Raw genomic sequence first — 54,967 nt, 5'->3', positions numbered from 1 at the left:
GGTGCAGGTCGGGCTGGACAGGGTTGCCGTGATGGTCACCATTTCCAGGATGGCCCGCGTTCCCGGGATTCGCCGCGATTGCGGGATGATCCACGGTGGCGGGATCAGCTGCGGTGGCGGGATGACCTGAGGTTGCGGGATCGCCGGTCATCCCGGGACGCGCGACTATGCCGGTCAAGCCGGCCACGGCATTCAGCCCGGCCAGTCCGGCCAATCCTGCCTCGAGCGCGCCGGGCGGCGCATCGGCCAGCGTATGGATGCGCCGGCTGGCCTGGGCAATGGCGTCGACCCAGGCGTTATCGCTGAGCGGCGTGCGCAGCCTGACCGGTGGCGGCGGCAATTCAACGGGGATGGCGGCGGCGGGCGGGCAGGGCGTTCCCAGTTGCGGCTTGCGCTGGTAGTAAAACGTGCCGTGCGTGTGGCACAGGTGGAAGTCATTGGACAGCCCGCGCAGGGTTTCCGCATGGCCCAGGAACAGGTAACCGCCCGGCGCCAGCGCGGCGGCAATGCGCGCCACGGCGGCCTGGGCCTGGGGCGGCGAAAAATACATCAGCACGTTGCGGCAAAAGACCACGTCGTAGCTGCACGGCGCCCACAGGTCGTTGTCGTGCTGGGCCAGGTTGCGCATGTCGAAGCGCACCGACTGGCGCACGCTGTCATGCAGGACGTGCGCTTCACCGTCGCGCGCAAACCAGCGCGCCAGCATGTCGCCGGACAGTTCGCGCAGCGACCACTGCGAATAGCGCGCCTGCGCCGCCTTGGCCAGCATGGCGGGATTGGCGTCGACCGCGCGGATGTACAGGCCGGCGGGCGGCAACCCGGCCAGTTCGCGGGCGGCGATCGCCAGGGTGTACGGTTCTTCGCCGGAGGCGCAACCGGCGGACAGCACGCGGATCTTGCCGCCGTCGTGCATGGCGCGCTGCTGGCCGGCGGGCAGCGCCACTTCCGCATAGGCGTGGATTTGCTCGGCATTGCGGAAGAAATAGGTTTCCGTCACGGTCAGGTCGGCCGCCAGCCGATGCAGGGCGGCGCCGGCGGCCGTTGCCGGACTGGCCAGCAGGTCCAGGTAGGCGGCGCAATCGCGGCCTCCGTGAGCGGCCAGCACCCGCGCCAGCATGGCCGACTTGCCGTCATCGAATTGCAAGCCGAGGCGTTCGACAATGATGTCGCGGAAGCGCGCGAGTTCGGCCGGCTGCGGCGCCATGCTGACCGGGTTCATGTGCTGCTCCCCGCCGCCAGTGCGGCCCACATGGCATCCGGCACCAGGCGGCCGGCGCGCAGCACCAGCAGCAATTCATGGTCAAGCGCGGCGATGGCCTGCACGAAGCCGTCTTCGACGCCATCGAGCAACGGCGCCACGTCGGCCAGTTCCTCAGCCGGCACATTGCGCACGCCGATCACGTCATCCACAGCCAGCGCGACGCTGCGCCCGCCCAGCGCCAGGGCGATGTAGCGCGATGGCGGCAGCGGGCCGGCGTCCGGTTGCCACCCGGGCGGGTTGCTTGCATCGTTGTCGTCGCCGGGCAGGGGCATGCGGGCCGCCTGCATCACGCCAACGAGGCGGGCGGTATCGACCACCGGCACCGGTACGCCCCGGATCATGGCCAGGCCCAGCATAAAGTCCGGCATTTCCGGCACCGGGCTGACCGGCAGCGCACGCATGATTTCGCGAACGGGAGCAAGCGGCAAAGCGTACAGGCGAAAGCCACAGCGGCAGAGCAGGACCGCGGGGGAAGGCGCCGTGTTCGTTGCCAACATAGGACGTCCAGTGGCGCGCGTGCCGTTTTCCGCTTGGCGCAGGCGCTGCCTGTTAGTGGAGACTCGACAATCTTTGCATAGATTAATCGCAAGGATTCTGTTGAATTTTCACATATTTTTCTAAGGCTGGCGCGGGAGTTTTTTGGGGGCTGGAGAGGGCGGTTTGTGCTGGACAGGGCGTCGGCTGAATACCGTGTTGCTGTGGGCATTACCGGTAATGCATCTGCATTGACATGGTAATGCGATCGCATTACCATGCAGGAATCCCCTTTGGCCGGAGAGCCCCATGGCTACCACCCTCGAAGTCGAATCCACCTTGACCGACCGCTACCAGACCACGGTGCCGGAAACCGTGCGCCGCGCCCTCCGGCTGGGCAAGCGCGACAAGATTCACTACACCATCCGCCCTGGCGGTGAGGTCGTACTGTCGCGTGCCGAGCCCTCTGAGGAAGACGACCCGGTGCTGGGCCAGTTCCTCGGGTTCCTGGCGCGCGACATCGCCAGCCATCCAGAACGTCTGCAGGCGGTTGATGCCAGCCTCGTGCAGCACCTCCAGTCGCTGACCGCTGACATTGAAGTTGATCTCGATGCCAGCCTTTCAGTAGACGATGAATGAGCGCAAGCAAGCCCACGCCCATCGTGATTCACGGTTGGACGATTTTTGCCCACCCGCTGTTCCTCGCGCAACTTGAGGCCTTGGCGCAGCAGGTCGAGGCGCTCAAGCAAAAGGAGTCTGTCGAGTATGTAAAGAAGAACGCCACGAAACGACTGGCGGCGATCACCAAGTTGGCCTTCGACATCATCCCGCAAGACCCGGCACGGCCGGACTATCGGCAAGGCAACACGCTCGGTGACGACCACAAGCACTGGTTCAGGGCCAAGTTTTTTCAGCAGTACCGTCTCTTCTTCCGCTACCACGCACGACGCAAGGTGATCGTGTTCGCATGGGTCAACGACGACGACACCAAGCGTGCCTATGAGAGCAGTGATGACGCCTATCGGGTGTTCCGCAAGATGCTGGAAAACGGACGTCCGCCGGATGACTGGGACCAGTTGGTGAGCGAGGCATGTGTTGAGGGGGAGCGGCTGCGGCGAATCGCTGCGGGTGGTGGACTGTGAAGGATGGTTGTGGTGCTTGCGGGGTGGGGGAGTTGGCTTGCGAAGACTGTGCCGGGCTGAGCTGGCGTGCCCGCTGATCGCGGGCGCAACCTCGCTGCGCGAGGTTGAGAATGGGCGAATCGAAGAGCCGTTCGCTTGCAATCGAACGTCGTTCCGCGGGCGGGCCGCATGCGGCCCGAATTCCCCGCTCCACCCCGCGTCCGTACCGGACGCGGATTCGATTCCCGCCGCGAACACCCCGAACAAAAACAAAGGGCCCATGCTTGAGCCCTTTGATTTTGTTCGGTGGCGGGACGGCGGCAATCAACCTTGGTGCTTTTATTTTGTTTAAAATCAATTATTTACGGTTGAATTTTTTGGTTATTTTTATCATGATACCCCCATCAATACCCCCAAGATTGATGGATCGCATGGGAAGCGATTGGAACCTTCCTCTTCTTGGAGGACTATTGGGAGCCATTCTCTAATGGAAACGCCGACTATTGATTTTTGCAAGGATTTATCTCAATACCATCACGAACCGTCAAGCCGCATCCGTACTCTAAGATTTCCTCATCAGCTTCCACTTCCCGCCCACCGACATACCCATAAATAGGATGAATAATTCGTTGAGTTAAAGGGGTGTTGCAGCTAGGGCAAACCAAATCGGAATCTGTAATTAACTTCAATAAATCGCTGACCTGTGCTTCCAAGATTCGAAGTTCTTCTTCTTTTTGATGAATTACTTGTCCATGTCTGTTCTCATCCTCTTTAAGGCGAGAAATTTCTTTAAGTGTTATATCTACACGTGAAGATAGTGTAGAAACTAATACATCAGATGTTTGCAAGCTTAGTTCTTGAATTTTACCTTCCTTCTCCGCCAATCTCTCTTTAAGAAGTTGGATTACGCTATCTTTTTGTTCTACAAGCAATCGGTAGATGGAGAAAATTGAAATAATGAACGCGATAATAGTGGCGATTTGCGTATAGAATATTGTTTCATTTGTCATTCTATTCGTTATCCTCAAAATCAAAATATTCATCATCGAACCACCAGAAATGGCTAATGGTTTTCTTTGCAATTGAAAATAACTCAAGTTCTATGTCAGAACCTTTTGTTACAGTGGGGTCTAGGATAAAACTGCAAGAGCATGCTTTCGAGTCAAAGTTGATTTCCTTTACATAATGAGCTACTGATGATATCGCTGCCAACTCGCAAAATCTCATCATTGAAATCATTTCATTGCACTTGCTATACCGACTGCAAATCGCAACGCCAAAAACAGTTAAACTATCCGCTGATACTTGTTTTCCCTTGTCGTTAAATTTCTTGGCATTTGAGACAAGTTTGGATACTGTATTTTCAAAACTATTCATGAGGTATCGGCTTTCGCAATTAGAAAGGCATTGTCTCTAGAGTGAAGGGAATGTCTGCATGTATGCGGCCGTCATCCATATCTGTAATGAAAATTCCACCTTCCTCGACAATCTCATCAATCAAATCGCCAATAACATTGAAGCTAGTAGTATCCTGCCAGCGGCCATAGCTTTCTTTTATTTCACGACACGCCATATCAAGTCGCTCAAAAAATGGAAGGAACCAATGCCCATTTAAAGCATCTACAGTGCGAGGCATGTTTAAGTATGAAATATCTCTACCGTACAAATTGCCCAGATGGTAGCAGGCTAGTTTCATAAGCAAGCCGTAGACAACATAAACTTCGCTAACGACTCTTCCAATATTAGCATGTGTTCTATAGGCAATTATACATCTATTTGCTTGTTGCTTCGCCTCACTCAAATTCTGTATAAAACTTTGCTCATAACCCTCTGTAGGGTCAAATCCAAACGGAGCACTGAGCCATGTCGCTGCATATTCGTCCCAGCATGCAAGAACTGTGTTCCATCGATGAGTTAGGTGCAAGTTTTGATGTTGTTGGCGCAATAGGAAGCCAGGAAACGCCATATCAAAACGACGTGTTATTTCAACATGAGCACATTCATGAGCAAGCGTGTGTAAAGCAAGACCAAAGTTAGCATCTTCCTTATTCTCTAATGGGATTAAAAATCCTGCATTTATAACAATGTGGCTTTTAATAATCCCATCCCGTAACACTGAAGGTGTCATCGCTATTCCAATAACCGTGCTATCGGAAGGGGCGAGTTGATGAGAGAAGTCATAACCTCTGTCCAGATTGGCTAGTGCTTCCCGGTAATTGTTGGAAACAGTAACTCCATCCAAATGGCTCAGGTCATAAATGCGACTAAACGCGCGAACAGCACCTCCGACATATTGACCAAATTCAGTAGCTCGTTCCTCAGTATCAAAAGCGTTGATTGAAATAATGAAACTGGCTGGTGCGGTTTCTTGTCTATCAGAAGTTTCTTCACTCATAGTGGAAATTATCGGCTATTGATTACAATGTTTTTAGTTTGGCACTAACTACTGCTGCGGATATCGATGAAATTGCAGCTATTACGGAAATTAAAATTGGAATGAGCGTGGTTTTCCAAGAGTTGGCACGCTGTAGCTCTTTGTTATGAAGGTCATTAGCCAGTTGCATAAGTTTTGATGTGTTTTCGACGCTCAAAGGCGGGTGTATTTCATCCTCCTCTCGTTCAATTGTGTCCTGCACATTTCTTGCAATAAGAGAGATGTTGGGCGGGTTATTGCCTTCCGGTTTGACTCTAAAAAACTCTTTGTGCTGTAGCCCAATTTTCATCCAGCTCGTTGCGCTGATTGGATTTCCTTGCAGTTCTTGGAATAGTCCATTTTCCGAACGTCTCGTCTTCGCCGAAAGTGCAAGGACTTGGATTAGAGCCAGGACGTCGGAAAGGCGTCCTTCATTTAGATAAGGGCGGGTATTTTTTGACATTTTAATATCTTAAAGCCTAGGCGAATACCAAATCCAATTTCAATAGGGCAGGGGCCAGCGATAGCCCATCCCCGACGCTGTAGTTACTACCAAAAAGCTTGTTTCTCTAGAGCCTAATGGTAATTTTTTCATTCACTTTAAACCTCATTGATAGTAGATGCAATATGGCAATTTACGGTCATGCCCGGACATCCACGGTGGAGCAAGTGGCGGGACTGGGGGATCAGATCGCCAAGCTGAGGGCGGCGGGCTGCACGGATCAATCCATCTACCGGGAGCAGATCAGCAGCGTACGAATGGAAGATCGAATTGAGTTCGCCAAGGTCATCGCTGCGCTTCGGCGTGGCGATGTCCTGGTGTTCACCAGCCTGTCGCGGGCGGCCCGCTCGATGATGCCATGATCGAAATCGAATCAAAGGTGGCAGCGGCAGGGGCCACTATACGGATTCTGGACTTGGCAATTGACACGGCCACGTCCGCTGGTCGGCTGACCTTCAATTTGTTCGCGTCGATAGCTCAATTTGAGCGGAAAATATGCTGGAGCACCGGCGCGTCGGAATTGCTGCTGCAAAGCAGCGTGGGCCTATACCGGGCGTGCGCCGGCTGCACAGGCCAAAGCGCCTCGTGTGCTTGCCGGGGCTGGTGGTGTGCTGGCGTGCCCGCTGATCGCGGGCGCAACCTCGCTGTGCGAGGTTGAGAATGGGCGAATCGAAGAGGCACCGCGCTTGCAAGCGCGGAGGCCGCTTTTGCGGCGGCGAGCAGTGCTCGCCGACTGCCCCGCAAAAGCCCCGCGTCCGTACCGGACGCGGATCCGATTCCGGCTATCTGAACCCGTCGAACAAAAAATTAGGGCCCCAAGCTTGCGCTTGGAGCCCTAATTTTTTGTTCGGTGGTGGAGACGGCGGGAGTTGACCCGTTGACACCACAAAGCCTGTAAGTCCTTGACTTTGTACAGTTTTTCTTCTGCGATGGTTTCGATGTGAACCACCAAAGTGAACCACCTCAACGGCAGTTGATGAGTGTATAGTTTACCATAGATGCCACGCTGAAACTTGATCGTAATACAACTTTTTTGGTGTGAATTCTGCAACCGAACCCAAGTCCGCAGGGACTCTACCAAAAGAGGGAAAGATGCGTGATAGATATGATGAATTTGGGACAGGTTGGCTACTAGTTGTTGGAGGAGTCGGCTTTGTTCTTGCATTTGTTCTGACAAAAGCAAAGGTACTGAATGAGAACAATGTAACTAAGTTCTGTACATGGGCTTCAGGACTGTTTGCAGCACTTATGGCACTCTCTGCTGATGGTGTAGCAGATGGACTTACGGGATTGCTTGGAAGGGCTGCAATCTTCGCTCTTGTGTGGTTTGCAGCAGGTTTGCTGTTCACATTTGGTGCAATGTTGGGACAGTCTAAAGCCAAAGACAACAAACCAAAGAATTAAATCATTTTTATAAGTAAAGCCACTTTTTCAGTGGCTTTTTTTACTTTAAAAAGGGAAACGAATGAGTGCCAAACAGACTGTTGACTTAGTCGAAGAAAAAGACCTTAAAGACACTAAAATTTATATTAATTGTTCTGTTTGTAAAAGAGAACACCAAAGCTCAACAATTCTTCATGCTGTAAATCAAACAGGTGAAATTGCTGATGATGATGAAAACTATTTCCAATGGGGTGAGAAAAGTCAACTTATTATTTGCAATGGTTGTGAGTCAATCTTCTTGAGGCGAAGAAGTTGGAACTCAGAAGAAGTTGATTATAGCTATGACAGGGAAGGAAAAACTAGAGCAGAATGCACAGTTACGGAAACCATCTATCCAACTGTTCAGAAAGATAGAGAGTTAGAAAAGCATTTTCATCTTATTCCTGATGATTTACTTGAAATTTATGAAGAGACTTCTAAATCATTAGAAGCAAAGCATAAAATTCTGACAGGTGTAGGTATTAGGGCAATCATTGAGACAGTTTGCAAAGAACGATCTGCAAAAGGTGATAATTTAGTTCAAAAAATTAATAGCCTTAAAGATATGGGTTTGCTATCAAAAGAAGGCTGTGATTTGTTGCATAAGATGAGGGTGTTAGGTAACGATGCAGCGCACTCTGTAAAGCCTCACACCAAAGAACAATTATCGGTTGCAATGGATGTGGTTGATAATTTGCTTTTGAATGTATATGTGTTGAGTCATCATTCAAATACAACATTTAAAGATTTGGTTAAACCTCCGAAGCCAAAAGCCCCACAAAACCCATAATATAAAGCCACCTTCGGGTGGCATTTTTTATAAAATATTAGGAATTATATGACTTACAGACTCTTCTGCTTCGTAAAATTCTTTACAGAAGAAAAGTATGCTGATGATTTCATGAGTGGAAAGCTGTATTGCAATACATTGCGATACTTCAAGGAATTAGAGCAAAATGGCGATGGTAGAGGTGATCCATATGAAGGCTTGGCATCACTGATACAGCCACAAGGAAAGGTGCTTAAATTAGTGATTCGTGGTGAACTTCCTGATGGAGTTCCTAGAGAAATCGTAATAAAAGAAGAAGATTTAGCAGGACCTATTTTAGTTCATACAGACGAAAATCTAGACCATAGAGTCTTTTGCATGTATGCGATTTACATAGATGATGGTTTTAATGAATTTTCAGACGAAGAAATAGATGATGATGAACTACAGAAGCGGGTTGCTTCTGTAAATAATAAATTGAAGCTTCCTGAGGAATTTTTTAGCATGGGACAACATGCTGTGCTAATTTATGATATTGCACCATTCATGGAAGCTATAGCATCTTATGAGAAGACTAACAAGCATAGGATTAGGCGGGGTCTTGTTAAGTATTATGATGATTCTACTTTTGATGGAGACTTTGAAGAAGACAGAGCAATCTTCTCAAAGCCATTGAAATTTAGCCACCAAAAAGAGTATAGACTTGCTTTTAAACCTTTGAATGATTCGCCGTTCTTAGAGATTGGAAGCATGGAATCTTATGCAAAGAAAATGACTTCTGATGATGTTAGAGGGTTAGCTGTTGAAGTTAGATCCAAAGAAGAATAATAAAATAAAGCCACCAAATGGTGGCTTTTTCATTTCTTACGAGTCATTTCCTTATATCATCCGATTGGAAGAACCTCAATAATTTCATCAGCAAACCATTTTGCAATGCAATTTTTCCTGTCAATTTGACCCATTTTATTTAGAGACTCTTCATTTTTCATGCATTCAATGAACAAAAAAGTCTCTATGTCATACCAAAACGCATTTTTTTCAAGAGACGAAATCATGTCATTGGTTCTATTCTCATAACTTTTAATTGCCAAATTAAAAGCATGCTCAAATTCTGGAAATGATGCCCCACCCCTTCCTGTCGCCATAAGCATTTCATGGCTCAATTTCTCTATATCTCTCGCGCTCCATACTTCTTGTTTCATATATTTCCTTTCTTTGTTGTTTAAGTGTTCCAATATTATTAAGAAATTTTACGAATGTACAGGAAAGATTTTTTTGTATATACAAAGCAAAAAACCGCCAAACAAGGCGGTTTTCGTTGTTTTCTCGACACATTAATCTAAAATTCTAAAGTAGAGATTGCTATCTGTTTTGTTGGTTCCTGATATGCAACCCTGCTTCCAATTCTCCACTTGAGTAGTTAAGCCGTTAGATTTGAAGTCAATAGCTACTGATGAATTTGGATCTGCTTTTGTAGCGGAACCTGTGAACTGTCTAGCTTCACCGAAACTTGCATAAGTTGGGATAGTGCTGTCGCCGTGAATGTCAGAGTTCAGTTGTTCACAAACGCTATTTTTGACACCTGCAATCATGATTGTAGGATGCTGATTATTATCATTGGTGATGTTTGGAGCGAAGTTTGTTGAGTAAACAAAGAAACCTTCTGAACCAAACGCATCAGCTTTTACAGAATTTGCTGATACATTTGGTTGAGATAATTCAGTTAAGATAGAGGTAGCTGAACCATCTAAAGCATATTTAATTAAGCTTTTGCTAGTTCCATTGATCACTAAAGTATCAAATGCCAATTTAATAGCACTGCTGTCATTGATGATGCTACTTGCACTGATTTTTGCACCTGAACTGCTACCACTGCTTGTATTAGCTTGACCTGATAAAGCCCACATTCCTATAGCTGCAACAACAGCGACAATTACTAAAATTATAGCTAAGATTGAGAAGCCGTTTTTTGTTCTTAATTTCATCTGTTTCATATCCATTTTTCCTTTAAATTTATGGCATAGCAACTATTGCTATACAATTAATATATCCAATGGATTTGAAATTGCAATAGGGCATCAAAACTTAAGACGTCTATTTAGTTCTTGTCGTTTCTGTTCCTCTAGCTGATACTGCATTTTTGTTAGTTGCGCTCTAAGTGATGCAATCTGATTTTCAATAGCTGACCTTTGTTCAGGTGGAACAGAACTCAACAATATTCCTAATGCGGTAATTTGATTTTCAAGTTCTCCATAACTCACAACGCCACTATTTGACACACCACCAATGGAAGAAGCAACAGCCGATGTAGAACCCTTCATGAAGTGCTTATGACTAGGTTTGGATAGTTGGATAGGTCTTGCTTTAACCTGCGGTTCTGAGGCTCTAGAAGTGATTTGAACAGGTTGTTTTGTGGTTGTAGTGTTCTGCTTGACTTCAACAGCCTTCGTATTGATTTTGACCTTCTTGGCTCTTGGTTTATATACTCTTTTTGGAGCATACATTCCTGCAAACATATCCTTCTTGAATGCAGTATCTTTATCAAGATTTACCTCTAGCTTCCTAAATTCATCAGGTCTAAGATGCTTTTTCGCGTTGTTATATTCTGCAATAAGAGTTCTGTAATCAACACCTTCAACAAATGGACCATCTTTGAATCTAACAGCCTTCTCCTTTCCAGGCAGTTTGATGGACAAGTAATCCTTAGCTTTTCTTGTTACTTTGCAACCATTTTCCTTTAGAAGTGCGATTAGCTCATCTCTATTGTTGACTTCACCTGACATCACAGCTTTTTCAGCTATAGAACTTAATTCCGTTCGTCTTTCATTGTTCGTCTTAAACTTTTTTTCAGCCTTTTTTCTTTTTGAGTAATCCACATCTTTAATTTTTTCAAGAAATTCCTTCTGTCTTTCCTCAGAAACCTTGGCATCAAATCTACTGAATGACGCTTTAAAAGGATTAGGGACAACTTGTTCAAATCCCAACTTGTGATTCCAATAAGAACAAAAATCTCGCTGTAACTCTCGCGATCTTTTACCATTCGGAAACGGGTTAAATTGGCGTCCTGTCTTTAAGTGTTCATCGTTGATGATTAGATGAACCTCGATGTTGCCTTTGTCTAGATGTTTTACAGTGAGCATATTAATTTCATCGGGTCCCATTCCACCGAAAAATCTCTCCCTTAAAGATTGAGTAATGATCTTTATTTGGTCGTCTGAAACTTTTTCGTCATCACGGAACGATAGGACATAACTGCTATATTTTTTCTCGCGCGGATTATTTTGAATTAGATATTTTGTCAATAGCAAATCCCCCTCTAGTAGCTCGGCTGGTGGGTTTCTCTCATTTCCATTTGCATCTTTTTCACTGAATAGATAGTTAATTCCATCGGGTCCTGATGTGCCTTTATTTACGAATGTTAGTATCATGCTTTTTCCCCTCTTATATTTAAAAGAGCCTTTTCTAGCTCTTTGTTCATTTCTCTCATCAACCTGATCTCTTCAAGCATCTTATCTTTAAATCCGTCAAAAGCCTTGTTGTTCATCCTGTTCATGTGTCCTGCTATTTGATTGAGATTACTTCCCATCTTTCCTGTCTGAGATATGTTGGAAGCTTTGAAAAGCTGATGTAGCTCAGCAATTTTTTCCAACTTCATCTGAACCTTATCTTCAATCTTGATTGATTCAGAAAGTGACTTATCTCGACAGTAGGCTCCTGCTGTTCTTTTTCCCGCCATTTTTAATATCTTTTTCTTCTCAGCAGGCGATACAGCAAACTCAATTTTTTCTGTTCTGAGTTCATCATTCCCGTCCCAACTACCTGATTGACCCGGCCTTTTCTTCTTACCATCAGGAAGATTTTTCAGCTTTAAATATTTGTCGTACTGCGTCATTCTTTTCACCTTTCTTGTTATTGTTTTTAGTGTTACTTCTACAGCTTAGAGCATCGCAGAAATATGCAAAGCAGGGGCATGGGGGAACCCCATATAAAATTAATTCCCCTTGGGGAATAATTACCCTTGCTTTTGGTTTTATTCCTTACTTATTTATTAAAGCAAAATCATTTTCCAAAATCAAATTTTGAGCAAAAACTTGATCTAAAAAAATATTCTGATATAGATATGATATCCACGGACAACTAAAGGATGGAAATATGAATAAATTAGACTACGGTAATAGATACAACATGAAGAACCTCACGACTGATTTGTATGATTATTTAATCGAAAATGGCGACAAAAGTAAATACAACAGAGAAGTGAAAAAGATTGCTGACTATCTATACAGAAAGCAGATCTTGCTGAACAAATTAGAGGGGAAAGAATGAGCTACTTCACTAAAGAAGAGTTTGCAGTCTTAAAAAGTTTCAAGAGCCGTGTGAACAAGAAATTTAAAGATGCTGAACCTCAAATAATTAGTAAAGCATACGATAAGAAAACTGTTCAATTTCTTGCAAAGAATTTTGACTGTGTTAAAAAAATTCAGTATGGCGATGGGGAAAATGCTTATTACTACTATGCACCGAAGGAATTGATACCCTTCTTGAAGGAAATTGCTAACTCTCTTCAAGAAACTGCACAGTTGGAAAAGCCTGACCCTGAATCTGAGGCTGAATTGCATCTAAATTTGAAGGAAAAAGCGATTGGAACAATTAATAAACTAAGAAAGGTTTGATATGAAAAACTACACAATAAAAGAGCTAGTAGATATGTCTTACAACAGTCCTGATGATTTTCTTAACTTGAAGAAATACATGCAGGGATTGTCAATGGTCACTAAGCGAGATGAATATTCAGAAATATTTTCTGTGCTAGATGAAAGCATCAAGAAAAGATATGCAAAAGAAATTGCGGACAGCATAGTCAGCTTTGTTCTTTTGGCAGAATACAAGTCGACAACAATTAAGGAAGTTGATGATGATGGAGATGTTAACTATGTTAAGGCTATTGAAATTGAGGGGGAAAAATATCCCGTTGAGGACTTTCCTGATACATACAGAGATTACTTATTAGATGATGATGGAAGTCTTTTTAGAGTTGAAAGAGAACTGCCTGAGGCATGGCAATCTAAGAAAATAATGAGAAGTGAAGCATATAAGGCTATTTGCAGAGTTAATGAAAGAAATAAATTGAGTTTCGAGTTAGGTCAAAAGCAAGAAGGTTCAGTATCAAGTACTATCAAGAAATTAATCAATAAAATATAAGGAGGTTGGAATGAGGAAATTTATTGAACTAGAGTGGGATTTCATGGTGGCAAACAAGCAATTCTTTGAAATGCGTACAAACACGCATTTCTTAGATTTAGACCTTGCTTTTGGCTACAACTCTGATGATTGGGAGTTGCTTGACTATATGGGGCAAGAAGAAACCGAATGGTTGCAGAAGAATTTCTTAGTTGTATGGCCTAGCACAAAAGTAGGACATGAAAAGGAAGTTTACGCACCTAAAGGGTTCTTGAGGTTCATAGATGATTTTCTTCTTCCTGTGAAACTGACGAAGGAACTTAATGAGAAGTTGACCAAGAAAGATAGCTGTAGAAGTGCATTAAAAATATAAACAACAACAAAGGAAAAGCGTATGAATAGAAAACTAGAATTAATATTAGCTGTGTCAAGCATTTTTGCTACAAATTTAGCTGTATCTGCTGAAAAGCAGATTGAGATTAAACCTATCGAAGCATGTGACCCTAAAAATAAAGGCGCACAAGACAGCACTTGTTTCGGTAGCTTTATTCCATCTATAGAAAAGGTTGTGGCATCTGCACCTAGTAAAAACATTACTCCTCCTGCAATCACACCTTTTGCAGTATTGGGAACAAGCTGTACAACTCCGTGGGGTGCTGTGGTTGCTGATGGTAGTGGGATAGATGCTTTTTTGACCCCTACAGCCTCCTACAACCCTTCTACGAGGGAATGGGCTATAGGTTGTAGGGAAGAGTTCAGACACTGCTCAAACGGCGTTTTGAGTGGTTCTTATCAGTATGGCAGTTGTGATCTAGAACCTGTGAATGGTTCATGTGGTTCAGCAGGTGGACAATATTATACTTATCCAACTTCGGGACCTTCTGTAAACACTCTTTGCAATCCTGAGTTTATTTATAACGGCATCAGACCAGGCGATGATAGTGCTCCTACATATCCTGCACATTCCTTTGTTAGCTTAGATCCATCAGCAAACACGTTTAATTGGAGTTGTAAAGGTGATGAAGGGGGAATCACTGCAAGTTGTATGGCATATAGAAGAATCAATGCGCAATGCGGTAATTCACTATATGGTTGTGGTTTGGGGAATGTATCGGGGCAGTCTTCTACTGATGTGTTTGATAGTGCAAGCAAATATGTGACAACTAGCTATTCGTGGCAGTGTTTGGGAATTAATACAGGTTCTAATGCTTCATGTTCTACAGACATTTATGACCCATCAAAAGCCACTCCTGTAGTTCCACCAACTAGTGATTTGGGTGATGCAAATAACATGACCTTTAAAACAGGTTGGACAGATTATTCTAAAGGAGGATTTGTAAATGGTTGGATTTCTGTACATATTACTGGATATGGTTGCAAAACTAGTACAGCTACAAATAGGTCATATAGCTTAACTAAGGCTCCAATGAATAATATGTCAGTTCAAACTGTATCTTGGAATTGTGGTGCAGAGGTCGGAACTGCATATATTTTAATCTGTGGAACATACAACAGCTTGGCTGATCCGCAAAACGGTTGCACTGAATGATTGATACTTGACTTTATCGTGAATTATGATAATTAGTGTTTAAGCATAGATTCTTATGCGATTTCAACTTAGTCATACGATTTCCTTTAAAGTAACGAGAGAACCCACAGAAATGTGGGTTTTTCTTTATGCGGGGAATTCTTCGTAAAATACAAAAAAACAGATAGGACGATTATGCAATTTACGAAGAATTCACCTGTTAGCAATCGCGGCCATTTTTTTATTTCATTTCTATTTTTTTGAGCTAAAGCTCTTCTTTGTTTTGTAATTTGGACTGCAAAGCAGTTCTTTTTTATATTTTTGTTGGGTTGCTAAAGCAATTCATCTATTTTTAGATACCCCACTACGGGGGTAATTATCTGACAACACCGTATTGCACCATAGTAGATTTTTACAACTAAGTACCTTATGCCGCCTTTTTATAAATTAGTTCTTCTAGCTCATTCCAATAATTTTTGATGGTTCTTAAAGATACCTTGCTATGTATCTCAAGACTTCTTTGAGTGATTAGAGTTCCCTGTACTTTCATAAGTGTGATGGAGGTCAATAGCGCTGTTCTAGTGGCGTTTTTTCGCTCTGTATTGGTTCTTGTGGCTGATAGACTCTGCTTCTCTTCTAGAGCTAAATTTGAGGTGTTTAACTGCATAATTCCACGATTTTTGAGATTGTCGATACAGTGTCTATTTCTCCATGTCCAACGTCCTATTGAATTAGCAATTCCTAATACTTCCTTGTATGGCAACCCTCCACATGGTAGAGCCTCTAACTCAGTATTCAGTAGAAGACCTTTAGTTTGCACGGCATCAACGAAGTTTTCATAATAAAGATGTTCACGGACTTCTTTATACGCCCACAATCTCAAGTTGTTAAAAATTGTGCAGTTTCTGCCTTCTGCATCTAGGTTTAAGCCCTTCTTCCTTGGTGATCCAATGTCTAGATACTCGCCAAAATCTTCCAATTCGTAGCTGACATTGTTATTAATAACTTTCCAATACGGGTGTAATGGATTCCTGGTGAACAATCCGACATAGCCTAGATCACTATCAAATGGTCTAAATGCTTGAGTCAGTGCATTGTCAACTCGCTCATATAATCGTTGTGGCGCTGATCGACCGGCTTCTGTATAGATAACAGGAGTTTTCAACTCATATAAATAATGTGGAGTGTTGAACCTCCCATTTTTTGGATTTGGGTTAATTGTAATGATACTAGGTGGTGGCAAATCCAATTCTTCGTAGCAAAAGACGGACTCTTTAGTTTTGCAATCTATGTCAATAACTATGTATTTTTTATACAATTGGTTCAGTTGCACATTCTTGCATTGCAATGCCTTCTCCTTCTTTCTGTATAGTGTTCCATACTGAAAATCGTCTGTGCTCATGCACTTTTCTGGTAGTGATTCAACAAATGCTTCAAACATAAAAAAATCCTTTCAAGTTAGCTGAAAAGCTAGAAAGGACTTTTTATGTGTTATGCTTTTAAATAATTCTAATTGCTTGACTTTTGCGTTAGAAAATGTTTATATATTGCATGAACCAAAAATAATCTGCTACGATTAGTTCCATCTAGAAGCCAAGTTTCCAGCTTGGCTTTTTTCATTTCATTCCTATTTATTTAATAGAAATTTAATCTAAAGTCAAATTGAGCCACGTGGAAACCTTCAAAGAGTTCTTTGAGGGTTTGTACTGTAACTTTTTACAGTATGAGGTCGAAAAAAAAGCCACTTTTCAGTGGCTCATTTTTTTTGATATGTAGCATTCATTTTCTTTTCCCATTCTTCTTTTTCCTTATTTGTCCTGTCTGAAACCTTAGAAGCTACATTATTCTGCCACTTCTCTACATTACGAGTAGTAGCAACATAATCAACCCCTACAAGTGTCATAGGGATTGCAATAGCTACAAAAGCAACCAATACTATCAATTTAATAGCTATCCTGTCGATCTTGCTCATGCTCTTGCTCCTATAGTTATTTCCTTAGTATAACAATTTGCATGTCCACGTCAATAAATAAGCCACATTTCTGTGGCTATATTTTTACTCGTTAGAGTGGTTATCAATGTTCCATTGTCTTCTGAAGCCTGAAATCTGATTTCCATTATTATCAGTAATTTCGACACTTTCCTTCTGCCCTTTTTCAAGAGTTACACTGTCACCGATTCCAAACTCTGTTCCTGCTTTCTTTGCTAGATCAACTCCCCAAACTTTTTCTTTTGAACCATTTTCTTTCTCTAACTCTACAAAAAAGCTGTCCTTGTTTTCAGGGTTATCTTGATATGGTGCTTTACCAAAGTTTGATACTTTTCCTGAAAATTGATTAGGATTGCTGTTATTTTTACTTTGCATTGCATTGTATGAATTTGGTTGTTCGGTTGCTCCATCAGATTGACCATCCTTTGATTCTGTTGAATCTGCACTATTAGCATTGGTTTCTGCTAAAGCTTTATCATTTAATGCGTCCATTGGGTTTTCAGGCTTACCTTCATTTCCTTTAGTCCCCATACCTTTTAGTGCATTGTTTAAGCCTCCTGCACCTTCTCCGACTTTATTCATAATGGCAACACCTGCAACACCAATGTTGTTTCCTCCTGTCACTTGGCTTGCTGTAGAACCTAACTGTATATCTGAATTTGTGATGTATTTTAGAACTCCATCAGGCAACTCATGGATTAGATTGAAAATTCTCTTGATGATTGAGAACACGAAGTATCCATAAATTAATGCACCAAACACGCTTGAACAGATTAATATTAATGTATTGCTATCTTCATTCATTGATAAGAATGCATCTTGGAAGATGGATTGTATGAAGTCTCCAATGATCTGCAATAGTGCTATTGAAGCTACTACACCAAACACCATTAAAACTGGCTTTAAAGCTAGACTCAATATTAATCTGTATCCCTGTGAAGCTCCACCGACCATGTCGTCACCATTTGATAGGTGCATCACTGCCCACAATGGAGCGATTAGGATTGCTTCAATACATAATACAAGCCATGAAATGATGCCTGATATGATAATCAGCATTGGTAGTGCAGGTATGACATAACTCAATGTGAAACCTGTGATTAACAGCATCGGAATGAATGTCACAAATATTGCTCCTGCTCCTGTAGCAATACCAGGCGCAAAAGTTGATACTACAAATAGTCCTAGAAGTGCTGTAAATCCTGCTCCTGCCATCATCAAGAAAGCATTACCAATTCTCTTGATTGCCATTACAGGGTGTTCACCTTGTTTAAGCACGAAGTTATCCTTATCTGCACTAAAATGTGACTTTATAATCATATTTAGATCGACATTCCCTGCTAAACATTCCATTACTCCACCGCACTGTGCTTGATTGTTGCTTGCGCCTGCTTCAAATGAAATCCCGTATTGTCTTCCTTTTTGAGTTTTGGATAGTGTTTCAATTAATGGTGCATAAGCTGCTTGGTATTGATCCAAGAACGTCTTGTTAATGAATCGTTCTGATGGACCTACAGAATTGGGAACCTTAGCCATTGTTCTTTGAGCTAAATCAACTAGGAAAGTAATTTTGTTGTAAAAGGTAGCTGATGACACAAAACCATCGACCTTTGCATTCTCACTTACTTGCTTGAACACATTAATATCTAAAATTTCACTCGCTGTTTTGTCTCTGATTGCCAACTCATACTTGTTGATAATTTCATCTATTGTGTTTGGATTTAATTTAGCTCCTCCAACTAAATTTTCAGCTTGAGCTTGCATCGCAACAATCATGTTATCTAACTGGATCTTCTGTTCTGCAACAATCCTATCCATTCTTGCTTGACTCTCTGCCCCTGCTGTTGCAGTTGTGAAGATGCCCGCCTGTACTGGGTAGATTACTGCTTTTTCCTTTTTAGAAAACTCAACGTGTCCACAGGTTTTCTTTGTGAATAAAGCGGTTTCGTTTCTATCTCCAAATTCATAAACAATTTTTTCGGGTGATGAACTATCTACAGTTATTCCAAAACTTGAATTACTGAATCCAAGAGCTTCCGCTGTGCTAACGTCACTTACCTTTATCTTATTTAGTGCTGATAGGCATACTGATGATTTTAGTATGTTGTAACCTAAGTCTTTAGTGTCTACTCTTACCAAACCAATTGAAATATTATTAGCAAGATTCTCTTTTGACACATAGGAAACCCATGCTTGATCAGCTAGACCGATTGAGTTAACTATCAGGATTGCTACAAGCTTCTGCATAGTGCAATAGCCACCAAAAACAGGCATTGCTAACGCTGTTCCCATTGCTAATCTAATTGGAACCCATGCGGAATTTAGTTTTTTACCAAGCATTTCACCATCATGTGCTGTTCCAATAATTGCAGTTGTGATTGTGTATGCAACCATCAAACCTGCAAAGATCAATACTGCTCCATTGAATACATTAATTATTGACTCAAATGGATCTCCTGCACCTGCTCCAAACACTTCCAAACCTCCAAAGAGGCTTGAAAGTAAGACCATGGCTTTTGAACCATCAACAGGCTGAAACATTGTCTGTGCTTGCGCAAAGCTTGGTATTAGTGCTAATAATAGGTATTTTAAATATCTCATACATTTCCTTTTTTATTGTTTTCGTGTTTACTGCTGTCTTATTTTTCGAACTTTGGGAAGTAGTCACCACTTGATTTCCATTCATTAACAGAGCAAAGTTTTCGTGTTTTAATCTGATATGTTCTAAATGAGTATTTGAAACAAAGAGCTAGGCAAATAGCCATAATCGCCATGCAGCTTAGAGTTGCCATAGGGTTTTGCTCAACGAGATATTTACTTGTGAATCCCAAAAGAACTATTGAGTAGAACAGTTGTGTGTAGAAAATTACTGTGTAGTTTTTTCTTATCGCTTTGATTTCTCCATCAGTAACACCATGCCTCTGCACAGCTTGTTCAAAGGTTTCGTCATAGACCTTTCTTCTCTTGTGTTCAGGAATAAATGCAATCTTCCCTAACTCCTTGATGTATTGATGCTGTGCTTTAATGTGCTTTACACCAAAAGCCTTGCCTGTTGCGGTTTTTGCCGAGTTAAACATTGATGCGACTTTATTTTTAAATTTATTTCTTATACTCATTTAACTTCTCCTTTAAGAATTTTTCATATTGCTTAACTATTTCCTCTACCATCTTTCTTAATTCACCCTGTATGTTGAAACCTTCCTTTTTCAGAGTCTCTATTCGTTGTTTTAGTTCAGGCTCAACTGTTACGGTGTGATTGCATTTACCATCTTTTCTTAATCTCATTTATCCTCCTTAAAAATTTAAATCCTAAAAATCCTACAAATCCTGCTTAATACTTATAGCGAATTAATTTTAGTTGTCAAATTTGAAATCAAATTGGCGTAAAAAAAGCCACTCGAATAGTGGCTTTAGATTCTTGGAGCTTCATTTTTTCTTGGGTTTATCCTTCAGTATCTTTTCTTTCATTAGTTCTTGCAGACTGAATCCTTTACCGATTGCATCAATCCTTGATGACTTCTTCTTTGGTTTCCTTTTTAATGCTTGTGATTGTATGTATAGCAAGTGATCGTCTTTCTTCTTCTTTGCTCTATAGTTTTCTAGAGTTAAATTTATAATCATAATTGTCTCCGTAAATTTAAAGTAGATTAGCAAAGCACACATCAAAGTCAATTTTTGTAGTGTTTAGAACATGGCCGTTTTGATTTCTGAAAGAAATCAGAATGGAAGCAGTTGACTTGATTTATGAAGTTGCTAAATTAAATATGACTACTAAAGGAGAAATGTATGAAATTGAATTGGAAGAGATTTATTGAATTGTTCGTGAAAACTAATGTTCTGTTCTTTGCTTGCTTGGCTTTGTCAGCATTACTGTTTTTGGTGGTTGCTCATGGCTGAGGTAAGCGATAGAAGGAGAAAAATCGGTATTGCTGTGATGATCTGTCTTAATCTATTAGTGGCATCGCCGTGGTTGCAATACTTTTACTTTGTTTCAGAACATATAATTAGAGTGTTGTTAGAAGCATTGATGAAATAAAAAAAGCCACCGAAAGGTGGCTTCTTATTTGGAGCAAAATTAATTATTTGCTGTAGATACCTTCAACAAACTCTTTACCTTTTTCAGTAAGTGCGAGTTTGAGGGCTTCTTCTTTAGCTACTTTAGATTTCAGTTCAGTAGTCCATTGTGGGAGCTTACCACGGGCATCACTCATACGAATGTTGCCATTCCACTCAAAGATTTTTTCAGCAGGGTTGAGTGCTTTAATCATTTCTTCGGGAGTGATGCCAAGCTTCTGCATCAGTTCTTTTACCTTGTTGAAGTTGACATCTTTTTCAGCTTCAATCTGAGCTTTTGCATTGTCCTGCAAGTGTTTTGCATAGTCCAATTGCTGTTGTGGAGTAGCTTTACCCGAAATGATCAGCTTCACGATTTCATCGGCAGTCAGAACTTTTGCATCCATTTTATTGCTCCAAAGTTGGTTTAGGAACTTCGATTATAATTCGACAACTATGGGGTGCCCAGCTATTTTAATTATTTCCTTTAGATTTTTGAGCTCTGTCTTTGAATTCTTTCATACGTTTTGCAAGGAATTTGTTGAACATTCCTTTTTCGTATTTGAATTGGAATTCAAAATTCCCAAAGTCAAGATGTGAAATGATGGCTTCCACAAGAAGATTTTGCTGTAGGTCTTTGAAATAGTGAATGAATTGAATGTCCTCAATTTCATGTCCAAAGTAATATTTACGGAAATTGGCATCCTCATTACTTGCAGTCTGCTTGTTCGTGACCATAGTTATGGCTGTGGAACGGAATGAGTGGAATACTTTCGTTTTTTCAGGAATCCCAATGTCATCAAGATACCGCCCAAACCTGCGGGATGGTTCTTTGATGTAGCTTCCAAAGGTATCAGGTTGAAGATTTGGGAAAAGCATCACACCATATTTCTTTACATCTTCCACATAGTCCAAGAATCCAAGTTCAATAATTTTGGGATGCAATGGAATACGGCGCTTACTTGCTTCTGTCTTCAGGGTGCCGATTTCATTATTAATATTAATGCTATAGAAATCACCGTGATCTTTGAGGTCAATGCTCGCAAGTTTGCAAAGTTCGTTCATTCGCGCACCTGTGTAGAGTCCTAAAATTGGCAACCAAAACAAATCAGGGTGTGCAATTTTTTGGTAGTTTTCAGAGGAAAAGATCTTTTGCAAGTCGTCGTTATTGAACATCTCTCGTTCTTCCTCTTTTTGCTTTATTTTTGTTTGTTTATCAACAACCAAGCCGTGTTCTTTTGCAGGAGATTTAGCATCAGGGTATTCACCACATGAGGTTGCAAAGGCAAAGAATGTGTTGAGTGGTTTTAAATGATTGTTCTCAATCGTATTATTCTGATAGTTGTTTGCATGTAGGTATTCAATATAACTTGCAACAAAACGCTTATCAATGTGAGACATTAGTAATGGGTTGTAACCGTTCCGACTTTCTGCCCACCTCTGAAATTTGATCATGCTCTGCACATACTGATACACAGTTTTAGGAGCGAGTTCTTTCTCTTTCCGTATCTTGTATTTTTCAACAACATCAGAAAATTTGGAGGTGTAGCCTACATGATGAGTTGGTGCAGAGTGAACTGAATTAGTAGGGGAGGGAGCAAGTGTTTTAATATATTCACCATGTTCCTTTATGAACTTGCCCAATGCCTCTACATCACCGTCAACATTGGGATCAGCTTTCATACTCAAACCGTTAATTGCCAATTCAAATGATTTAATTTTGCTCATAGATATGTCGTGTTCTGCCATCAGTGCCATGATTCTTACGGCACTTTGTTTAGCTACAGTTGGGTCTTTGGTATGCAAGCTTACCCGTTTGGCAACTTGCTTTCCATCACTTTTTTCGGTAACACGGAAGTAGAACACTCCAAGAGGGGAGTGCCAAAGGTGAGATGCGATTTTCATAGTAGTGGGTCGGGTGATCCACTTGGGTGATCCACTATGAATTTGCAACCGCAGAATAGGAAAAGGCTCTTAGTCTTTTTGTTTGAAAACCCTTTATAATCAAGGATTTGCAACCGAAAAACCAAGAGCCTTTAGGTGTTGGTGGTGGAGACGGCGGGAATCGAACCCGCGTCCGCAAGCACTCTACAGACAGTTCTACATACTTAGTACTATCATTTAATTTAACCCGGACGGCACGGATGTACACGTTCCGTACAGGCGATTCACCTTAGATTTAACGCTGCTTCAAGTGACCCGTTGCAGCGCGATTCCCTGTAAGTGACTCCTCAGCTTTTAACGGCCCACCCCAGGGACGAGGTGTTGAGGAGCTAACAGCAATTAAGCTGCCAGTGCGTACGAGTTATCGTTTGCAGTTATTGATTTCTGGGTGTATTTACGAGGTAACCAGGCCTCGGTATGCCCTGTTCTGCTTTGTAACCCACGTCGAAACCAGGTCGTCCCCACAGAAGGAATAGTCATTGTACCGCAATCGGCCCGGGGGCGCACCCTGGATACAGGTAATTACACTTTTTCCGGCCGTTTGAACGTGGTTTCGCCCTGGTTGATGGTGCAATCGAACACGTGTTTGCGCAATTCCGGTACGCGGTCCGAGAACAGGCGGTCGAACGCGTGTTCCTCTTCCAGGGCCAGGTTCATGCGCAAGCCCACCAGCTTGTGCGAATTGGCCAGGTTGCGCAGGCGGGTCTGGCGGGCCAGTTGTTCGCGCGGGCTGCGCATTTTGCGGGTTTCATCTTCGAAATACCTGATCAGCACGCATTCGAGGATGTCCATGCGCTCCTTCAGGATCTGTTCCTGCGCGACTTCCGTGCCGTCATCGGCCGGATGGCGGGCGCCGAAGGTGTTGATGTTCATGCGCTGGATCAGCAGGAAATTGTCATTGTCCGGCTGGTTGCGGTCGGCGATGCGGTTGATGCTCGACAGGCGGCCTTTCAGCAGGCGGCCGGCCGGGTCGTGCGTCTGGCCGACATAATGCACTTTGGTCGGGAAGTTCATCTTCACGTCAAAGTTTTGCAACAAGTCATGCACGGAATAGGTTTCAATCAGCGAACCCCAGTTCAACGTGATGAACTTGTCGAACATTTGGATGGTCGGCTTTTTGAGGGTCGCGTCTTCCGGTGTTTTCAGGTCGATCGTGACGGTTTCCTTGACCTGGTCCGCGCCGACAATCAACGGCACCGTCAGTTTCAGCGAAAAGAAACCCCAGCTGGTGTTGCGCTTCAAGTCGAAGCGCAGGCGCGGGCGGCTGACGAAGAAATAGATCAGCCGCTTGTCCATCGTGCCTTCAATGGCAAATTGCATGCGCCGCAGGTAGCGCCCCAGCGGGTCGCGGAAATCCGGCGCGGGCGGGAAATCCGTGATCAAGTCATACCAATAGAATTTGGATTCGGCGGCGGTCACATCCCAGCTTTGGGGCATGTGACTCTGCGCAGCCGCATCCGCCATCATGTCATCGCCAGTCATGTAATGCTCCGATATCAGTGAAGGGCAAAGTGCTACCTTCTCACATAGTAGTTGGTAAATTGCCGTGCGGCAATATCTGCGGAGAAACTATGCTGCCATTGTGGCATCGGTCAACGCAGATTGCACCAAGTCCAGCAACGCTTGTGGTGAATCCAGCAAATGATCGGCGTTCCACGTGGCCGGTTCGGAACTGCCGCAGTAACCCCATGCGCATGCCACGGTCGGCATGCCGGCGGCGGCGCCGGCCTGGATGTCGCGCAAGTCGTCGCCCACATACCAGCATTGCTCCGGCGGAATGCCGATGCGGCGCGCGGCTTCCAGCAGCGGTTCCGGATGCGGTTTCGGATAGGGCGTGGTGTCGCCGGAAATCACGCAGCCCGCGTGGCCCAGGCCAATCAGCGGCAGCAGCGGATCCGTGAAGCGGGCCGGTTTGTTGGTGACGATGCCCCACGCCAGGCCCGCTGCTTCCAGGCCCGCCAGCAATTCCGCCACGCCATCGAACAGGCGGCTGTGCACGGCAATGGCGGCTTCGTAATTGTCCAGGAAACTGGTTTTCAGCTCTTCAAAGCCTTCGTCGTGCGGCAACAGGCCGAAGGCCGCGCCGATCATGCCACGGGCGCCGGCCGAGGCGGTCGGGCGCAGCAATTCATATGGCGTCAGCGCCAGGCCACGCTCGCTGCGCAACAGGTTGACGGCTGCCGCCAGGTCGGGCGCGGTATCGGCCAGCGTGCCGTCGAGGTCAAACAAAATGGCGCGCGGCGCGGCGAAAGAGCGTGAAGTGGTCATAGCGGGTTAGTTCGGTCAGGCCAGGCGCGTGCACGCCACCATGTAATTGACGTCAGTATCGTCGTTCAGCGAGTAGATCTTGCTCAACGGGTTATACCCCAGGCCCTTGAGGCTGTCTACCTGCAAGCCAGCATTGCGTATATATTGCGACAATTCCGCCGGTGTGATGAATTTTGCGTAATCGTGCGTGCCTTTTGGGAGCAAACGCAACAGGTATTCCGCGCCAATCACGGCAAACAGGTACGACTTCGGATTGCGGTTCAGGGTCGAGAAAAAGACCTTGCCGCCCGGTTTCACCAGGGTGGCGGCGGCTTGCACGATGGCAGCCGGGTCCGGCACGTGTTCCAGCATTTCCATGCAGGTCACGACGTCGTACTGGCCCGCTTCCCGGGCTGCCATCTCTTCGGCGGCAACCAGCTGGTAGCGCACCTGCACGCCGGACTCCAGGCTGTGCAGGTCGGCCACTTTCAGGGCTTTTTCAGACAGGTCGATACCCGTGACCTTGGCGCCTTTGCGCGCCATGGATTCGGACAGGATGCCCCCGCCACAGCCGATATCGATCACGTTCTTGCCCGCCAGCGGGGCACGCGCGTTGATCCATTCCAGGCGCAGGGGGTTGATTTCGTGCAGGGGACGGAATTCGGAAGTGGGGTCCCACCAGCGGTGGGCCAGCTCACTGAATTTTTGGAGTTCAAGAGGGTCGGCGTTCATAGTCGGCATGATAACGGACATTTGCCGGACGCCAAAGTGCGCGCCGGAGAATTCTTGTAGAAGACCGGCGCGCCCCGTTGGATTATTGCTTGGGCGGCTTTTTCACGAAGACAATTTTATCGATCACGGCTTCGCCGCTGCGGTCCAGGTGGTACAGGATCGACGCATTGTATTTGGAGGCGGGATCCACCAAGCTTTCCGCGCGCGCCATCTTGATGAACGTAAAAATCGTCGGCAGCAGGCCCAGCACGAATTTCGGCTTCAGCGGCGCGTCGGCCTGCTGCGTCAGCGCCACTTCGCCCTTGGTCGCCACCGCCGTGATCCATTTATCCATGCGCTGGGGAATGGAATTGAGGGAAATTTTGCCCGTGATGGCCACTTCCACCTGCTCCTTGCCGGACGACAGCTGGCTCGACAGCGCATTGTCGAACAGCGACGAATCGAGGAACACCACCGATGCCGGTGTTGGCGGTGGCGCTGGTGGTTCCGCCGCGGGTGCGGCAGGGGCGGCGGCCTGGGCCGCAGGCGGCGTATCCTGCGCCTGGTATGCGTGGGCCGGCACGGACAGGATGGCCGCCAGGGCGAGTGCCGACGGAATCAGTTGGAGTTTCATTGTTACATCCTTACAGTTCATGGAATTCAGTGATGACGGCGCCAAACGCGTCCGAGCAGCGTTCCGCGATGGACGCATCGCGCGCGGCGCCGGGCTGGCATTCGGGGGTGGACAGGCCAACAGAGGTGCCCAGCAGCCATTGCAGCCGCGCGCGGCCGCCGGCATCGGTCAGGTTGTAGATAAACGGGCCCGCCTTGTTGTTGCCCAGTTGCGTCAAGTCGCGGGGCGTGGCGGTGACCACGACCAGCATGCGGTCGGTGCCGGCCGGTCCTTGTGCCGTAATGCGCCAGTTGGGCCGGGGCAGTTTCATGCTGTCGCCGGCCTTGATGTAATTGTCGCCGTCGCGGTCATTGGGGAACAGCATGTAATAGCTCTTCTTGTCCGAGCCCAGCATGACCACATAGACATAGCCGGCATGCGACGAGGTCACCGACAAATCCAGCGTGTCCTTGCCGATTTTCAGCATGCGGGCCGGGGCGGTGACTGTCACCTGGCGGCGCGGGTCACTTTGCGCCAGGATGTCGGTCAGGGCGGCGCCCGGGGCGGCCTGCATGGTGGCTGCCGTCACGGCCACGGCGGGTGTCGTTGCCGGTGTCACGGCGGGCGGTTTTGTCGATGCCGCGCTGGCGGGGGGCGTCACTGCCACCGGCGCCGTTGCAGCGGATGGTGCTGGCGGCGCGGCCGGCATGCCCGTGGTGGCAGTGGCCACCGTGGCGGTGGCCGCACCCGGCGCGGCAGCGGCCCCCGCCATGGCCGCCGGCGTGGCGGCATTGGCCGGCCGTACCGGCGCCGCCGACGCGGCGTTGGTCAGCCAGCCCGGCACGAAGCCGGCGTTGCCGCCGATCGTCATGTGCTGGGCGCCGAATTGCTGGTTGCCCTTGAAGCGCGCTTCGATGCGGACTTGGGCGCAGGCGGAAATTTCATTGACGGAAATCGCGCCGGACTGGTCCAGGTCTTGCGCGTCGTGCAGCATGCAATCGCGCCAGGCCTGGGTGGCGACGCCGCCCGCATCTTCATCGTCGAACGACACTTCATCGGGGCGCGACGAGGAAATCAGCACGATATTTTGCGCCAGCGTGCCGGCCTTGGCGGTTTCATTGCCGAGACTGCGCGTGCGGATATTGCTGGGTTTCGAGCAGGCATCGATGGCGCCGCCCGGAGAAAATTTCGGCGTCAGCTTGCCTTTCGGTGTGGCCAGGCTGCGCGTCACACCGAGCGGTTTGCCGACAATGCCGCCCGAGTGGCAGGCGTCATAAAACACCATCAATTTATCGACCTTGTCTGAAATCGGCTTCATCAGGGTCGCCAGGCGGGCATTGGTCAGGGGTTCGCTGTCGGACGGCAACAGCGCTTCCACGCAACCCTGGTCTGCCGGCAACGGGCTGTAATAGCGCGTGCCGTGGCCCGAGTAATAAAAGAAGACGCGGTCGCCGGGACGGGTGCGGTGATTTAATTCCGCGATTTCATGTTCGATGCGGGCCGCGGTGGCGTCATGGTCGCGCAAGACGCGGATGTTGGCCGCCGGCACTTGCATGGCGGTCGCCATTTTCGTGGCGGAATCTACGTCGTGCCCCACGCCCAGCAAGGGCGGAATATTCGGGCTCATGTAGTCGCCAATGGCGATGATCAGCGCATGCCGCGCGGCGCGGGGCTGGCTTGGCGGCTGGTTTTGCGGCAGGTCGGGCGCCTGGCCGGCTGGCTTTGCACTGGCTGCCGGCGTGGCGGCGGCTTGCGCCGCCGTCCCCGCCACGGTCGCGGTGACGGCCAGGACCAGGCTGGCAAGCAAGGGCGTGGGGCGCATGGCTCAGGGCTCCAGGCTGACTATGCGGACGCGGCGGTTTTCCGCCGCGCCGGGATCGGCCGGATTGACCGGTTCGCTCGAACCTTTGCCTTCCGTCACCAGCCGGTCCGGCGCCACCTGGTTGATCACCAGCACGCGCTTGACCGATTCCGCCCGCATCGCGGACAGCTTGCGGTTGTACGCCGCCTGGCCACTGGCGTCGGTATGGCCTTCCAGGCGGAAGCGCAGTTTGGCCAATTCCGGTGATTTCATCGCGGCCGCCAGCGCCGTCAGCGTTTGCATGCTGGTGGGCTGGACCCGGTCGGAATTCACCTCGAACTGGATGGCCAGGCTGATGGAGTTGGTTGGCGGCGGGGCGGGGGCTGTGGCGGGCTTGGCCGACCCTTCCGTGGGCGTTGCCGCTTCCACCGCGAAATTGCGGGTGCGGCGGGGTTTGGGGGCGGCACCGGCTGCGTCGGCAGCGGCTTCCGGCGTGGCGACGGCAGGTTTGGCTTTCAGTGCGTCGATGATTTGCTGGGCGGACGGTTCGGCGGCGGGAGCCTGGGCCAGCGCGGCGCCGCACAGCAGCAGTGCGGGCAGCACATAAAATCGGTTCATGGTGTGTGGTGGACAGAGCAAGGGTTATTAACGATCTTACTCCTTATTAACGCTCGTCAATAGGTGCATGCTGCCATTTCCGCCACAGTGCAATGCAGATGAGTTGGGTAAAAAAAACCGCCCGGCGTGGCCGGGCGGTTAAGTATCGGTTAAGACGGTGTTGTTGCGGTATTACTTGGTGCTGCGGGTGCCTACAACTTCGATTTCCACGCGGCGGTTTTTAGCGCGGCCGGCGGCGGTCTTGTTGTCGTCCACAGGCTGCTTCTCGCCTTTGCCTTCGGTGTACACGCGGTTGGCTTCAACGCCTTTCGATACCAGGTAAGCTTTCACGGCTTCGGAACGGCGTACCGACAGCTTCTGGTTGTATTCATCGGTGCCCACGGAGTCGGTGTGACCCACGGCGATGATGACTTCCAGGTTGATGCCGCCCAGTTTCGACGACAGGTCGTCCAGCTTGGCTTTGCCTTCTGGTTTCAGCACGGCTTTGTCGAAATCGAAGAAGGCGTCGGCAGCGAAGCTGACTTTTTCCGAAGTTGGCGCTGGCGCTGCGGCTTTAGGAGCTGGCGCTGGAGCAGGCGCGGCTGGCGCTGGTGCTGCTGGTGGTGGCGGCGTTACGCATTTGCCATCCACCAGTTTTGCTGGTTCCACGCAGATTGGCAGGTCGCAGCCTGGCACCGCGTCAGCCGGGGTCCAGTAGCCGGTGCGCCAGCACAGACCGAATGGATCGCGGGCGATGATGCCGCGCGCATCTTGCACGTAAGCGCTTTTCGGCGTAGGTGCTTTGATGTCGGTGGTCACTGGAGCGAATGGTGGCTGCGTTGGCTGTTGCGCGGAGGCGCTACCAGCGATCACAGCAGACACTGCGAACAGCGAGGCGATGATTTTTTTCATATTTTTCTTCCTTTCGGGGTGTTATCCGCAGCAAAAACTGCGCAACTAGTATTACTTGGGGCGCATCCTACCATATGCCCCATAGCCGCGCCGATTCCCGATTGCGAAACAATCAATTAACTTCTCGTCCATTTTGCCATAGGGGACGAAAAAGAATACGAACGGTCCAAAATGAATCCGGTCCGCATCTTACCAAAATGTTGTGTTTATGCAACGAAATTGTATCTAACGCGGGGATATTAAACCGTAAATATTTCAGGCAGATGACTCTAAAGCTTGCTTTCACCAAAATGGTGCGCTATTAAGGCGCACCCGCGAGGTGCGGAATCTCGCGGCGGGGCCCGTGCGCATGCTAAAATCGTACGCTTGTCTTTGCGCCCGGCCACACATGTGGCAAATTACGTGCCAGATAAGACCATCACAGTAAAGAACAGACGACCCGCCAATGGATCAATTCGCAAAAGAAACAATCCCTATTTCCCTCGAAGAAGAGATGCGCAAGAGCTACCTCGATTACGCCATGAGCGTGATCGTGGGCCGTGCCTTGCCGGATGCGCGCGACGGCTTGAAACCGGTACACCGCCGTGTCCTGTTCGGGATGCACGAACTGAACAACGTGTGGAACCGTCCTTACGTGAAATGCGCCCGTGTCGTGGGTGAAGTCATGGGTAAGTACCACCCGCACGGCGACGCGTCGATTTACGACACGCTGGTGCGGATGGCGCAGGACTTTTCGCTGCGCTACATGCTGGTGGACGGCCAGGGTAACTTCGGTTCGATCGACGGAGACAACGCTGCGGCGATGCGTTACACCGAGTGCCGCCTGGACAAGATCGCCGGCGAAATGCTGGCCGACATCGATAAAGACACGGTCGACTTCGCGCCGAACTATGACGGCAAGGAAAAAGAGCCGACCGTCTTGCCGACCCGTATCCCCAACCTGCTGATCAACGGTTCGTCCGGTATCGCGGTGGGTATGGCGACCAATATTCCGCCGCACAACATCACCGAAGTCATCAATGGCGCGCTGCACGTGCTGGCGAACCCGGAATGCACGATTGACGACCTGATCGAACTGATCCCGGCGCCGGACTTCCCGACCGGCGGCACGATTTATGGCGTGTCCGGCGTGCGCGATGGCTACCGCACCGGCCGTGGCCGCGTCGTCATGCGCGCCAAGACCCACTTCGAAGAATATGGCAAGGACGGCGGCCGCATCGCCATCATCGTCGACGAGCTGCCATACCAGGTCAACAAGAAATCCCTGCTGGAGCGCATCGCTGAAAACGTGCGCGACAAGAAGCTGGAAGGCATTTCCGACATCCGCGACGAGTCCGATAAGTCGGGCATGCGCGTGGTGATCGAACTGAAGCGCGGTGAAGTGCCGGAAGTGGTGCTGAACAACCTGTACAAGCAGACTCAGCTGCAAGACACCTTCGGCATGAACATGGTGGCGCTGGTCGATGGCCAGCCGAAGCTGATGAACTTGAAGGACATGCTGTCGACCTTCCTGTCGCATCGCCGCGAAGTGGTGACCCGCCGTACCGTGTTCGAATTGCGCAAGGCGCGCGAACGCGGTCACGTGCTGGAAGGCCTGGCCGTCGCGCTGGCCAACATCGATGACTTCATCGCCATCATCAAGGCGGCGCCGACGCCGCCATTGGCCAAGTCCGAACTGATGGCGCGCGCCTGGGATTCGTCGCTGGTGCGCGAAATGCTGGCGCGCACTGGTGAAGAAGGCCAGGCGGGCGCGGACGCGTTCCGTCCGGAGCACTTGCCGAAACATTACGGCCTGCAAACCGACGGCCTGTATAAACTGTCCGACGACCAGGCGCAGGAAATCCTGCAAATGCGTCTGCAGCGCCTGACCGGCCTGGAACAGGACAAGATCGTCAATGAATACAAAGACGTGATGGCGCAAATCGCCGACTTGCTGGACATCCTGTCCAAGCCGGCCCGCGTGACGGCCATCATCCATGACGAGATGGTGCTGTGCCGTAATGAATACGGCGAAAAAGATCCACGCCGTTCCAGCATCGAGCACAACGCGTCCGAACTGGAAACCGAAGACCTCATTACCCCGCAAGACATGGTGGTGACGTTGTCGCACCTGGGTTACATGAAATCCCAGCCGATTTCCGAATACCGCGCGCAAAAACGCGGCGGCCGTGGCAAACAGGCCATGGCGACCAAGGATGAAGACTGGATCGACCAGCTATTCATCGCCAACACCCACGATTACATCCTGTGCTTCTCCAACCGTGGCCGCATGTACTGGCTGAAGGTGTGGGAAGTGCCGCAAGGCTCGCGCACGTCGCGCGGCAAGCCGATCGTCAACATGTTCCCGCTGCAGGAAAACGAAAAGATCACCGTGGTGCTGCCGCTGTCCGGCGAAAACCGCACCTTCCCGGAAGATCATTACGTGTTCATGTCGACCAGCCTGGGCACCGTGAAAAAGACGCCGCTGAAAGACTTCAGCAATCCACGCAAGGCCGGCATCATCGCGGTCGACCTGGATGAGGGCGACTTCCTGATCGGCGCCGCGCTGACCGACGGCAAGCATGACGTGATGCTGTTCTCCGACGCCGGCAAAGCCGTGCGCTTCGATGAAAACGACGTGCGTCCGATGGGCCGTACCGCGCGCGGTGTGCGTGGCATGAACCTGGATGAAGGCCAGAACGTGATCGCGCTGCTGGTGGCGGAAAACGAACAGCAGTCGGTGCTGACCGCGACGGAAAACGGTTACGGCAAGCGTACGCCGATCACCGAGTACACCCGTCACGGCCGTGGCACCAAGGGCATGATCGCGATCCAGACTTCCGAGCGTAACGGCAAAGTCGTGGCGGCCACCCTGGTGACGCCAACCGATGAAATCATGCTGATCACCACCGGTGGTGTCTTGATCCGTACCCGTGTCGCGGAAATCCGTGAAATGGGTCGCGCCACCCAGGGCGTGACCCTGATCGCGGTGGAAGACGGCACCAGCCTGTCCGGCCTGCAGCGTATCGTGGAAACCGATATTGATGAAGTCGACCTGGAAGGTGGCGAGACCGCGGCGGATGCCGGAACGCCGGCGGAGCCAGCGGCCGAATAAGTTTTTCGAATAAGCTTATAGAATAAGCTTAGAAGCAGCTTATATAACGGGGCCTGTGTCGTTTTCGCAGATTAATGCGACAATGATGCAGGCCCTGTTTCTTTATACATTAGGAAAAATTGATGAAAAAATTGATTGCTGCAGTCATGCTGGCACTGGCGATCCCCGCCGCATCTGTGTTTGCCGCCGACACTGGCGCCAATGAGCAATCCGTTGCGGCGGCCAAGGATTTGATGAACGTGATGAACGTGCGCGCGATGTTGCAGGCTTCGATGCAGCAAATGTCGCAGCATATGCCGGACATGGTTCGCCAGATGGCTGAAGCGGGCTTCGACAGCAAAAAGCTGAATCCCGAGCAAAAGCGCAAGGCGCGCGCGGACCTGGACAAGGCGCTGCCGGCCATGCTGATCGCCATGGATAAAACCCTCGGCGATCCCAAGCTGCACGAAGAACTGGAAACGGAAACCGCCGCCATCTATGCGCGCAATTTCTCCGCCGATGAAATGCAGCAGATCATTGCGTTTTACCGCAGCCCGGTCGGCGCCAAGATGCTGGGCACCATGCCCAAGCTGATGCAGGAATCCATGATGGCCAGCCAGAAGATCATGATTCCGCGTATGGCGAAGATGGTTGAAAACATGACCGCAGCGGGCAGCAAGTAACACCGTATTTTTATTAAGGAATCAAGCAAGTGACGAACATCTACAACTTCTCCGCCGGCCCGGCCGTCTTACCAAAAGAAGTGCTGGCGCAAGCCGCCGCTGAAATGCTGGACTGGCATGGCAGCGGGATGTCCGTCATGGAAATGAGCCACCGTGGCCCGGAATTCATCTCCATCTACCGCCAGGCCGAAGCCGACTTGCGCGAGCTGCTGGCGGTGCCGGACAACTATAAAATCCTGTTCATGCAGGGTGGCGGCCTGTCGCAAAACGCGGTAATTCCCATGAACCTGGTGGGGAGCGAAGGCGCCACGATCGATTTTATCCAGACCGGTTCGTGGTCGTCGAAATCCATCAAGGAAGCGGCCCGTTACGCCAGCGTTAATGTGGCGGCGTCCGCCAAGGACAATGGCTACAGCTTCGTGCCGCCGCAATCGGAGTGGAAGCTGACGCCGGGCGCGGCCTACCTGCACCTGTGCACCAATGAAACCATCGATGGCGTGGAAATCGGCTTTGTGCCGGAAGTGCAGGGCGATACGGTCCTGGTGGCCGACATGTCGTCGCACATCTTGTCGCGCCCGGTCGATGTCTCGAAATACGGCCTGATTTTCGGCGGCGCGCAAAAGAATATCGGTCCGGCCGGCGTCACGGTCGTCATCGTGCGCGATGACCTGATCGGCAAGGCGCTGCCATTTTGCCCGTCCGCGTTTGACTTTAAAAACGTGGCGGACAATGAATCGATGTACAACACGCCGCCCACCTATGGCATTTATATTGCCGGCCTGGTGTTCCAGTGGCTCAAGCGCCAGGGTGGCGTGGCCGAGATGGAACGCCGTAACATTGAAAAAGCCAAGCTGCTATACGCGGCGCTCGACGCGGACGATTTTTACCAGAATCGTGTGCAACCGGAATACCGCTCGCGCATGAACGTACCGTTCTACCTGCGCGACGAAAGCAAGAATGAAGCATTCCTGGCCGGCGCCAAAGCGCGCGGCCTGCTGCAACTGAAGGGCCACAAGTCCGTCGGCGGTATGCGTGCATCGATCTATAACGCGATGCCACTTGAGGGTGTCCAAGCCCTGGTCGATTACCTGAACGAATTCGCAGGGCGCTAATGCGCCTTGTATGACCCCTTCCTGCAGATCATGAATGACAAATTAAAACCGCTGCGCGAAAAGATCGATGCGATCGACGCGCAGATACTCAGCCTGTTGAACGAGCGCGCCAAGGTGGCGCAGGAAGTAGGCCACGTCAAGGCTGAAACCAATGCGCCGGTGTTCCGCCCCGAGCGTGAAGCGCAAGTGCTGCGCGGCGTGGCCGACCGCAATCCCGGCCCGATGGTGTCGTTTGACGTGCAAACCATCTTCCGCGAAATCATGTCGGCCTGCCGCGCGCTGGAAAAGCGCGTGACGGTGGCGTATCTGGGCCCGGCCGGCACCTTTAGCGAACAGGCGGTGTATCAGCAGTTCGGCACCGCCGTCGAAGGCTTGCCGTGCGCATCGATCGATGAAGTGTTCCGCGCCACCGAAGCCGGCACGGCCGAATTCGGCGTCGTGCCGGTCGAGAATTCGTCGGAAGGCGCGATCAACCGCACCCTCGACCTGATGCTGCAAACCACCTTGCTGATTTCCGGCGAAGTGGCGATTCCCGTGCACCACAGCCTGATGAGCAAGACCGGTTCGATGGATGGCGTGAAAGTCATTTGCGCGCATTCGCAGGCGCTGGCGCAATGCCAGGTGTGGCTGAACCAGAATTACCCGAACATCGAGCGCCGCGCCGTGGCGTCGAACGCGGAAGCGGCGCGCATGGCGGGCGACGATCCGGCCATGGCGGCCATTGCCAGCGAAATCGCCGGCACCCGCTACAAGCTGGGCGTCATCAAGCCGCATATCCAGGACGACCCGCACAACCGCACGCGCTTTGCCATCATCGGCCATTTGCAGACGCTGCCGTCCGGTAAAGACCAGACCTCGATCGTGCTGGCGGTGCCGAACAAGGCCGGCGCCGTGTACCAGTTGCTGGCGCCGCTGGCGAAACACGGCGTGTCGATGACTCGCTTCGAATCGCGCCCGGCGCGCATGGGCACGTGGGAATATTATTTCTATGTCGACGTCGAAGGCCATGTGCACGAAACGTCGGTCGCCAAGGCCATGGCGGAACTGAAGGACCAGGCCGCGTTCTTCAAGCTCCTGGGCTCTTATCCGGTCAGCCTGACTTAATACCGTAGGGCGGTTGCCGCCTTGGCGGAAGCCGCCGTGCCCGCGTTGCCCCCAGCGTTGGCACCGCAGGCCTGAAAGCAATGGCGGCTCGCAAGCGAACCGCCCTACGAAAAATATACTGAGGTTTTAATTATGTCGAAAGAATTCGGTCCCGATTACGTCCGCGCCATCGCTCCTTACCAGGCCGGTAAGCCCATCTCCGAAGTGGCGCGCGAGTTTGGCCTCGATGAAGCCACGATCGTCAAACTGGCCTCCAATGAAAACCCGTTCGGCGTGCCTGATTCCGCCCGCGAAGCCATGGCCGCCGCCGCTGCGGAGCTGGGCCGCTACCCGGACGCCAACGGCTTTGAGCTGAAAAACGCGCTGTCCAAACGCTATGGCGTGCCGGCCGACTGGATCACGCTGGGCAATGGCTCGAATGACATCCTGGAAATCGCCGCCAAGGCGTTTGTGCAGAAGGGCGAAGCGATTGTCTATGCGCAGTACTCGTTCGCCGTGTATGCACTGGCCACGCAGGGCATTGGCGCGCGCCACATCGTGGTGCCGGCCAAGGATCACGGCCACGACCTGGACGCCATGCTGGCGGCGATCGACGTGGACACCCGCCTGGTGTTCATCGCCAACCCGAACAACCCGACCGGCACCTTTATCCCGGGGCCGCAAATCGAAGCCTTCCTGCAAAAGGTGCCGGAAAACGTCGTGGTGGTGCTCGATGAAGCCTATAACGAATACCTGGAAGCCGAAGACCAGTACGATTCCGCCGCATGGGTCAAGCAATACCCGAACCTGCTGGTGTCGCGCACCTTCTCCAAGGCCTATGGCCTGGCGGGCTTGCGCGTGGGCTTCTCGATTGCGCAGCCGAAGCTGACCGACTTGATGAACCGTATCCGCCAGCCGTTCAACGTCAATTCGCTGGCGCAAGCCGCCGCGATCGCCGCGCTGAACGACACCGCGTTCCTGGAAAAAGGTGCGCATAACAACACGGCCGGCTACGAACAGTTCGTCGAAGCGTTCGAGCAGTTGAACCTGGAATACGTGCCATCGTACGGCAACTTCGTGCTGGTGAAAGTCGGCGAAGATCCGCAGGCCGGCGCGCGCATCAACCTGGCGCTGCTCAAGCAGGGCGTGATCGTGCGCCCGGTCGGCAATTATGGCTTGCCTGAATGGCTGCGCATTTCCATCGGCCTGCCGCAGGAAAACGCGGTCTTGATCGCGGCCCTGCAAAAGGCGCTGGCGGCAGCATGACCGGGCACATGTTCGACAAGGTCGTCATTTCCGGCGTTGGCCTGATCGGCGGCTCGTTTGCACGGGCGCTGAAACAGGCGGGCGCGGTGCGTACTGTCGTTGGACTGGGCCGTTCCCGCGCATCGCTGGAACGCGCCAGGGAATTGGGCATTATCGATGCCATTGGCGACGATGTCGCCGAAGCCGTCAAAGGCGCCGACCTGGTGCTGCTGGCGGCGCCGGTGGCGCAGACGGGGCCGATCCTGTCCGCGCTGTTGCCGCACCTGGAACCGCATACCGTGGTGACGGACGCCGGCAGCACCAAGACCGATGTGACGGAAGCCGCCCGCAAAGTGCTGGGCGACCGCATCCACCAGTTCGTGCCGGGCCACCCGATTGCGGGCCGGGAGTCCAACGGGCCCGATGCGGCCATTCCCGACCTGTACCGCGGCAAGAAAGTCGTATTGACCCCGGTGCCGGAAAACAGCGAAGCCGATATCGAGCGCGTCGCCGCGGCGTGGCGTATTTGCGGCGCCATCATCCACCGCTTGTCGCCGCAGGAACACGACAAGGTGTTCGCGTCCGTCAGCCATTTGCCGCATTTGCTGGCCTTTGCGCTGGTCGATGATATCGCCCGCAAACCGCACGCGGATTTGCTGTTCCAGTATGCGGCCAGCGGGTTCCGCGATTTCACCCGGATTGCCGGCTCGTCGCCGGAAATGTGGCGCGACATCAGCCTGGCCAACCAGGACGCCCTGCTGACGGAGCTGGACGCCTACATGGCGCAACTGGCGATCATGCGCAGGCAACTGGCGGCCGGCGACGGCAAGGGCCTGGAAGCCGTGTACAGCAATGCGCGCGAAGCGCGCGAACGGTGGATCGCCGCCATCGAAACGGCCGAAGCGCCGCCACCTAACGAGAAAGACCCAACATGAGTACGCAATACCCGGAACATATTGATTTGCTGCCCGCCGCCCGCGCCCAAGGCACGGTGCGCCTGCCGGGCTCGAAAAGCATTTCCAACCGCATCCTGTTGCTGGCCGCGCTGGCGCAGGGGACCACCCGCGTCATCGACCTGCTGGCGTCGGACGACACCCACGTGATGCTCAACGCGTTGCGCTCGCTGGGCATCGCGTGGGAAGAGACCCGCGATGGCGACCACACCGTGCACACGGTGCAGGGCGGCGCCGGGGCGTTCCCGAACCGCACGGCCGACCTGTTCATGGGCAATGCCGGCACCGCGATCCGCCCGCTGACGGCGGCGCTGGCCGTGATTGGCGGCGAATACACGGTGCACGGCGTACCGCGCATGCACGAGCGCCCGATCGGCGACCTGGTCGATGCGCTGAACGATGTCGGCGCGAAGATCGATTACACCGGCAACAAAGGTTATCCGCCGCTGCATATCCATGCCGGCCAGTTCACGCAGGCGCGCCTGGCGGTGCGCGGCGATGTGTCGAGCCAGTTCCTGACGGCGCTGCTGATGGTGTCGCCGCTGATGGCGCGCACCCAGGATATTACGATCGACGTGGTGGGCGAGCTGATTTCCAAGCCATACATTGAAATCACCCTGAACCTGATGCGCCGCTTTGGCGTCACGGTCGAGCAGGATGGCTGGCAGGCGTTCACCATTAGCAAAGGCCAGCAATACCAAAGCCCGGGCACAATCCACGTCGAAGGCGACGCCTCATCGGCGTCCTACTTCCTGGCCGCCGGCGCGATTTCCGGTGGCCCGGTGCGGGTCGAGGGCGTTGGCCGCCAGTCGATCCAGGGCGACGTGCGCTTTGCCGAAGCACTGGCGGCCATGGGGGCGACCATCACCATGGGCGACAACTGGATCGAGGCGTCCGCCAGCACGCCCCTGAAAGCCATCGACATGGACTTCAACCACATCCCGGATGCGGCGATGACCATCGCGGTGGCCGCGCTGTACGCGGATGGCACCACGACTCTGCGCAACATCGCCAGCTGGCGCGTGAAGGAAACCGACCGCATCGCTGCCATGGCGACGGAATTGCGCAAAGTCGGCGCCATCGTGGAAGAGGGCCCGGATTACCTGACCGTGACGCCGCCGGCGCAAATCGGCACGGCCGCCATCGATACCTATGACGACCACCGCATGGCGATGTGCTTCTCGCTGGCCTCGCTCAACGGTAAGTTGCGAAATGGCAACATCATGCGCATCAACGATCCGAAGTGCGTGGCCAAGACCTTCCCGGAGTATTTCAGCGCCTTCGCCGGCATCGCCAAATAAGCGGTTGGCAGTGCATTCGTAGGGCGGTTTTCGCCAAAGGCGAAAGCCGCCATGCGCGCGTCGCCACCAGCACCAGCAGCAACAATCGGCATGGATGACGGCTTTGCTGTCGCAAAACCGCCCTACGGACTTGGCGCCGGCGATCGGCACGTCGGTTGCCGCCTTGCGGGCTTTGCATTTGCGGTATTCGCCCAAGTCGGGTAAGTTACGCGTTTGCTTTCAGCTTCGCCTTTATGCCGACCCACCCAATCCCAGTCATCACCATCGACGGTCCCACCGCTTCCGGCAAGGGCACCGTGGCCCATAAAGTCGCCGAACACCTCGGTTTTCACCTGCTGGATTCCGGCGCACTGTACCGCCTGACGGCCTTGCAGGCGCTGCGCCGCGAAACGCCGCTCAACGACGAGCATGCGCTGGCCAAGCTGGCCGAACACCTGCATATCAGCTTTACCGGCGATGCCGTGTTCCTCGCGCATGAAAATGTCACGGATGCGATCCGCCAGGAAGAAGTTGGCAATACGGCATCGAAAATCGCCGCGTTCCCGACCGTGCGCCAGGCGCTGTACGGCTTGCAGCTGGGTTTCCGCAAGACGCCGGGCCTGGTGGCCGATGGCCGCGATATGGGGACAGTTATTTTCCCTCATGCAACTTTGAAGGTGTTTTTGACGGCCAGTGTGGCCGCCCGCGCGGAACGCCGTTATAAGCAATTGATAGGTAAGGGAATTCCTGCTAATATGGAAGACCTCCTGATGGATTTGAAGGCGCGTGACGACCGGGATACACACCGGGCCATCGCGCCGCTGGTCCCCGCAGAGGGGGCGCATGTGCTCGATACTTCCGATATGACCGTGGAAAACGCGGTCGCGCAAGTGTTGCAGTGGTATGCGGCCGTCGGGAAATGAATGGTCGCCGGGCACGCTCTGAGTGCCATGGCGAATTTTGATTAACCTTAACCCAGTTGAAGCCGCATCCTGCGGGTCTTACTGGTTAACTTGGAATAAATAAATGGAAAGTTTTGCAGCCCTCTTCGAAGAGTCGTTGTCGCGTCAAGATATGCGCTCTGGCGAGGTGATCTCCGCTGAAGTCGTGCGTTTGGATCACAACTTCGTGATCGTCAACGCCGGCCTGAAATCGGAAGCTTTCATTCCTGTTGAAGAATTCAAAAATGACCAAGGCGAACTGGAAGTCAAAGTAGGCGACTTCGTTTCCGTGGCCATCGAATCGCTGGAAAATGGTTTCGGCGATACCATCCTGTCGCGCGACAAAGCCAAGCGTCTGGCTTCGTGGCTGGCTCTGGAAAAAGCAATGGAATCCGGCGAAATCGTCGTCGGTACCGTCAATGGCAAAGTCAAGGGCGGCCTGACCGTTCTGACCAACGGCATCCGCGCGTTCCTGCCAGGTTCGCTGGTGGACACCCGTCCTGTCAAAGACACCACCCCATTCGAAGGCAAGACCCTCGAATTCAAAGTTATCAAACTGGACCGCAAGCGTAACAACGTCGTTCTGTCCCGCCGCGCCGTCATCGAAGCTTCGATGGGCGAAGAGCGTCAGAAACTGATGGAAACGCTGAAAGAAGGCACCGTGGTGACCGGCGTTGTGAAAAACATCACCGACTACGGCGCGTTCGTGGACCTGGGCGGCATCGACGGCCTGCTGCACATCACCGACCTGGCATGGCGTCGTGTGCGTCACCCATCGGAAGTGCTGACCGTTGGTCAAGAGATCACCGCGAAAGTCCTGAAATACGATCAAGAGAAGAACCGTGTTTCGCTGGGCGTGAAGCAACTGGGCGACGATCCATGGACCGGTCTGTCCCGTCGTTACCCACAAGGCACCCGCCTGTTCGGTAAAGTCACGAACCTGACCGACTACGGCGCGTTCGTTGAAGTGGAACAGGGCATCGAAGGCCTGGTACACGTTTCCGAAATGGACTGGACCAACAAGAACGTCGCTCCAAACAAAGTTGTCCAACTGGGCGACGAAGTTGAAGTGATGGTTCTGGAAATCGACGAAGAGCGTCGTCGTATTTCGCTGGGCATGAAACAGTGCAAAGCCAACCCATGGGACGACTTCGGCGTGACCCATAAGAAAGGTGACAAAGTCAAAGGCGCGATCAAATCGATCACCGACTTCGGCGTGTTCATCGGTCTGGCTGGCAACATCGACGGCCTGGTACACCTGTCCGACCTGTCCTGGACCGAAGCTGGCGAAGAAGCCGTGCGCAAGTTCAAGAAAGGTGACGAACTGGAAGCCGTTGTTCTGGCGATCGACGTTGAGCGTGAGCGCGTTTCCCTGGGCGTTAAGCAACTGGAAGGCGACCCATTCAACAACTTCGCAGCACTGAACGACAAAGGTTCGCTGGTAACCGGCACCGTGAAATCGGTTGAGCCAAAAGGCGCCGTGATCCAACTGTCGGAAGAAGTTGAAGGCTACCTGCGCGCATCCGAAATCTCCCGCGACCGCGTGGAAGATGCCGGCACCCACCTGAAAGTGGGCGACTCCGTGGAAGCCCTGGTGATCAACATCGACCGTAAAGCACGTTCGATCCAACTGTCGATCAAAGCGAAAGACAGCGCTGACACCCAGGAAGCCATGCAGAAGATCGCAGCTGACAACAGCGCCGCTTCGGGCACCACCAGCCTGGGCGCACTGCTGAAAGCCAAGTTCGATAACAAGAACTAATAAACCGGAAGATAGATGACTAAGTCCGAGTTGATCAACCGCCTGGCTGAGCGTTATCCTCAGCTGGTGGCGAAAGATGCGGAATTCGCGGTCAAGACGATCCTCGATGCGATGACCAATGCTCTCTCGAGCGGCCAGCGTATCGAGATCCGCGGTTTCGGCAGCTTTGCTTTAAATAGCAGGCCGCCCCGTATCGGCCGCAATCCGAAGTCCGGCGACAAGGTGATGGTGCCTGAAAAGCGCGTCCCTCACTTCAAGCCGGGCAAGCAGTTGCGCGAGCGGGTCGACGCGATGGTCGGGCAACCGATCATCGAGGACTGAAGCATTTGGAACGGTCGCCGCAGCCCTGCCGGGTTGCGGCACAAAAACGGCGTCCGTGGATGCCGTTTTTTTTTGAATGAGGGAACGTAAGCGCATGAAGATAGTTTCCACTGTGATTGGTTTTATCCTGTTTGTCCTGTTCTTCGGCTTCGCCCTGAAGAACACCCAGGAAGTCGACCTGGTGATGTTCCTGAATTACGAATTGCGCGGCCCGTTGGTGCTGCTGTTGCTGGGCTTCTTTGCCGCCGGCGCGGCGCTGGGTATCCTCGCGCTGACCCCCACCGTCTTCCGCTACCGCCGCGAAGCGAACAAACAAAAAATCACCATTGCCGCACTGCAGTCGACCGCGTTGAAAGTCAATGCGCAGCCGCAGCCAGACAGCATCAACGCACAACAATAGTCTTATGGAATTTGAACTCTGGTGGCTGCTGGGCATGCCCATCTTTTTTGCCCTGGGCTGGGTCGCTGCGCGGGTCGATATCCGCCAGCTGGTTTCCGAGTCGCGCACCTTGCCGAACGGTTACTTCAAGGGCTTGAACCATTTACTGAATGACCAGCCGGACAAGGCCATCGACGCGTTCATTGAAATCGTGCGCCTGGATCCGGAAACCGCGGACATGCACTTCGCGCTGGGCAACCTGTTCCGCCGCCGCGGCGAAACCGAACGCGCCATCCGCGTGCACCAGAATCTGCTGTCCCGCCCCGATTTGCCGCCCGAGCAGAAAGCCCACGCCGGCTATGAACTGGGGATGGATTACCTGAAGGCCGGCTTGCTGGACCGCGCCGAGGAAACGTTCAAAGGGCTGCTCGACAGTACCTATGGCGTGCAGGCGCGGCGCGCCTTGCTGGAAATCTTCCAGCGTGAAAAAGAATGGCAGCGCGCCATCGATGCGGCCAATGGCTTGCAGGAAGCCGGCGCCGGCGTGCGCCAAAAGGAAATCTCGCAGTTTTATTGTGAAATGGCGCAGGATGCGCTGGTGCGCATGCACTATGCCGACGCGCAAAAGCTGCTGGACGACGCGCTGCAGGCCGACCGCACCAGCGTGCGCGCCACCATCCTGGTGGGCGACGTGCAAAACGCGCAGGGCGACGTGGAAGCCGCGCTTGCCACGTGGCGGCGGGTGGAGCAGCAAAGCGTGCCGCACGTGGCGCTGGTTGCGACCCGCCTGATGGATGGCTACCGCAAGGTGGGCCGTCCGCAGGAAGGCGTCGGCTTGCTGAAGTCCTACCTGGAGCAGGCTTCGTCGATCGACCTGCTCGAAGTGGTCTTTAAAGCCGTGATCGAACTCGATGGCGTGGAAGCGGCCAAGCAACTGGTGTCGGAAGAGTTGCGCCGCACGCCGACCTTATTGGGCCTCGACAAATTGCTGGAAGCGCGCATGGTCGATGCGCCTGCCGCGCTGCTGTCGGAACTGTCGATGGTCAAGGGCCTGGTGCACGGCTATACGCAAAAGCTGGCCCGCTACCAGTGCGGCCATTGCGGCTTTAAGGCGCGCCAGTATTACTGGCACTGCCCGGGGTGCAGCAAGTGGGACACGTACCCGCCGCGCCGTACCGAAGAATTGAATGTAATGAATTAACACGGACACGCGGCGGATATTCCGTAGGGCGGTTTCCGCGCTGGCGGAAGCCGCCATGCATGCGTTGCCGCCAGCGCGGATGCAGCAGGTCCGCAAACAATGGCGGCGCGCAAGCGAACCGCCCGACGAATCCCTTATCAGCAAGAGGCCGCCATGACGACTTCGGTAATCCAATATCAAGCCCCAGCACTCGATAAAGTGCGCATCCTCGTGGTCGGCGACGTCATGCTGGACCGTTACTGGTTCGGCGACGTCAACCGCATTTCGCCGGAAGCGCCGGTGCCGATCGTGCGCATCGCCAAGCGCGAAGCGCGCCTGGGCGGCGCCGCCAACGTGGCGCGCAATGCCGGCGCGCTGGGCGTGCAGGCCGGCTTGCTGGGCGTGGTCGGCAACGATGAAGCGGGCAATGAAGTGGAACACTTGCTGCACAGCGGCGGCATCCACAGTTACCTGAAGCGCGATGAAGCGATTTCCACGATTATCAAATTGCGGGTGATCGGCCACCAGCAGCAAATGCTGCGCATCGATTTCGAAGAGCCGCCCAGCGACGCCGTGCTGCACAACAAGCTAATGCAATACAAGGCGCTGCTGGCGGACTACGACGTCATCATCCTGTCCGACTATGCCAAGGGCAGCCTGGTCAATGTGGCCGACATGGTGGCGGCGGGCCGCGCGGCCGGCAAGGTGGTCATGGTCGATCCGAAAGGCGACGATTTCGCCCGTTACACGGGCGCCACTGTCCTCACGCCGAACCGTTCCGAATTCCGCCACATTGCCGGCGGCTGGAGTAACGAAGAACAGTTGACGACGAAAGCGCAAAACCTGCGCGCGGAATTGAAGCTGGACGCCTTGCTGCTGACCCGCTCGGAAGAGGGGATGACCCTGTACACGGAGCAGGCCGTGTTCCATACGCCGGCCGATGCGCGCGAAGTGTTTGACGTGTCCGGCGCGGGCGACACGGTGATTGCCACCATGGCCGCCATGCTGGGCGCGGGTGCAGGCTGGGAAGAAGCCGTGCAGACCGCGAACCGGGCCGGCGGCATCGTGGTCGGCAAGCTGGGCACCGCCACCGTGACGCGCGAAGAATTGTTTGGCTGAGTTCGCTAGAAAATTGATTTGACGCAAGTGAAGCGGCAGGGCGGCATGGTCCAATGCTTACGTGGCGTTCGCGCCGCACCTCCCTCGCAGCGTCAGCTGCATCTCACAACCCGCCTTCCGGCGGGTTCTTTTTAGCCAGTCCCCATCCTCGCTTGAGCGCCCTCAACGTTGCATTGTCATCGCCGCTGGCGTTAATCCGTTTGGTGGAGACAAGGCGCATCCCGGGCCTTGCATCCACGAAAACGGAGGAAGTCATGTTGAAAAAACTGTTGCTGGCGGTCTCGACGATGGTGATGGCGATGGGGGTGGCGTTTGCCGAGGTGGACGTCAATAAGGCCGATGCCGCCGCACTGGACAGTGTGCGCGGCATCGGCCCGGCCAAGTCCAAGCTGATCCTCGACGAGCGCGGCAAGGGTGGTGAATTCAAGGACTGGGCCGATTTCGAGCGCCGCGTCAAAGGCATCGGCGACAAGAATGCGATGAAACTGTCGGAAGCCGGCCTGGTGGTCAATGGCAAATCCAAGGAGGGCGCCGCAGCGAAACCGATGGAAGGTAAACAGACCGCGAAGGCGGCTGCTGCAACGAAAAACAAGTAACTTTCCGCATGAAATGAAAACCGCCGGCGCGTCCGGCGGTTTTTTTTGAACCAAAATCATGCGGCTTGGTATTTACGCATGAATCAGGGGTTTGCGGGAACAATTGCGGTTCCGCAAACGTGAAGATAAGATCAATTCAAACTTGCATATAGGGGATTGCTATGCATGCATTCCGTCGTTGTTCGATGTCCATTTTACTGGTGCTGGCCGCGTGCGGCGGCGACCAGTCCACGCCGGTCAACGGGCAACTCAGTAAGCAGGGCGGCGCCCCCGCCGCCACACAAGGCGCGGCGGTGCGCCAGGGCGCCGCACCGGCGTTCATTACCTTCAGCGGCAACGCCAGCCAGTACAGCATTGCCGCCAACGCGAATGGCTATGCGGTCACCGACATCCTGACCAGCCAGGCCACGCAAGTGGCGACCGGCAGCCGGTTGCGCTTCGCCGACAGCGCCATCGCGCTGGACCTCGAAGGGAATGCGGGCCAGGGTTATCGCATCTACCAGGCAGGCTTCAACCGCAAGCCGGACCTGGCCGGCCTGGGTTATTGGATCAACCAGATGGACAACGGTGTCAGCCAGCGCGATGTGGCGGCCAGCTTTGTTGCCAGCGCTGAATTCGCCACCATCTATGGCGGCGCCAATCCTACCAACCTGGTGTACGTCACCAAGCTGTACAACAACGTGTTGCAGCGCGCCCCCGAACAGGCCGGACTGGATTATTGGGTCGGCGTGATGAACAGTAATGCCGCCAACCGTGGCGAAGTGCTGGCATTTTTCAGTGAAGGCGCGGAAAACAAGTCGCTGGTAGCGCCCGCCGTTGTGAGCGGCATTGAATACCTGCCGTGGGGCAGCAAGCTGCCGGCCAATGCCGTGGCCGACTATGCCGCGCAATATGACGGCAGCCTGCGCGGTGGCGATACCGGCAATATCTCCATCACTGTCAACAGCAGTGGCGCGGTGCAGGCGGGCGGGCGCCTGAACGGATCGAATGCCGATGTCGCCGGCGCCACGCAACTGGCGGAGGGCGGCCGCTTTGAGATGGTGTATGCCGGCAATGGGCAGAGCTTGGCGCTGAAGGGCTCCATCAACGTGGCCACGGGTGTGGCGACAGGAACCTGGACCAATACCACGGCGCAAACCAGCGGCGTGTTCAGCGCGTCAAAACCGGTGGTGCAGCCAAAAATGTTCCCGCAAGTGCAGGCTATCATTGGACAGCGCTGTGTCGCGTGCCACTCGGCGCATACCACCTTCCCCGGGTATAACACGGCGCAGGCTGGCATCAGTTTTGACACGGAAGCGCAAATCCGTGCCCAAGCCGCGTTGATCAAGTCGGTAGCGGTGGATACGCTGCGCATGCCGTTCGGTAATGCGACTGGCATGACTGCCGCCGAGCGCGCGACATTGGCGGCATGGTTTGCTGCCGGGACGCCGCCATGATGGCGCGTCATGCAGTAAATGGCAGGCCTGGTGCGTGCGGTGCGCGCCGCGCGCCGGCGCCCCTGCCGGCGTTGGCGCTGATGACGACATTGATGGTGACGTTGATCTCTGCGGCAATGCCGGCCGCGGCATGGGCCGCGCCCGGGGCCGGCGCGCCGGCCCCGGCGTTTGACTTGCCGGGCGATACGGGCCGTATCAGCCTCGACGCGTACAAGGGCAAGCTGGTGTACGTGGATTTCTGGGCGTCGTGGTGCGGGCCGTGCCGTAAATCATTTCCCTGGATGAGCAGCCTGCAGCAGCGCTATGGCGCCCACGGCCTGCAAGTGGTGGCGATCAACCTCGATGCGAAACGCGATGAAGCCGCCGCGTTCCTGGCCAAGGTGCCGGCCGGGTTCACGGTGGCCTATGATCCGGCCGGCGCCACCGCGCGCGCCTATGGCATCAAAGGCATGCCCAGCAGTGCATTGATCGGACGGGATGGCAAGCTGTTGTGGCTGCATGCCGGGTTCAATGAATCGGATCAGGCCGTGCTGGATGCGCAAATCAAGGCGGCGCTGCAACTTCAATAGATTCAACAGGAGCAAAGATGCATAAAGCAGGCAAGGCCGCACTGGCGGCGGGGACGGTGGCGGCGCTGCTGTCCGGCTGCGGTACTTCCGGCATCGTGACGCCGGTGGCGCCGTGGGAAAAAGGCATGCTGGCGCAGCCGAACATGCGCTTCGAGCGTGGCCGCAATGAAGCCCGCTATGCGGCCCACATTTATGACAGCCGGGAAGCGGCCAGCGGCGCCGGCAGCGTCGGTGGCGGCGGATGCGGGTGTAACTGAACCATGGCGATGACTCCTACTTCGATTCCCTCGCCGGCCCAGGCGTTGATGCTGGCGGCGCTGGCGCTGCCAGGACTGTCCATTGCGGCGGAAACCATCCCTGAAGCCGGTTCGATCAGCATCGATTACCTGCATTACAAAGACAGCCAGCCCGGCATGGACCGCGTCAGCGTCCGTTCACCCTCGGTGCACATGGTGATGCCGATTGCCGGCCAGTGGCTGGTGGAACTGGGTGTGGTGTCGGACCATTTGTCTGGCGCCACGCCGCGCTACCATACGTCGGTATCCGGCGCCTCGCGCATGGAAGACGAGCGCAATGGGGCGGACATCCGGGTTACCCGCTACCTCGGCCGTGCCACCGTCAGTGCCGGCGCGGCGTATTCCGGCGAAAATGATTACCATTCGAAGGCGCTGTCGCTGGCGGGGACCCTGTCCACGGAAGACCGCAACACCACCGGCGGCCTGGCCATCGGCGTTAGCAACGACGTGATTTCGCCTGTCACGAAGACCGTGGTGGGCGAACGCCGCCATACCTTTGAATGGATGGCGACCCTGGAGCAGGTGCTGACGCAGCGCGACGTGGTCAAGTTGGACTTGTCGCGCAGCCGGGGGCGTGGGTATTACTCGGACCCGTATAAATTTGTCGACAACCGGCCGCGCGAACGCAATATCACCAGCGTGCTGCTGCGCTGGAACCATGCTTACACGGACGGTTCCGCGCTGCGCAGCAGCTACCGCTGGTACACCGACACGTTTGGCATCCGCGCCCACACGCTGGGCGCGGAATGGGAAAAGCCGCTGGCGGGTGGCTGGAGCGTGACACCGGCCTTGCGGCTGTATTCGCAATCGAAGGCGGACTTTTATTTTGACCCGGTGTATGACAGTAATTTCGGGGCGCCGTTTCCGTCTGGCTATGTCTTTGGCACCAAGGCCCTGATGTCGGCGGACCAGCGCCTGGCCGCCTTCGGCGCCGCCACCGTGGGACTGAAACTTGGCTATGCCTTCGGCGATGGCTGGAATGTGCACCTGAAAGCGGAACGCTACCGGCAAACGTCAGGCTTGCGCTGGAGCGGCGGCAGCCCGGGCCTGGCCCGGCTCGATGCCCAGACCTGGCAACTGGGGATCAGCAAACAATGGCAGTAGACACGGCAATCGGCACTGGCGCAGGCGGCGCGCGGCAAATGTACACGGTGGAATTCCGCGCCATGGCCAGTCCGTGCCAGGTGCTGCTGCCGGCCGCCAGCGAACAGCAGGCGCTCGCGCTGGCGCAACACGCCATCGATGAAGTGCACCGCATTGAAGCCAAATACTCGCGCTACCGTGCCGACAGCGTGGTTACCGCCATCAACAGCGCGGCGGGCGGCGAGGCGGTTGCGGTCGATGATGAAACCGCGTCGCTGCTGCATTATGCGGGGCAGTTGCATGGCATCAGCGGCGGCCTGTTCGACATCACCACCGGCGTCTTGCGCAAGGCATGGGATTTCAAGGCGGCGCGCATGCCGGCGCCGGGTCAACTGGACACTTTGCTGGCGCTGACCGGCTGGCCGCTGGTGGAACGCCAGCGCAGCGCAGGCGCGCATACCGTGCGACTGCCCAAAGCCGGCATGGAACTGGACTTCGGCGGCTTCGGCAAGGAATACGCGGCCGACCGCGCGGCGGCCAAATTGCTGGAACAGGGCATACGGCACGGCTATGTGAACCTGGGTGGCGACTTCCACGTACTGGGCCCGCAGCTCGACGGGACCCCATGGCGCATCGCGATCCAGGATCCGCGCCAGGATGAGGGCACGATTGCCGCCATCGATGTGGCGGGCGGCGCGCTGTGCACGTCCGGCGACTACGAGCGCTATTTCGAACATGGCGGCCAGCGCTATTGCCATATCCTCGATCCGCGCACTGGCTGGCCTGTCGCGGCATGGCGTTCGGTCAGCGTGCTGGCGCCCCTGACGGCGGCGGCCGGCGCCTGCGCCACCATTGCCATGCTGAAGGGCGGCGATGCTCCGGCGTTCCTTGCGTCGATGGAAGTGGCGTACCTGGCGGTGGATGCGGCGGGTGTATTGCACCGCCATACCGGCAGCGGCGGCAAATAGGGTTCCTGGCGGCGATATCCGCAGCCGTGCTACTTGCTGATACAAATCCGCGCTTCCATCGCGTACTGCCCCCATGCGATTATCGGGGACTGTGCCGCCGGCAGGCGTGGCGGCCTTCACCACAAGGACGACATCATGGCCCTCATCACAAACACGCTGCCGGCGCTCGCCTGCCTCCTGGCGGCAAACTTGGCATGCGCGGCGGCGCCGGCGGCGGGTACTGCGCCCGACACGGCGCGCCGCCAGCCGCACATCGATAAAATCGTCGGCGAGATTTCACCGCAACGGATCGAAGCCACCATCCGCCGGCTGGTCGGCTTCCACACTCGGCACACGATGTCCGAGACGGAATCGGACACGGTCGGCATCGGCGCCGCGCGGCGCTGGATCAAGCGTGAATTCGAGCGCTGCAACGCCGCCAACGGCGGCCGCCTGCAAGTGGCGTTCGACAGCCATATCGCCCCGGTGTCGCGCCGCATCAGCCGGCCGACGGAAATCGTCAACGTGGTGGCGACCCTGCCGGGCACGCAGCCGGGCAGTCTTGATCGCATCTACGTTGTCAGCGGCCACTACGATTCACGCAATACCGACGTGATGGATGAAAAGGGGTATGCACCGGGCGCCAACGATGATGCATCCGGCACGGCGGCGGTGATGGAACTGGCGTGTGTGATGTCGAAGTACAAATTCGACGCCACCATCGTGTTCATGACGGTGGCGGCCGAAGAACAGGGATTGCTGGGCGCCGCGCACTGGGCGGAACAGGCGAAGCAAAAGAATTGGAATGTTGCCGGTATGTTCACCAATGACATCATCGGCAGTTCGCGCGATGAACACGGCAAGATCGACGACAAGCAGGTGCGCCTGTTCGCCGAAGGTATCCCGGTGGAAAAAGACATGAGCGAAGCCGTGCGCGCGCTGGTGTTGACGGGCGGTGAAAACGACACGATTTCACGCCAGCTGGCGCGCCATGTGAAAGAACAGGGCGAGCGCTATGTCAAGGGCTTCAAGGTCAGCGTGATCCAGCGCCGCGACCGCTATCTGCGGGGCGGCGATCACATGCCATTCCTGGAGCGCGGCTATGCGGCGCTGCGCTTCACGGAACCCAACGAAGACTTCAATCACCAGCACCAGAACGTGCGCACGGAAAACGGTGTCACCATCGGCGACCTGCCCGAGTACAACGATTACCAGTACATTGCGAAAGTCGCGCGCGTGAATGCCGCCGCACTGGCCACCCTGGCGCTGGCGCCCGCCGCGCCGCAAAAGGTGCAGATGCGCACCGCGCAGCTGGAAAACGATTCGACCCTGGTGTGGCAGGCCAATGCCGAACCGGACCTGGCCGGCTACCGCGTGGTGTGGCGCGAGACCACGGCCTCCGACTGGCAGGGTTCGAAATGGGTGGGCAATGTGACCGAAGCGAAGGTGCCGCTATCGAAGGACAACTACTTCTTTGGTGTGCAAGCGGTCGACAAGGAGGGCAATGCCAGCCCCGCGAGCTATCCAATCCCGCTGAAATAGACAAGGATTCTTGTTGCGTCTCTTGATCTGTGGTAAAACATGGCATCTTTGCAACTCGCAAACCTGCTATGACTTTGACTGCGGATCAAATCCTCGCGCTGGCGCCGGATGCCAGTTCGGCCAAGGCCGGCAGCCAGCTGGCGCAGCCCGGCAAATGGGGCAACCTGGGCGCCGCCGCCGGGGTGCTGTGGGGGGAATGCCAGGGCAGTGGCAAAGACCCCTACCGCACGCAAATCGATTGTTCCGAACCCGCATTCAAGTGTTCCTGTCCCAGCCGTAAATTCCCGTGCAAGCATGGCTTGGGCCTGTACCTGTTGCATGCCGCACACGCCAGCCTGTTTGGCGGCGCCGAGCCGCCGCAATGGGTCCAGGACTGGCTGGAGGGAAGGCAGCAGCGCGCGGCGAAGAAGGACGAGAAAGCGGTCCGCGCCGCGGAACTGGCGGCGCGCGAACTGACACCGGAAGAAATCGAGGCGGCCGCCGCCCAGGCGCGCAAGCGCGAGGAAAAGCGCGATACCAAGGTCGCGCGCGGTCTCGACGAATTGCAGACCTGGTTGCAAGACCTGGCCAGGGAAGGCTGGGACGGCATGCGCAACCGTGGTCCAGGCGCATGGGAAACCATGGCGGCGCGCATGGTCGATGCCCAGGCGCCCGGCCTGGCGGCGTGGCTGCGGCGCACAGGCGCGCTGGCGTTCCAGTCGGACCTTGCGGGACGCGACGGGCAACTGGCGCGTGAACTGGCCGCGCTCTACCTGTTGACGGGCGCCTACCGCCGCATCGACAGCCTGCCGGCGCCGTTGCAGGCCGATGTGCGGATTTTGGCCGGGTGGACCGTCAGCCGCGACGACGTGCTGGCCCAGCCGGGTATCGCCGATTGCTGGCAAGTGCTGGCGCAAAGCCACACGGACGAAGACCGGGGGCGCAGCCGCGCCACGTGGCTGCGTGGCCTGGAGACAGGGCGCTGGGCGCTGTTGCTGCACTTTGCCGTCAACGGCCAGGGGTATGAACAGCCGCTGACCAGCGGCACCCAGTTCCGGGGCACGCTGCATTTTTACCCCGCTGCCTGGCCCCAGCGCGCGCTGCTGTCGGCACAGCAGGATTTGCAAGCCATCACCGCATTGCCGGCGCAGCCAGCGCTGGACCAGGCGCTGGAATCCTACGCCGATGCGCTGGCCGCCAATCCTTTCCTGGAGCGGTATCCTTTGGTGCTCGATGCCGTCACGCCACAGTTCGACGGCAGGCGGTGCACGCTGCGCAGTGCCGACGGCCGCGTATTGCCGCTGTCCCCCCTGGCAGGCGAACCCTGGCGCCTGCTGGCGTTGAGCGGCGGCCATCCGGTCGCCGTGACCGGTGTGTGGGATGGCCATGCGCTGCTACCGCTCAGCGTCTGGAGCGATGGTGGCTTGTTCACCCTCGAAAGCGAGCCGACCCCATGACCAGTACCTCCAATCTGGCCAGCCAGATCCACCAATTGCTGCAACTTGGCACGTCGCGCGCCGGTGGCGCGGCGTTGCAGGACAGCTGCATCCCCGCGCCGCTGCGCGCCCGGTTGCAAACGATGCCGGTGCAGTCGGAGGAAGAACGGCTGTGGCTGACGCTGGGGGCGCTGGATTTGTGGCAGCGCGCGGGACATGCGCCGGCATCTGCTGCCGGGGCGGCGGAGGCGCCCTGTGGCGGTGAAACGTTGCGCCCGTGTCCACCGGCCGCCGTGCGCGTGCTGGAACAATTGCTGCGCGATGTGCAGCCAGGTACGGCGCTGCGCGCCGAGTGGCTGCAATTGGCGGCCCGCCATGGCTGCCATGTGCCCGCCGCGCATTTGCCTGCCGTACTGGCGCTGGCGACGCGCCACCGCGAATTGCGCGATGCGGCGCTGCCGGTGTTGGGGGAGCGGGGGCAGTGGCTGGCGCGCCGGCATCCGGACTGGGGCTGGGGCGGCGGCGAAGCGCCGGACAGCATGGCCTTGTGGCAGACCGGCGACGCGGCCCAGCGCGTAGCGCTGCTGAAGACATGGCGGCGTAACGATCCGGCCGCGGCGAGGGCGGCGCTACAGGCGGACTGGGTGGCCGAGCCGCCGGAACTGCGGGCCGCCTTGCTGCCTTGCCTGGCCGTGAAGCTGGGCGTGGACGACGTGCCATTCCTGGAAACCGCGCTCGATGACAAGCGCAAGGAAGTGCGCGCGCAGGCCCAGGCGCTGCTGGCCGCGCTGCCGGCATCGCCGCTGGCGCAGCGGGTGCAGGCCCGCTTGACGCCGCTGCTGCGGCTGGAGCCGCATGTGGTCAAAGCCGACCGCCTGCGCATTACCTTGCCCGATAGCTGCGACAAGGCCATGCAGCGCGACGGCGCCGGCATGCTGGCGCATCCCGGCCTCGGGGAGAAGGCTGGATGGCTGGCAGACTTGGTGGCCGCCACGCCGCTGGCATATTGGCAAAACCTGGCCGGCGATCCGCACACCTGCGTGAAGCTGGCCGCCGCCACGGAATTTGAAGTGGCCCTGCTGCGGGGCTGGGCGCTGGCGGTTCGCCGCCAGGGGGCGGTCAACCCGGATGCGGAGTCCACGCAGGCCTGGTTGACCGCGCTGGCGCAGCGCTGGATACAAGGCGACTATACGCTGCGGCAGCACTATCCGCGCGACTTCTTCCAGCTGTTTTCCCTGTTGCCGGCGCAGCACACCCATGCCCTGCTGGCGTCGATGGCCGATGGCGCGCGCTGGGACGCGGCGGCCCTGCCGGTGCTGGAGTTGCTCGATACCGCCGCCGCCGGCATGGCGCCGGGCCACTGGCCCCATGCGTTGTCGGCCACCGTGGTGGCGGGCTTGCGCCAGGGTTTGCCGGCGCTGGCGCCGCACGCGTGGGCAGTGAAGGGCGCACTGCCGTCGCTGGCGATGGTGCTGGACCCGCGCGTGGCGGACAGTTACGCGCATGGCTGGCCGGAACAGGACGCGACGTGGCCCGACTGGGCCGACCACATAGGCCGATGGCTCGATACCTTGCGCTTCCGGCGCCAAATGACCCTTTCTTTCGAGGAGCAGACTTTATGACCGATACCGGCACCATCCTGCGCCAGCATGCCGAAACCCAGTACGCTTCCGAGCTGGAAGCGCTGGCCGCCATAGACCGGCGCCAGCGCCCGCCGCGCTGGAAGTTGTCGCCATGGGCGGTGGCGACTTACCTGCTGGGCGGCACGCTGGAAAACGGCGTGCAGATTTCGCCGAAATACATCGGCAATACGCGCGTGATTGAAATCGCGGTGGCGACCCTGGCGACCGATCGCGCCCTGTTGCTGCTGGGTGTGCCCGGCACCGCCAAGTCGTGGGTGTCGGAACACCTGGCCGCCGCCATCAGCGGCGATTCGGCGCTGATCGTGCAAGGCACGGCCGGCACCAGCGAGGAAGCGGTGCGTTATGGCTGGAACTATGCGCAATTGCTGGCCAAAGGCCCGTCGCTCGATGCCGTGGTGCCCAGCCCCATGATGCGCGCCATGCGCGACGGGAAAATCGCCCGGGTCGAAGAGTTGACGCGCATTCCCGGGGAAGTGCAGGACAGCCTGATCACGATCCTGTCGGAAAAGATGTTGCCGATTCCCGAGCTGGACGATGAAGTGCTGGCGCAAAAGGGCTTCAACGTGATCGCCACCGCCAATGACCGCGACCGTGGCGTCAATGAATTATCGAGCGCCTTGAAACGCCGCTTCAATACCGTGGTGTTGCCACCGCCGCGCACGGCCGACGAGGAAGTGCGCATCGTTGAAACCCGCGTGGCCAGCCTGGGCCGGGCGCTCGAACTGCCTGCCGAAAAGCCGGCGCTGGAAGAAATCCGCCGCATCGTGACC

59 protein-coding genes and 1 other RNA gene (2 of these 60 running past the window's edge) are annotated in these 54,967 nt (G+C 53.9%); 35 read left to right on the top strand and 25 right to left on the bottom strand.

Annotation, left to right across the window (positions count from 1 at the left end):
• Window positions 1-1,219: the 5' portion of a CheR family methyltransferase gene (locus AC1RRC_RS08825; protein WP_493054913.1), read on the bottom strand. 488 nt of this gene lie to the left of the window's left edge; only the first 1,219 of its 1,707 coding nucleotides appear in the window; the start codon lies at window positions 1,217-1,219; its stop codon lies off the left edge, out of view.
• The gene (locus AC1RRC_RS08820; protein ID WP_493054912.1) at window positions 1,216-1,758 is read right to left on the bottom strand and encodes a chemotaxis protein CheW; all 543 of its coding nucleotides are present in this window, start codon (window positions 1,756-1,758) and stop codon (window positions 1,216-1,218) included. Before AC1RRC_RS08820 ends, AC1RRC_RS08825 begins: the two co-directional genes overlap by 4 nt.
• A gap of 286 nt (window positions 1,759-2,044) precedes the next feature.
• On the opposite strand from AC1RRC_RS08820, the gene AC1RRC_RS08815 reads away from it, so the two are divergent.
• A complete protein-coding gene (locus AC1RRC_RS08815) occupies window positions 2,045-2,374 on the top strand; it encodes a type II toxin-antitoxin system PrlF family antitoxin (RefSeq protein ID WP_493054911.1) in 330 nt (109 codons plus the stop codon).
• Window positions 2,371-2,877 carry a type II toxin-antitoxin system YhaV family toxin gene (locus tag AC1RRC_RS08810; RefSeq protein WP_493054910.1) on the top strand — a complete coding sequence of 169 codons (507 nt, stop codon included), beginning with the start codon at window positions 2,371-2,373 and terminating at the stop codon, window positions 2,875-2,877. The genes AC1RRC_RS08815 and AC1RRC_RS08810 overlap by 4 nt, the downstream gene beginning before the upstream one ends.
• Window positions 2,878-3,356: 479 nt before the next feature.
• On the opposite strand, the gene AC1RRC_RS08805 is transcribed toward AC1RRC_RS08810, so the two are convergent.
• Genes AC1RRC_RS08805 through AC1RRC_RS08790 form a run of 4 tightly spaced genes read right to left on the bottom strand, consistent with a single transcriptional unit; the run spans window position 3,357 to window position 5,732 of the window.
• The gene (locus tag AC1RRC_RS08805; protein WP_493054909.1) at window positions 3,357-3,866 is read right to left on the bottom strand and encodes a hypothetical protein; all 510 of its coding nucleotides are present in this window, start codon (window positions 3,864-3,866) and stop codon (window positions 3,357-3,359) included.
• Between the two features lies 1 nt (window position 3,867).
• Window positions 3,868-4,233 (bottom strand): hypothetical protein, encoded by a 366-nt coding sequence (locus AC1RRC_RS08800; protein ID WP_493054908.1) that lies wholly within the window; start codon window positions 4,231-4,233, stop codon window positions 3,868-3,870.
• Window positions 4,234-4,252: 19 nt separating this feature from the next.
• On the bottom strand, window positions 4,253-5,251 hold the full coding sequence (locus tag AC1RRC_RS08795) for a hypothetical protein (protein WP_493054907.1): 999 nt from the start codon (window positions 5,249-5,251) through the stop codon (window positions 4,253-4,255).
• Between the two features lie 22 nt (window positions 5,252-5,273).
• On the bottom strand, window positions 5,274-5,732 hold the full coding sequence (locus AC1RRC_RS08790) for a hypothetical protein (protein ID WP_493054906.1): 459 nt from the start codon (window positions 5,730-5,732) through the stop codon (window positions 5,274-5,276).
• 164 nt (window positions 5,733-5,896) lie between these two features.
• On the opposite strand from AC1RRC_RS08790, the gene AC1RRC_RS08785 reads away from it, so the two are divergent.
• From AC1RRC_RS08785 to AC1RRC_RS08765, 5 genes are all read left to right on the top strand, one after another.
• Window positions 5,897-6,133, top strand: a complete 237-nt coding sequence (locus AC1RRC_RS08785; protein ID WP_493054905.1) for a recombinase family protein — start codon at window positions 5,897-5,899, stop codon at window positions 6,131-6,133.
• The gene (locus tag AC1RRC_RS08780) at window positions 6,130-6,429 is read left to right on the top strand and encodes a recombinase family protein (protein ID WP_493054904.1); all 300 of its coding nucleotides are present in this window, start codon (window positions 6,130-6,132) and stop codon (window positions 6,427-6,429) included. Before AC1RRC_RS08785 ends, AC1RRC_RS08780 begins: the two co-directional genes overlap by 4 nt.
• A 434-nt stretch (window positions 6,430-6,863) precedes the next feature.
• Window positions 6,864-7,175, top strand: coding sequence for a hypothetical protein (locus AC1RRC_RS08775; protein WP_493054903.1), 312 nt, complete (start codon window positions 6,864-6,866; stop codon window positions 7,173-7,175).
• A gap of 61 nt (window positions 7,176-7,236) precedes the next feature.
• Window positions 7,237-7,983 (top strand): DUF4145 domain-containing protein, encoded by a 747-nt coding sequence (locus tag AC1RRC_RS08770; RefSeq protein WP_493054902.1) that lies wholly within the window; start codon window positions 7,237-7,239, stop codon window positions 7,981-7,983.
• A gap of 48 nt (window positions 7,984-8,031) precedes the next feature.
• Window positions 8,032-8,790 carry a hypothetical protein gene (locus AC1RRC_RS08765; protein ID WP_493054901.1) on the top strand — a complete coding sequence of 253 codons (759 nt, stop codon included), beginning with the start codon at window positions 8,032-8,034 and terminating at the stop codon, window positions 8,788-8,790.
• Between the two features lie 56 nt (window positions 8,791-8,846).
• On the opposite strand, the gene AC1RRC_RS08760 is transcribed toward AC1RRC_RS08765, so the two are convergent.
• The 4 genes from AC1RRC_RS08760 to AC1RRC_RS08745 form a co-directional block, all read right to left on the bottom strand.
• A complete protein-coding gene (locus AC1RRC_RS08760; protein WP_493054900.1) occupies window positions 8,847-9,164 on the bottom strand; it encodes a hypothetical protein in 318 nt (105 codons plus the stop codon).
• Between the two features lie 132 nt (window positions 9,165-9,296).
• The gene (locus AC1RRC_RS08755; protein WP_493054899.1) at window positions 9,297-9,956 is read right to left on the bottom strand and encodes a hypothetical protein; all 660 of its coding nucleotides are present in this window, start codon (window positions 9,954-9,956) and stop codon (window positions 9,297-9,299) included.
• A gap of 84 nt (window positions 9,957-10,040) precedes the next feature.
• Entirely contained in the window at window positions 10,041-11,390 is a 1,350-nt protein-coding gene (locus AC1RRC_RS08750) for a relaxase/mobilization nuclease domain-containing protein (protein ID WP_493054898.1), read from the bottom strand.
• A complete protein-coding gene (locus AC1RRC_RS08745) occupies window positions 11,387-11,854 on the bottom strand; it encodes a hypothetical protein (protein WP_493054897.1) in 468 nt (155 codons plus the stop codon). The genes AC1RRC_RS08750 and AC1RRC_RS08745 overlap by 4 nt, the downstream gene beginning before the upstream one ends.
• 260 nt (window positions 11,855-12,114) lie before the next feature.
• Between AC1RRC_RS08745 and AC1RRC_RS08740 the strand changes: the two genes are divergently transcribed.
• From AC1RRC_RS08740 to AC1RRC_RS08720, 5 genes are read left to right on the top strand one after another with little or no spacing between them, the layout of a single operon-like run.
• Window positions 12,115-12,288: a hypothetical protein gene (locus AC1RRC_RS08740; RefSeq protein WP_493054896.1), complete on the top strand. Its 174-nt coding sequence runs from the start codon at window positions 12,115-12,117 to the stop codon at window positions 12,286-12,288.
• Entirely contained in the window at window positions 12,285-12,635 is a 351-nt protein-coding gene (locus tag AC1RRC_RS08735; RefSeq protein ID WP_493054895.1) for a hypothetical protein, read from the top strand. The genes AC1RRC_RS08740 and AC1RRC_RS08735 overlap by 4 nt, the downstream gene beginning before the upstream one ends.
• Before the next feature lies 1 nt (window position 12,636).
• Window positions 12,637-13,164 (top strand): hypothetical protein, encoded by a 528-nt coding sequence (locus AC1RRC_RS08730; RefSeq protein WP_493054894.1) that lies wholly within the window; start codon window positions 12,637-12,639, stop codon window positions 13,162-13,164.
• A gap of 10 nt (window positions 13,165-13,174) precedes the next feature.
• Window positions 13,175-13,516 carry a hypothetical protein gene (locus AC1RRC_RS08725; protein WP_493054893.1) on the top strand — a complete coding sequence of 114 codons (342 nt, stop codon included), beginning with the start codon at window positions 13,175-13,177 and terminating at the stop codon, window positions 13,514-13,516.
• A 21-nt stretch (window positions 13,517-13,537) separates the two neighbouring features.
• The gene (locus AC1RRC_RS08720) at window positions 13,538-14,692 is read left to right on the top strand and encodes a hypothetical protein (protein ID WP_493054892.1); all 1,155 of its coding nucleotides are present in this window, start codon (window positions 13,538-13,540) and stop codon (window positions 14,690-14,692) included.
• A 406-nt stretch (window positions 14,693-15,098) separates the two neighbouring features.
• Here the strand turns inward: AC1RRC_RS08720 and AC1RRC_RS08715 are convergent, their stop codons facing one another.
• The 15 genes from AC1RRC_RS08715 to ompA all read right to left on the bottom strand — a co-directional run bounded on the left by AC1RRC_RS08715 (window position 15,099) and on the right by ompA (window position 29,539).
• Window positions 15,099-16,112 (bottom strand): replication initiation protein, encoded by a 1,014-nt coding sequence (locus tag AC1RRC_RS08715; RefSeq protein WP_493054891.1) that lies wholly within the window; start codon window positions 16,110-16,112, stop codon window positions 15,099-15,101.
• A gap of 315 nt (window positions 16,113-16,427) precedes the next feature.
• Window positions 16,428-16,643 (bottom strand): hypothetical protein, encoded by a 216-nt coding sequence (locus AC1RRC_RS08710; RefSeq protein WP_493054890.1) that lies wholly within the window; start codon window positions 16,641-16,643, stop codon window positions 16,428-16,430.
• A gap of 84 nt (window positions 16,644-16,727) precedes the next feature.
• On the bottom strand, window positions 16,728-19,262 hold the full coding sequence (locus AC1RRC_RS08705; protein WP_493054889.1) for a DotA/TraY family protein: 2,535 nt from the start codon (window positions 19,260-19,262) through the stop codon (window positions 16,728-16,730).
• A gap of 38 nt (window positions 19,263-19,300) precedes the next feature.
• The gene (locus tag AC1RRC_RS08700; RefSeq protein ID WP_493054888.1) at window positions 19,301-19,777 is read right to left on the bottom strand and encodes a hypothetical protein; all 477 of its coding nucleotides are present in this window, start codon (window positions 19,775-19,777) and stop codon (window positions 19,301-19,303) included.
• Window positions 19,761-19,946 (bottom strand): hypothetical protein, encoded by a 186-nt coding sequence (locus tag AC1RRC_RS08695; protein ID WP_493054887.1) that lies wholly within the window; start codon window positions 19,944-19,946, stop codon window positions 19,761-19,763. The genes AC1RRC_RS08700 and AC1RRC_RS08695 overlap by 17 nt, the downstream gene beginning before the upstream one ends.
• Before the next feature lie 794 nt (window positions 19,947-20,740).
• Entirely contained in the window at window positions 20,741-21,121 is a 381-nt protein-coding gene (locus tag AC1RRC_RS08690; RefSeq protein ID WP_493054886.1) for a hypothetical protein, read from the bottom strand.
• A gap of 67 nt (window positions 21,122-21,188) precedes the next feature.
• Window positions 21,189-22,619, bottom strand: a complete 1,431-nt coding sequence (locus AC1RRC_RS08685; protein ID WP_493054885.1) for a site-specific integrase — start codon at window positions 22,617-22,619, stop codon at window positions 21,189-21,191.
• 142 nt (window positions 22,620-22,761) lie between these two features.
• Window positions 22,762-23,121, bottom strand: a transfer-messenger RNA (tmRNA) gene (gene ssrA, locus AC1RRC_RS08680).
• Between the two features lie 59 nt (window positions 23,122-23,180).
• Window positions 23,181-24,140, bottom strand: a complete 960-nt coding sequence (locus tag AC1RRC_RS08675) for a hypothetical protein (RefSeq protein WP_493054884.1) — start codon at window positions 24,138-24,140, stop codon at window positions 23,181-23,183.
• A gap of 87 nt (window positions 24,141-24,227) precedes the next feature.
• Complete coding sequence (locus tag AC1RRC_RS08670; RefSeq protein ID WP_493054883.1) at window positions 24,228-24,926, bottom strand: HAD family hydrolase; 699 nt, start codon at window positions 24,924-24,926, stop codon at window positions 24,228-24,230.
• Between the two features lie 15 nt (window positions 24,927-24,941).
• Window positions 24,942-25,637, bottom strand: a complete 696-nt coding sequence (gene ubiG, locus AC1RRC_RS08665; protein ID WP_493054882.1) for a bifunctional 2-polyprenyl-6-hydroxyphenol methylase/3-demethylubiquinol 3-O-methyltransferase UbiG — start codon at window positions 25,635-25,637, stop codon at window positions 24,942-24,944.
• Between the two features lie 82 nt (window positions 25,638-25,719).
• Window positions 25,720-26,250, bottom strand: a complete 531-nt coding sequence (locus tag AC1RRC_RS08660) for a hypothetical protein (protein WP_493054881.1) — start codon at window positions 26,248-26,250, stop codon at window positions 25,720-25,722.
• A gap of 10 nt (window positions 26,251-26,260) precedes the next feature.
• Window positions 26,261-28,051: a caspase family protein gene (locus AC1RRC_RS08655; RefSeq protein WP_493054880.1), complete on the bottom strand. Its 1,791-nt coding sequence runs from the start codon at window positions 28,049-28,051 to the stop codon at window positions 26,261-26,263.
• A gap of 3 nt (window positions 28,052-28,054) precedes the next feature.
• Entirely contained in the window at window positions 28,055-28,648 is a 594-nt protein-coding gene (locus tag AC1RRC_RS08650) for an OmpA family protein (protein WP_493054879.1), read from the bottom strand.
• Between the two features lie 171 nt (window positions 28,649-28,819).
• On the bottom strand, window positions 28,820-29,539 hold the full coding sequence (gene ompA / locus AC1RRC_RS08645) for an outer membrane protein OmpA (RefSeq protein WP_493054878.1): 720 nt from the start codon (window positions 29,537-29,539) through the stop codon (window positions 28,820-28,822).
• Window positions 29,540-29,984: 445 nt separating this feature from the next.
• Here ompA and gyrA point away from each other — a divergent pair, with 445 nt between their 5' ends.
• The 23 genes from gyrA to AC1RRC_RS08530 all read left to right on the top strand — a co-directional run.
• On the top strand, window positions 29,985-32,633 hold the full coding sequence (gene gyrA / locus AC1RRC_RS08640) for a DNA gyrase subunit A (RefSeq protein WP_493054877.1): 2,649 nt from the start codon (window positions 29,985-29,987) through the stop codon (window positions 32,631-32,633).
• Window positions 32,634-32,755: 122 nt separating this feature from the next.
• Complete coding sequence (locus AC1RRC_RS08635; protein WP_493054876.1) at window positions 32,756-33,295, top strand: DUF2059 domain-containing protein; 540 nt, start codon at window positions 32,756-32,758, stop codon at window positions 33,293-33,295.
• Between the two features lie 29 nt (window positions 33,296-33,324).
• Window positions 33,325-34,407 (top strand): 3-phosphoserine/phosphohydroxythreonine transaminase, encoded by a 1,083-nt coding sequence (serC, locus tag AC1RRC_RS08630; protein ID WP_493054875.1) that lies wholly within the window; start codon window positions 33,325-33,327, stop codon window positions 34,405-34,407.
• Window positions 34,408-34,437: 30 nt separating this feature from the next.
• Window positions 34,438-35,511: a prephenate dehydratase gene (pheA, locus tag AC1RRC_RS08625; RefSeq protein ID WP_493054874.1), complete on the top strand. Its 1,074-nt coding sequence runs from the start codon at window positions 34,438-34,440 to the stop codon at window positions 35,509-35,511.
• Between the two features lie 132 nt (window positions 35,512-35,643).
• Window positions 35,644-36,756 (top strand): histidinol-phosphate transaminase, encoded by a 1,113-nt coding sequence (gene hisC, locus AC1RRC_RS08620; RefSeq protein WP_493054873.1) that lies wholly within the window; start codon window positions 35,644-35,646, stop codon window positions 36,754-36,756.
• A gap of 8 nt (window positions 36,757-36,764) precedes the next feature.
• Window positions 36,765-37,670, top strand: coding sequence for a prephenate dehydrogenase (locus AC1RRC_RS08615; RefSeq protein ID WP_493055508.1), 906 nt, complete (start codon window positions 36,765-36,767; stop codon window positions 37,668-37,670).
• Complete coding sequence (gene aroA, locus AC1RRC_RS08610) at window positions 37,667-38,989, top strand: 3-phosphoshikimate 1-carboxyvinyltransferase (protein ID WP_493054872.1); 1,323 nt, start codon at window positions 37,667-37,669, stop codon at window positions 38,987-38,989. The genes AC1RRC_RS08615 and aroA overlap by 4 nt, the downstream gene beginning before the upstream one ends.
• Window positions 38,990-39,222: 233 nt before the next feature.
• Window positions 39,223-39,891, top strand: coding sequence for a (d)CMP kinase (gene cmk, locus AC1RRC_RS08605; protein ID WP_493054871.1), 669 nt, complete (start codon window positions 39,223-39,225; stop codon window positions 39,889-39,891).
• 103 nt (window positions 39,892-39,994) lie between these two features.
• Window positions 39,995-41,671, top strand: a complete 1,677-nt coding sequence (rpsA, locus tag AC1RRC_RS08600) for a 30S ribosomal protein S1 (protein ID WP_493054870.1) — start codon at window positions 39,995-39,997, stop codon at window positions 41,669-41,671.
• A gap of 15 nt (window positions 41,672-41,686) precedes the next feature.
• The gene (locus AC1RRC_RS08595) at window positions 41,687-41,992 is read left to right on the top strand and encodes an integration host factor subunit beta (protein WP_154377329.1); all 306 of its coding nucleotides are present in this window, start codon (window positions 41,687-41,689) and stop codon (window positions 41,990-41,992) included.
• 94 nt (window positions 41,993-42,086) lie between these two features.
• Entirely contained in the window at window positions 42,087-42,392 is a 306-nt protein-coding gene (locus tag AC1RRC_RS08590; RefSeq protein ID WP_493054869.1) for a lipopolysaccharide assembly protein LapA domain-containing protein, read from the top strand.
• A gap of 4 nt (window positions 42,393-42,396) precedes the next feature.
• On the top strand, window positions 42,397-43,572 hold the full coding sequence (gene lapB, locus AC1RRC_RS08585) for a lipopolysaccharide assembly protein LapB (RefSeq protein WP_493054868.1): 1,176 nt from the start codon (window positions 42,397-42,399) through the stop codon (window positions 43,570-43,572).
• Between the two features lie 153 nt (window positions 43,573-43,725).
• A complete protein-coding gene (gene rfaE1 / locus AC1RRC_RS08580) occupies window positions 43,726-44,670 on the top strand; it encodes a D-glycero-beta-D-manno-heptose-7-phosphate kinase (protein ID WP_493054867.1) in 945 nt (314 codons plus the stop codon).
• 254 nt (window positions 44,671-44,924) lie between these two features.
• A complete protein-coding gene (locus tag AC1RRC_RS08575; RefSeq protein ID WP_493054866.1) occupies window positions 44,925-45,266 on the top strand; it encodes a ComEA family DNA-binding protein in 342 nt (113 codons plus the stop codon).
• A 185-nt stretch (window positions 45,267-45,451) separates the two neighbouring features.
• On the top strand, window positions 45,452-46,702 hold the full coding sequence (locus AC1RRC_RS08570; protein WP_493054865.1) for a DUF4214 domain-containing protein: 1,251 nt from the start codon (window positions 45,452-45,454) through the stop codon (window positions 46,700-46,702).
• 80 nt (window positions 46,703-46,782) lie between these two features.
• Window positions 46,783-47,271 (top strand): TlpA family protein disulfide reductase, encoded by a 489-nt coding sequence (locus tag AC1RRC_RS08565; RefSeq protein ID WP_493054864.1) that lies wholly within the window; start codon window positions 46,783-46,785, stop codon window positions 47,269-47,271.
• Between the two features lie 17 nt (window positions 47,272-47,288).
• A complete protein-coding gene (locus AC1RRC_RS08560) occupies window positions 47,289-47,528 on the top strand; it encodes a DUF4266 domain-containing protein (RefSeq protein ID WP_493054863.1) in 240 nt (79 codons plus the stop codon).
• Between the two features lie 3 nt (window positions 47,529-47,531).
• Window positions 47,532-48,671, top strand: a complete 1,140-nt coding sequence (locus AC1RRC_RS08555) for a DUF3570 domain-containing protein (protein WP_493054862.1) — start codon at window positions 47,532-47,534, stop codon at window positions 48,669-48,671.
• Complete coding sequence (locus tag AC1RRC_RS08550; RefSeq protein ID WP_493054861.1) at window positions 48,662-49,618, top strand: FAD:protein FMN transferase; 957 nt, start codon at window positions 48,662-48,664, stop codon at window positions 49,616-49,618. The genes AC1RRC_RS08555 and AC1RRC_RS08550 overlap by 10 nt, the downstream gene beginning before the upstream one ends.
• Window positions 49,619-49,753: 135 nt before the next feature.
• Window positions 49,754-51,139, top strand: coding sequence for a M20/M25/M40 family metallo-hydrolase (locus AC1RRC_RS08545; RefSeq protein WP_493054860.1), 1,386 nt, complete (start codon window positions 49,754-49,756; stop codon window positions 51,137-51,139).
• A gap of 68 nt (window positions 51,140-51,207) precedes the next feature.
• Complete coding sequence (locus tag AC1RRC_RS08540; protein WP_493054859.1) at window positions 51,208-52,575, top strand: SWIM zinc finger family protein; 1,368 nt, start codon at window positions 51,208-51,210, stop codon at window positions 52,573-52,575.
• Window positions 52,572-54,176, top strand: a complete 1,605-nt coding sequence (locus AC1RRC_RS08535) for a DUF5691 domain-containing protein (protein ID WP_493054858.1) — start codon at window positions 52,572-52,574, stop codon at window positions 54,174-54,176. Before AC1RRC_RS08540 ends, AC1RRC_RS08535 begins: the two co-directional genes overlap by 4 nt.
• Window positions 54,173-54,967 carry the 5' portion of an ATP-binding protein gene (locus AC1RRC_RS08530; RefSeq protein ID WP_493054857.1) on the top strand. The gene runs 297 nt beyond the window's last position, so 795 of the gene's 1,092 nt are visible here — the first part of the coding sequence; the start codon lies at window positions 54,173-54,175; the stop codon falls past the right edge of the window. The genes AC1RRC_RS08535 and AC1RRC_RS08530 overlap by 4 nt, the downstream gene beginning before the upstream one ends.

This window comes from Pseudoduganella sp. GW821-FHT12E03, from assembly GCF_058807115.1.
Note: the sequence above shows the minus strand (reverse complement) of the source record. Positions and strands in the feature narration are given on the sequence as shown.

Excerpts from the sequence above, each read along its gene's own strand:
- AC1RRC_RS08820 (WP_493054912.1), bottom strand. The coding sequence starts at position 1,758 with ATGTTGGCAACGAACACGGCGCCTTCCCCCGCGGTCCTGCTCTGCCGC.
- AC1RRC_RS08815 (WP_493054911.1), top strand. The coding sequence starts at position 2,045 with ATGGCTACCACCCTCGAAGTCGAATCCACCTTGACCGACCGCTACCAG.
- AC1RRC_RS08810 (WP_493054910.1), top strand. The coding sequence starts at position 2,371 with ATGAGCGCAAGCAAGCCCACGCCCATCGTGATTCACGGTTGGACGATT.
- AC1RRC_RS08805 (WP_493054909.1), bottom strand. The coding sequence starts at position 3,866 with ATGACAAATGAAACAATATTCTATACGCAAATCGCCACTATTATCGCG.
- AC1RRC_RS08800 (WP_493054908.1), bottom strand. The coding sequence starts at position 4,233 with ATGAATAGTTTTGAAAATACAGTATCCAAACTTGTCTCAAATGCCAAG.
- AC1RRC_RS08795 (WP_493054907.1), bottom strand. The coding sequence starts at position 5,251 with ATGAGTGAAGAAACTTCTGATAGACAAGAAACCGCACCAGCCAGTTTC.
- AC1RRC_RS08790 (WP_493054906.1), bottom strand. The coding sequence starts at position 5,732 with ATGTCAAAAAATACCCGCCCTTATCTAAATGAAGGACGCCTTTCCGAC.
- AC1RRC_RS08785 (WP_493054905.1), top strand. The coding sequence starts at position 5,897 with ATGGCAATTTACGGTCATGCCCGGACATCCACGGTGGAGCAAGTGGCG.
- AC1RRC_RS08780 (WP_493054904.1), top strand. The coding sequence starts at position 6,130 with ATGATCGAAATCGAATCAAAGGTGGCAGCGGCAGGGGCCACTATACGG.
- AC1RRC_RS08775 (WP_493054903.1), top strand. The coding sequence starts at position 6,864 with ATGCGTGATAGATATGATGAATTTGGGACAGGTTGGCTACTAGTTGTT.
- AC1RRC_RS08770 (WP_493054902.1), top strand. The coding sequence starts at position 7,237 with ATGAGTGCCAAACAGACTGTTGACTTAGTCGAAGAAAAAGACCTTAAA.
- AC1RRC_RS08765 (WP_493054901.1), top strand. The coding sequence starts at position 8,032 with ATGACTTACAGACTCTTCTGCTTCGTAAAATTCTTTACAGAAGAAAAG.
- AC1RRC_RS08760 (WP_493054900.1), bottom strand. The coding sequence starts at position 9,164 with ATGAAACAAGAAGTATGGAGCGCGAGAGATATAGAGAAATTGAGCCAT.
- AC1RRC_RS08755 (WP_493054899.1), bottom strand. The coding sequence starts at position 9,956 with ATGAAACAGATGAAATTAAGAACAAAAAACGGCTTCTCAATCTTAGCT.
- AC1RRC_RS08750 (WP_493054898.1), bottom strand. The coding sequence starts at position 11,390 with ATGATACTAACATTCGTAAATAAAGGCACATCAGGACCCGATGGAATT.
- AC1RRC_RS08745 (WP_493054897.1), bottom strand. The coding sequence starts at position 11,854 with ATGACGCAGTACGACAAATATTTAAAGCTGAAAAATCTTCCTGATGGT.
- AC1RRC_RS08740 (WP_493054896.1), top strand. The coding sequence starts at position 12,115 with ATGAATAAATTAGACTACGGTAATAGATACAACATGAAGAACCTCACG.
- AC1RRC_RS08735 (WP_493054895.1), top strand. The coding sequence starts at position 12,285 with ATGAGCTACTTCACTAAAGAAGAGTTTGCAGTCTTAAAAAGTTTCAAG.
- AC1RRC_RS08730 (WP_493054894.1), top strand. The coding sequence starts at position 12,637 with ATGAAAAACTACACAATAAAAGAGCTAGTAGATATGTCTTACAACAGT.
- AC1RRC_RS08725 (WP_493054893.1), top strand. The coding sequence starts at position 13,175 with ATGAGGAAATTTATTGAACTAGAGTGGGATTTCATGGTGGCAAACAAG.
- AC1RRC_RS08720 (WP_493054892.1), top strand. The coding sequence starts at position 13,538 with ATGAATAGAAAACTAGAATTAATATTAGCTGTGTCAAGCATTTTTGCT.
- AC1RRC_RS08715 (WP_493054891.1), bottom strand. The coding sequence starts at position 16,112 with ATGTTTGAAGCATTTGTTGAATCACTACCAGAAAAGTGCATGAGCACA.
- AC1RRC_RS08710 (WP_493054890.1), bottom strand. The coding sequence starts at position 16,643 with ATGAGCAAGATCGACAGGATAGCTATTAAATTGATAGTATTGGTTGCT.
- AC1RRC_RS08705 (WP_493054889.1), bottom strand. The coding sequence starts at position 19,262 with ATGAGATATTTAAAATACCTATTATTAGCACTAATACCAAGCTTTGCG.
- AC1RRC_RS08700 (WP_493054888.1), bottom strand. The coding sequence starts at position 19,777 with ATGAGTATAAGAAATAAATTTAAAAATAAAGTCGCATCAATGTTTAAC.
- AC1RRC_RS08695 (WP_493054887.1), bottom strand. The coding sequence starts at position 19,946 with ATGAGATTAAGAAAAGATGGTAAATGCAATCACACCGTAACAGTTGAG.
- AC1RRC_RS08690 (WP_493054886.1), bottom strand. The coding sequence starts at position 21,121 with ATGGATGCAAAAGTTCTGACTGCCGATGAAATCGTGAAGCTGATCATT.
- AC1RRC_RS08685 (WP_493054885.1), bottom strand. The coding sequence starts at position 22,619 with ATGAAAATCGCATCTCACCTTTGGCACTCCCCTCTTGGAGTGTTCTAC.
- AC1RRC_RS08675 (WP_493054884.1), bottom strand. The coding sequence starts at position 24,140 with ATGACTGGCGATGACATGATGGCGGATGCGGCTGCGCAGAGTCACATG.
- AC1RRC_RS08670 (WP_493054883.1), bottom strand. The coding sequence starts at position 24,926 with ATGACCACTTCACGCTCTTTCGCCGCGCCGCGCGCCATTTTGTTTGAC.
- ubiG (WP_493054882.1), bottom strand. The coding sequence starts at position 25,637 with ATGAACGCCGACCCTCTTGAACTCCAAAAATTCAGTGAGCTGGCCCAC.
- AC1RRC_RS08660 (WP_493054881.1), bottom strand. The coding sequence starts at position 26,250 with ATGAAACTCCAACTGATTCCGTCGGCACTCGCCCTGGCGGCCATCCTG.
- AC1RRC_RS08655 (WP_493054880.1), bottom strand. The coding sequence starts at position 28,051 with ATGCGCCCCACGCCCTTGCTTGCCAGCCTGGTCCTGGCCGTCACCGCG.
- AC1RRC_RS08650 (WP_493054879.1), bottom strand. The coding sequence starts at position 28,648 with ATGAACCGATTTTATGTGCTGCCCGCACTGCTGCTGTGCGGCGCCGCG.
- ompA (WP_493054878.1), bottom strand. The coding sequence starts at position 29,539 with ATGAAAAAAATCATCGCCTCGCTGTTCGCAGTGTCTGCTGTGATCGCT.
- gyrA (WP_493054877.1), top strand. The coding sequence starts at position 29,985 with ATGGATCAATTCGCAAAAGAAACAATCCCTATTTCCCTCGAAGAAGAG.
- AC1RRC_RS08635 (WP_493054876.1), top strand. The coding sequence starts at position 32,756 with ATGAAAAAATTGATTGCTGCAGTCATGCTGGCACTGGCGATCCCCGCC.
- pheA (WP_493054874.1), top strand. The coding sequence starts at position 34,438 with ATGAATGACAAATTAAAACCGCTGCGCGAAAAGATCGATGCGATCGAC.
- hisC (WP_493054873.1), top strand. The coding sequence starts at position 35,644 with ATGTCGAAAGAATTCGGTCCCGATTACGTCCGCGCCATCGCTCCTTAC.
- AC1RRC_RS08615 (WP_493055508.1), top strand. The coding sequence starts at position 36,765 with ATGTTCGACAAGGTCGTCATTTCCGGCGTTGGCCTGATCGGCGGCTCG.
- aroA (WP_493054872.1), top strand. The coding sequence starts at position 37,667 with ATGAGTACGCAATACCCGGAACATATTGATTTGCTGCCCGCCGCCCGC.
- cmk (WP_493054871.1), top strand. The coding sequence starts at position 39,223 with ATGCCGACCCACCCAATCCCAGTCATCACCATCGACGGTCCCACCGCT.
- rpsA (WP_493054870.1), top strand. The coding sequence starts at position 39,995 with ATGGAAAGTTTTGCAGCCCTCTTCGAAGAGTCGTTGTCGCGTCAAGAT.
- AC1RRC_RS08595 (WP_154377329.1), top strand. The coding sequence starts at position 41,687 with ATGACTAAGTCCGAGTTGATCAACCGCCTGGCTGAGCGTTATCCTCAG.
- AC1RRC_RS08590 (WP_493054869.1), top strand. The coding sequence starts at position 42,087 with ATGAAGATAGTTTCCACTGTGATTGGTTTTATCCTGTTTGTCCTGTTC.
- lapB (WP_493054868.1), top strand. The coding sequence starts at position 42,397 with ATGGAATTTGAACTCTGGTGGCTGCTGGGCATGCCCATCTTTTTTGCC.
- rfaE1 (WP_493054867.1), top strand. The coding sequence starts at position 43,726 with ATGACGACTTCGGTAATCCAATATCAAGCCCCAGCACTCGATAAAGTG.
- AC1RRC_RS08575 (WP_493054866.1), top strand. The coding sequence starts at position 44,925 with ATGTTGAAAAAACTGTTGCTGGCGGTCTCGACGATGGTGATGGCGATG.
- AC1RRC_RS08570 (WP_493054865.1), top strand. The coding sequence starts at position 45,452 with ATGTCCATTTTACTGGTGCTGGCCGCGTGCGGCGGCGACCAGTCCACG.
- AC1RRC_RS08565 (WP_493054864.1), top strand. The coding sequence starts at position 46,783 with ATGACGACATTGATGGTGACGTTGATCTCTGCGGCAATGCCGGCCGCG.
- AC1RRC_RS08560 (WP_493054863.1), top strand. The coding sequence starts at position 47,289 with ATGCATAAAGCAGGCAAGGCCGCACTGGCGGCGGGGACGGTGGCGGCG.
- AC1RRC_RS08555 (WP_493054862.1), top strand. The coding sequence starts at position 47,532 with ATGGCGATGACTCCTACTTCGATTCCCTCGCCGGCCCAGGCGTTGATG.
- AC1RRC_RS08550 (WP_493054861.1), top strand. The coding sequence starts at position 48,662 with ATGGCAGTAGACACGGCAATCGGCACTGGCGCAGGCGGCGCGCGGCAA.
- AC1RRC_RS08545 (WP_493054860.1), top strand. The coding sequence starts at position 49,754 with ATGGCCCTCATCACAAACACGCTGCCGGCGCTCGCCTGCCTCCTGGCG.
- AC1RRC_RS08540 (WP_493054859.1), top strand. The coding sequence starts at position 51,208 with ATGACTTTGACTGCGGATCAAATCCTCGCGCTGGCGCCGGATGCCAGT.
- AC1RRC_RS08535 (WP_493054858.1), top strand. The coding sequence starts at position 52,572 with ATGACCAGTACCTCCAATCTGGCCAGCCAGATCCACCAATTGCTGCAA.